We start from the raw sequence: 57,671 nt of genomic DNA, 5'->3' as shown, positions 1-57,671 counted from the left end.
CGGCATCTTCCAGTTCCTGTGGGTCTGGAACGACATGCTGATCGCCCTGATCTTCGCCGACTCCAAGAACCCACCGATCACGGTGGCGCTCCAGCAGCAGGTGCGGTTCTTCGGCGACAACGTGCAGATCCTCGCGCCCGGCGCGTTCATCTCGATGGTGATCCCGCTGGCGGTGTTCTTCGCCTTCCAGCGGCAGTTCGTCTCCGGTGTGATGGCGGGCGCGGTGAAATAGGCCGAGGCCTGGGGAGAACACGCCGAGCGGCATGCGTACGGTGATCGAGGCGGCCCGCGTCCGGGCCGCCTCCTTCCGTCCGCGTCCAGGGCCGGGCGGCACCGGCCTGATGTTCGACTCCGCGCGGCGGCCCGCGGCACCCGACTGCTCCGAGCGGATCGTTTCCGCTGCCCTGGCGGGAGAAACGGCCCGCGCTGCGGGCGATATGGGGCAACAGCGGGCAAAGTAGGCAAATGCACCGCATCGGGTTCCTGTCACCTCACCGCTCCGGACCTCCGCCCCTGGTCCGACGGCTGCGCGCCACCACGCGAAGCACGCGGTTCCGGTTCGAGCGGGCCGCCGCGGGGCGGGTGCGCGGTGCCGTGCGGGCCGAGCCCCTGCTGACGCCCGTGCACCTCTCGCTCCGCGACAGCCGCACGCTCAACGTCGCCCTCGCCGCCCCGGACGCCGGGTCCCCCGACCGGGCCCGGCTGCTGATCAGCCGCGGCGTCCGCAGCCGGACCGTGCCCCTCGTCCTCGAACGGCACGCGGCCGGGCCCCCGCTGCTCACCGCCACCGCCACGCTGCGGGACCTGCGCGACGGCGTGTGGCGGCTCACCGTCGAGACCCGGGACGCCGAGGGCCGCGTACGACGACGGGGCCTGACGCCCGCCGAGGAATCCGCGCCGCCCGCGACCCCGACGCTGCCGCACGCGCCCGACCCGCTCAGCGGGACCCTCGTACGGATCGTCAGGTCCCGCGGCGGGCGGGCCGTGCTCCAGGCCACCCGGTCGCGGCCGCGCGCCGAGCTGGTCCGGTTCGAGCCGCGCGGGGACGGCATCACCGTGCACGGCCGGCTGGTCGGAGCGGCCCTGTCCACCGGGCGCGCGCAGGCCGTGCGGCGCAGGGACGGCGTCGTCGTGCCCGTCGAGGTGGCCGGGCGGGGCGCGGCGTTCACGCTGCGGGTGCCGCTCGGCGCGATGACCGGGGCCGGCCCCGGGCAGTGGGTGTGGGACTTCCGGGTCGAGGGGCTGCCGCTCGGGCGGTGGCTGACGGACGTGCGGGACCCCGCGGCCGCCTACCCGACGCCCTTTCGCGTCTTCGCCCTGCCCGACGGCGCGCTGGTGCGGGCGCACGCCCACTTCACCGGGACGGGCGCCTTCGCGGTGACGTGCCGGGACATCACCGACCTCACCCGCGAGCCGGCCGGCCACCGCACGGACGGGACCACCGACCACCCGGACGGGCCCGCCGACGACCCGGACGGGACCACCGGCCGCACGCGCGAGCCCGCGAAGGAGACCTCATGAAGATCACGTACCTGCTCGGCTGGGGCGACGAGATGGGCGGCACCGAGCTGGCCACCTACACCCAGGCCAAGCACCTCGCCGAGCGCCCCGGCATCGAGGTCGAGGTCGTCTCCGTCTTCCGCACCCGCGCCGAGCCGTTCTTCCCCGAGGCGCGCGCCCTGCCCGTGCGCTACCTCGTGGACCGCACGGCGACCCCCGCCCGCCCGGTCGGGGACTCGGAGCTGGACGACGCCGCGTGCCGCACCCTCGCCGCGCTGCCCAGCGAACTGATCAGGCCCGCCTGGGAGGACACCTTCGACCGCCTCTCCGACGTCGAGATGACCGCCGCGCTCACCGCGCTCGACACCGACGTCCTGGTCAGCACCACGCCCGCGCTGCTCGCCGCCGCCGTGACGCTGGCACCCGCGCGCGTCGTCACCGTCCACCAGGAGCACCGCCCCACCCAGCGGCGCGGCCCCTCCGGCGAGCCGCTGCTGCTGCACGCGCCGCGCCTGGACGCCCTCGTCACGCTGACGGAGCGCACCCGGGACTGGATCGCGGAGTCCCTCGGGCCCACCGCGCCCGAACTGGCCGTCATCCCCAACGCCGTGCCGGACGGCTTCCGGCCGCGCGCGGACGGCGAGGGCAAGGTCATCGTCATGGCGGCCCGGCTGACCGGCGAGAAGCGCGTCGACCACGCCGTCCGCGCCTTCGCACAGATCGCCGGCGCGCATCCCGACTGGCGGCTGCGGATCTTCGGCAGCGGCCACCGCGAGCGGCACCTGCGCCGCCTGGTCGACGGGTTCGGCCTGCACGACCGCGTCGAACTGCTGGGGCCCTGCCAGGACATGGCCGCCGAGTGGGCCAAGGCCGGCCTGAGCCTGATGACCGCCGGACACAACGAGGCGTTCCCGCTGGTGCTCCTCGAAGCGCTCGCCGCCGGGGTGCCCGTGGTGGCGTACGACGTGCTGACCGGGCCCGCCGAGATCGTGCGCCACCGCGTCGACGGGCTGCTCGTCCCGCCCGGCGAGATCGACGAACTCGCCCGCGCCATGGACGAGTTGCTGGGGGACGACGCGACCCGTCGGGCGTATGCGCGCGCCGCCCGCGAGGGCGTCTACGCCCGCTTCTCCTCGGCGGACGTCACCGCCCGCTGGGAGGAGCTGTACACGCGGCTCGTGGCCGGGCGGGAGCGGCCGCGCCGCCTTCGCGGGCGCGCGGACCGGGTGGCGCTCGGTGTCGCGTCCGGCGGCTGCGGCTTCCGGCCCACCGCCCCGCACACCTTCGACGCCGCGGCCGCCGCCGACGAGCGGGCCCGCGAGGACGAGATCATCGCCGCCGACACCACGGGCCGCGTCATCCGCTCGGTGGGCCGCCTCGCCGAGCGGCGCGACGACGTCCTCGCGCCGGACATGGCGCGGTGGAACCTGCGGCTCACCGCGTCCGCGCTGGAGGCCGAGGACGTGCCCTACGTCCTGGTGCGCACCCCCGACGGCACCGCCCACACCCTGGCCGTGGCCGCCGACGACCGGGGCCGCGCCCTCAAGGCGCTGGCCGGGGCGCTGCGCGGACAGCCCGTCTACGCCGAGCTGGTCAACCCGCGCGACGCGGCACCCGGCGCCGTCCTCGCCGAGCGCCTCGACGCCATCGGCGACCTGTCCGGCGTCAAGGTGTTCAAACCGGTGACCACGACGACCCTGTCGCTGCGGCACGGCGCGGGCCTCGCCTGCACGGTCGCGTTCTGGCCGAGGACCGCGCGAGGGGTGCCCGGCGCCGGGGCCGCCGAGGGCTTCCGCGCGCCGTTCGGGACGACGCTGGCCGGCGCGGAGCTGCCCTCGCTCGCCCCGACGGCGACCCTGCGGGTGGGGGACCGCGACTACCCGACCCTGCGGATCTTCACCGAACTCCTCGTCAAGGACGTCGACTTCCCCGTCGACGCCGTCTACACCTGGGTCGACGACTCCGACCCGACGTGGCGGGCCCTGCGGGACGCGGCCCGGGGCGGTCCGGGGCAGGAGTCGGCGGACGACGGCGCCGTGCGCTACCGCAACCGCGACGAGCTGCGCTTCAGCCTGCGCTCCCTGGCGATGTACGCGCCGTGGATCCGGCACGTGTACCTCGTCACGGCGGGCCAGGTCCCCGACTGGCTCGACCGCGACCACCCCGGGCTCACGGTCGTGGACCACCGCGAGCTGTTCGCCGACCCCGAGGCGTGCCTGCCGACCTTCAACTCGCACTCCATCGAGTCCCAGCTGCACCGCGTCGAGGGCCTGTCGGAGCACTTCCTGTACTTCAACGACGACATGTTCCTCGGCCGCCCCACCACCCCGGACACCTTCTTCCTCAGCAACGGCCTGGCCCGCTTCTTCTGGTCGTCCGCGTCCGTGCCCGCCCTGCCCCTGGCGCCGGACGACGAGGGCTATCTGGCGGCGGCGAAGAACAACCGCGAACTGCTGCGCCGCGCGTTCGGCAGGACCACGACGCACAGCTTCTTCCACGTGCCCTACGCGCTGCGCCGCAGCGTCCTCGCGGAGATCACCGAACGCTTCCCCGAGGAGCTGGCGGCCACCGCCCGCAGCCGCTTCCGCTCCGTGGGCGACCACTCGCTGGTCTCCTCGCTGCACCAGCACTACGCGTATCTGACCGGGCGGGCGGTGCCCGGCTCCATCTCGTACGACTTCGTGGACATCGGTGACCGCGCCGACCACGCGCGGCTCGGCCGGCTGCTGCAGAACCGCGACCGGACGGCGTTCTGCATCGGCGAGTCCCCCGACAGCGGCATGGCGGACGAGGAGATGGCGCTGGCCATCAGGTCGTTCCTGACGGCGTACTTCCCGGTGCGCTCGCCCTACGAACGCTGAGCGGTGGTCAGGAAGAGCCGCCGTACCACGCGTTCGGCGGCCCGCCCGTCGTCGTAGGGGCAAAAGCGCGCCCGGAACGCCGTGCGCAGTTCCGTCGTGCCGGGGGTGTCCCAGCCGCCGTCGCGGAACAGGTCGGCCAGCTCGTCCTCGGTGGTGGCCACCGCCCCCGGCGTCTCGCCCGGCCGCCCGGACAGCAGATCGAAGTAGGTGCCGCGCGCCAGGCGGTAGGCCTGCCAGTCGGGGGCGTACGTCACGATCGGGCGGTCCAGGCAGGCGTAGTCGAACATCAGTGAGGAGTAGTCCGTGACGAGCGCGTCGGCGGCGAGGCACAGGTCCTCCACGCGCGCGTGCCCGGTGACGTCCACGAGGCCCGGGTGCGGGTCGAGCCCGGCGTCGCCGCCGTAGAAGTAGTGGGCGCGCACGAGCACGACGTACCGGGGGCCGAGCCGTTCGACGAGGCGCCTGAGGTCCAGGCGGGGCAGGAAGCCCTTCTGGTAGTCGCGGTGGGTGGGCGCGTACAGCAGCACGGTCCGGTCGTCGGCGATGCCGAGGCGTTCGCGGATGCGGGCGATCTCCTCGTCGCCCGTCGTGAAGTACACGTCGTTGCGCGGGTAGCCCGCCTCCAGCGGCTGGTAGGCGGTGGAGGGGTAGACGCGCTCCCAGACCTCCGTGGAGTGCGGGTTGGCCGAGAGGCTGAAGTCCCACTGGTCGGTGTGGTCGAGGACCTTCTGGAAGCTGATGCCGTGCGTGCCGGCCGGGTAGCGGCGCTGGTCCAGGCCCATCTTCTTCAGCGGGGTGCCGTGGTGGGTCTGGAGGTAGACCTGGCCGGGGCGCTTGGTGAAGCCGCCGGGGAAGCTGGAGTTGTTGACGAGGTACGTGGCCCTCGCCATCGCCTCCCAGTAGCGCCGGGAGCCTTCGACGACGTACTCCACCCCGGGGGGCACCTTGTCCGTGTGGCGTCCGGAGACCACCCACACGCCCCGGATGTGCGGGGCCAGTTCGCGGGCCTTGGCGTGGATGGCGGCGGGGTTGCAGGAGACGGCGCGGTTCCAGTAGGCGCCGTAGACCGCGAGGTGCGGGTCGAGGGAGCGGTACAGGTCGGCGCGGTAGGCGGCGCGCATGGCGCGGGCGCGCAGCTTCTTCTTCTGCCGCCCGAGGTGCCGGGTGACGCGCAGGCGCCGTGACTCGGCCTTGCGCAGGCCCTCGTGGGCGGTGAAGGAGGCGGCGGCGAGGGCCTTCTCGCCGGGGGTGCGGGGCTCGGTGCTCGCGGGCGCGTAGGTGCGGTGCAGGCGGGCCGCCTCGCGGAAGAAGTCGCGCCGGTCGCCCGCCCGGATCCGCCCGGGGTCGTCGAGGACGGCGAGGAGGTGCGCGGCGGCGTGCGGCAGCAGCCGGGCGCGGTCGTCGGGCCCGGCGGCGGCGAGCAGCTCCTCGTACCGCTCGACGAGGGCGAAGTGGTGGCGGCCCGGCGTCTTGGAGAAGCTGCCGCCGCGCCGCTCGCGCCAGCGCACGCAGCCGCGGTCGAGGACGGCGAGGCGCTCGCCCGCGCGCAGGGTCGCGGTGTGCACCGGCACCACGTCCTCGTAGGCCCCCTCGGAGAAGGCGAGGTGACGCGCGCGCCAGAACTCGCGGCGGAAGACGCGGTTCCAGGCGGCCGGGGGGAGAGCCAGGGGCCGGCTCGCGTCGGGGGTGCCGCCGGGGCGGACGGTGTCCCACCAGTCGACGCGGTCGTGGCCGAGGAGCAGCACGTCCGGCTCGCCGTACTGGGTGAGGGCCGCGTCGATGGCCTCCAGGGCACCCGGCAGCAGGAGGTCGTCGCCGTCGAGGAAGAGGAGGTGGTCGCCGGTGGCGCGGTCGGCGCCGGCGTTGCGGGCGGGGCCGGGGCCCGCGTGGGCGGCCAGCCGGATCAGTCGCACGCGCGGATCGCGCTGGGCGTACTCCCCGGCGATCGCGGCGCAGGCGTCGGGCGAGGCGTCGTCGACGACGAGCAGTTCGAGGTCGCCGAAGGACTGGGTGAGCACCGAGTCCAGGCACTCCCGCAGGTAGCCCTGGACGCGGTGGGCGGGGACGACAACCGAGAAGCGCGACATGTCAACCGACCGTAGTCAGCCGGACACCGCCTGTCGAAGACCTGCCGTCACTCATTGGGGTGGAAGGCGGTGGAGAAGCTGACCGTCGGGAGCGGGCGGAGGGCAAAGGGGGATAAATATGCCCGTACTCTCACGAAAGGCCGGTCGCCGTGCAGCCCCGTCTCAGCGTCGTCGTGCCCATCTACAACGTCGAGGAGTTTCTGGAGGAGTGCCTGGAGTCGATCGCGCGGCAGACCATCGACGGGCCGGGACGGCCAGGTGGTCCGGAGGGGCCGGGCGGCCTGGAGTGCGTCATGGTGGACGACGGCTCGACGGACTCCAGCCCCTCCATCGCCCGTGAGTTCGCCGCCAGGGACCCCCGCTTCGTCTACGTCCGCCAGCGCAACGCCGGGCTGAGCGCCGCCCGCAACACCGGTGTGCGCAAGGCGTCCCCCACCGCCGAGTTCCTCACCTTCGTCGACAGCGACGACGTGGTGCCGCACGACGCGTACGAGCGGATGATCGCCAGCCTGGACGGGACCGGCTCCGACTTCGCCTGCGGCAACGTCTGGCGGCTCACCGAGCGCGGCCGCTCCCAGGCCTGGCAGTACAAGTGGCTGACCGAGCAGCGCACCCGTACGCACATCACGCGCGACCTCGACCTGCTCTCCGACCGCGTCGCCTGGAACAAGGTCTTCCGCCGCTCCTTCTGGGACCGCCACCGCTTCGCCTTCCCCGAGGGCAAGCTGTACGAGGACACGCCGGTGATGATCCCGGCACACTTCCTCGCCGGTTCCGTGGACGTGCTCAGCGACCACGTCTACTACTGGCGCGTGCGCGAGGGCTCCATCACCCGCCGGCGCACCGACGTCAAGGGCGTGCGCGACCGGATCGCGGCGTGCGCGCACGTCTCCGGCTTCCTCGCCCGGCACGCGCCGGAGATGAGGAAGACGTACGACGCCTCCTGTCTGCGCGACGACTTCGTGTACTTCCTGGAGGGGCTGCCGATGGGCGGGCCCGAGTACCGCGCGGCCTTCATGGCGGACGCCGCCGCCTTCCTGCGCCGCGCCGATCCGTCCGTGATCGCCGGGCTCCCGGTGGACCTGCGCGTCAAGTGGCAGCTCGTGCGCGAGGGACGCACCGCCGAACTCATCGACCTGCTCTCCTTCGAACGGGCCAACGGCACCGCCTTCCACGTGCGCGGCACGGTGCGCCGCCGCGCCTCCTACCCCGGCGTCGGCCGGCTCCCCGAGAAGCTGACGCGCGTCGGACGGCACGAGCTGCCCGTCGTGGCACGGGCCGGCGAGGCGCGCTGGGGTGCCGACGGGAAGCTGCGGATCAGCGGGTACGCGTACGTGCGCAACCTGGAGGCGACCCGGCCCGGGCACTCCGTGAAGGCCGGGCTGCTCAAGTCGGTCCGCAGCAAGCGGGAGTTCCGGCGCGTGCCGACGAGGACGGTCGCCGCGCCGGAGGCCACCGAGCGGTCACGCCAGCGCCTGCACTGCTACGACCTGTCCGGCTTCGAGATGACGATCGACCCCGAGCAGCTGAAGACCGGCGGGCAGTGGCGGCCCGGCAACTGGCTGCTCGGCGTGGTCGTCGCCGGCCACGGCACCGTGCGGCGCTCGGCCGTGCGGGCCGCCGACGGCGGGTCGGCGCAGTCCCTGGTGCGCGAGCTGGACGACGGGCTGCGCCTCGTCCTCGGCCACAGCAAGGGCCGGCTCGTGCTGCGCGTCCAGGAGTACGCGGCGCGCGTGGAGGCCCACCGGCGCGACGGGGGCGACGTGGTGCTGAGCGGCAGCCTGCCCGGACGGCTGCACCCCAAGGCCCTGCGGCTCACCCACAAGCACTCCGGGACCGACGTCGAGTGCCCGGTGGCCCGCGCCGACGACCGCTTCGAGGTGCGCGTACGGCTCGCCGACCTGGCGCGGGTGGCCCCCACCCCGCACCTGGCGCCCAAGGAGGTCGAGCCGCCGCACGGGGAGCGCTGGCAGGCCAACCTCGTGCTGCCCGACGGCACCCTGAAGTCCCTCGCCGCCGCCTTGGACCTGCCCCCCGGGCGGTACGCGACCGACACCGGACGCGAACTGTGCGCCACGGCCAACGACCAGGGGCAGCTGGTCGTGGAACTGACCCGGCAGCCCGTCGCCGACCGCATCGCCTGGGGCGCCGACGGCACGCTGACCGTCGAGCTGTCGGCCACCGGCGCCGGTTGGCCCGAGGCCGAGTTCGTCCTGCGGCACAGCGGCCACGACGAGGAGCTGGTGGCCCCGGCCGAGCGGACCGGCGACCGACTGCGCGCGGTGCTCGCGCCGGGGGGCGGAGCCCTGCGGGAGGGACGGTGGTACGCCTTCCTCCGGGAGACCGGGGCGGGGCACGGCGGAGCCGGGGACGGTCAGGTCGGGGTCCGGGACGGGCACGGTGGGGTCCGGGACGGGCACGGTGGGGTCCGGCGGCGTGACGACGGGGTGCCTGTGCGGTTGCTCGCCTCCCTGGCGGCCGCGCTGCCCCTGCACCAGGAGGTCCAGGGGCGGGAGTTCACGGTCGACCGGCGGTTCGGCGACCGGCTGCTCGTCGAGGCGGGGTCCGTCCTCGCCCGCTCCGAGCGCGGCGCCTACCGGCAGCACCGGCTGCGCAGCGCCCACTATCCGGGCTGCCGCGAGCGGCCCCTGACGGACGCCGTCCTCTACCTCGACGGCGACTCGCCCCGCGCCGTCCACGAGGAACTGGTGCGGCGCGGCGCCGAGGTGGAGCACCTGTGGGTCACGCACGACCAGCAGACCCCCGTCCCGGCCGGCGCGAAGGGCGTGGAGCAGTACAGCGCCGCCTGGTACGAGGCGCTGGCCCGCTGCCGCCGCATCGTCACCTCGGGCCACCTGCCGGTGTTCTTCGAGCGCCGCGAGGGCCAGACCGTCGTACAGACCTGGCACGGCGCCCCCCTCAAGCGCATCGGCACCGACCTCACCGACACCCTCTACGCCGACCACGGCCACCTCGACGCCCTGCCGGGCCTGTCCCGCCAGTGGGACGTGCTGGTCTCCCCCAACCGCTTCTCCACCCCCCACCTGGGCCGGGCCCTCGCCTACGACGGCGAGGTCCTGGAGGCGGGCTCGCCCCGCAACGACGTGCTCTTCGGCGACGACCGCCACAAGGTCGCCGAGCGGGTGCGCCGCGAACTGGGCGTCGGCCCGGACAAGCGGATCGTGCTGTACGCGCCGACCTACCGGGACCATCTGGCGTACGCCCCGGGCCGGTTCCGCTACGAGCCGGCGCTGGACTTCCGCGCCGCCGAGTCGGTGCTCGGCGACGACCACGTCCTGCTGGTGCGCAAGCACCCGCTGACGTCGGGCCGGCTGCCGGGCGCCCGCGCGCCCTTCGTCCGCGACGTGTCGGCCCACCCCCGGGCCGCCGAACTGCTGCTCGTCGCCGACGTGCTGGTCACCGACTACTCCTCGCTGATGTTCGACTTCGCGCACACCGGGCGTCCGATGCTCTTCCACGCCTACGACCTGGAGCACTACCGCGACACGGTGCGCGGCTTCTACCTCGACTTCGAGACGAGCGCCCCGGGCCCGCTGCTCGCCTCCACCGGCGAGGTCGTCGAGGCGCTGCGCGACCTGGACGCGATCGCGGCCCGGCACACGGACGCGTACACGGCGTTCCGCGAGGCCTACTGCGATCTGGACGACGGCGGGGCCGCCGCCCGGGTCGCGGAGAGGCTGATGCGGTGAGCGGCACGCTCGTGGCCCGCAGGACCCTCCACGGCGCGACGGCCCTCGGCGGCGCCCCCCGCTTGCGCCCCTCGCCGTATCTGGTCTTCGGCGGGCTGTTCTGGCTGGTGATGTCGCTGGCGTTCTGGCGGGTGCCGATGTGCTGCGACTTCGGGCAGCACGCGGCGGTGGTGGAGCGCCTGAAGGCGGACCTCCTGCACCCCTCGCACCCGATGGCGGACCTGCCGGGCCAGGGCAGCGCGTACTACTCGCCGTACGCGGTCGCGCAGGGCCTGTTCGCGAGGGCGACGGGCCTCGCGGGCTGGGAGGTGGTCAAGCTCTCGGGTCCGCTCAACCTCCTCGTGCTGCTCACCGGCATCGGCCGTTTCGTGCGCGTGCTCACCCCCCGCCCGTGGGCGCCGGTCCTGGCGCTGGGCGCGATGGTGCTGTTGTGGGGCACCCGGATGGCGTGGTGGAGCGGCTATCTGGGCCTGATGTCGATGACGGGGAACCTCGGCTACCCCTCGACCTTCGCGATCGGCCTGGCGTTCTGGGCGTGGGCCTGGGCCGGTTCGCTGACCCGGTGCCCGGAGCGGGGCCTTTGGTCCTACGTCGGTCTGGGCGCCCTGTGCGGGCTCGTCCTGCTCGTCCATCCGATCTCCTCGGTGGCGGCGGTGATCGGCGTCGTCGCCTTCGCGGTGTCCGGGCGCGTGCTGTGGCCGTGGGCGGCGACCGGCCTGACGGCGGTGGTCGGGGCGGCGCTGTGGCCGTACTTCAGCGTCTTCTCGCTGGTCGGTGACGCGAGCGTGGACTGGATCCACCGCCAGCTCTACACGGAGATGCCCCAGCGCTTCTGGCTGGCGCTGCTCGGCCTGCCCGCGCTGTGGCTGCGACTGCGCAGGGACCGCAGGGACCCGCTGGTCGTGATGTTCGCCCTGGAGTGCGCGGTCGTCGCCTACGGCTGGTTCAGCGGCCACTACACCTACGGGCGCATCCTCGGCCTGACCCTGGTCCCGCTCCAGTTCGCGCTGGCCGTCGAGCTGGCGGCGCCGCGCACCTGGGGGTGGCGGCGGGGCGCGCTGGCCGGGGCGGCGGCGCTCGGGGCGTGCGTGGGGTTCTTCCAGATCCAGGCGGGGGCCGTCGTGCCCCGGGCGCTGGACCCCATCGGTTTCGACCAGCCGCCGCGCTGGCCCGGTTACGGCTGGGCGACCGGCCACATGCGCCCCGGCGACGTGGTGCTGACCGACGGCTACCGCCCCACCCGCTCCGTGCCGGGCCACGGCGCCAACCTCGTCGCCCCCGCCTGGCCGGACGCCTCGCTCGACGAGGACGTGCGCCGGCGGCGGCTCGCGGCCGTGCGGACCTATCTCTCCCCCGACTCCACCCGCGCGGAGCGCACGGCGATCGCCCGGCGCTACGACGTGCGGTGGCTGCTGCTCTCCCCCGGGCAGAAGGTGCCGCAGGAGGCGGTGGTCGTCGACTGGAGCCGGCGGACCGGCGAGGTGCTCGCGCGGGTGAGCGGGGCCACTCCGACGAATGCCCCCCTAATCGGATAATTACGAGCAACCTATAAAATTTCCTCCGTGGACCGCATCCTGCCTCTCCCGACTGCCCTGAACACACCCGCCCCTAACGCCCGCTCCTCCCGGGTCTCCGTCGTCGTGATCGGCTACAACGACGCGGCCCACCTCGCCGACGCGGTGCGCTCCGCGCTGGCCCAGGGCCCCGTCGTCCACGAGGTGATCGCCGTCGACGACTGTTCGAGCGACGGCAGCGCGGAACTCCTCGCCGGGCTCGTCGCGCGGGACCGGCGCGTGAAGGTGCTGCGCCGCGAGAGCAACAGCGGCGGCTGCGGCACCCCCCGCAACGACGGCATCGACGCCGCGTCGGCGCCGTACGTGATGTTCCTCGACAGCGACGACGTGCTGCCGCCCGGCGCGGCCGCCGCGCTGCTCGCCGCCGCCGAACGGCACGGCAGCGAGGTCGCGTCGGGGCTGTGCATGCGCCGCGAACTGCCCTCCGGGCGCGAAGTGCCCTGGCAGCCCGAGCTGTACGCCAGGGCCCGGCTCGTCGCCCGGCCCGAGCTGCGCGCCCGCCTCGTCCACGACACGCTGTGCGTCAACAAGCTCTACCGGGTGGACTTCCTGCGCGAGCACGGCATCCGCTTCCCCGAAGGCCGCTTCGTCTACGAGGACTTCGTCTTCACCGCGCGCGTCCTCGCCGCGGCCCCGCGCATCGCGCTCGTCCCGGACACGGTGTACGTGTGGCACGTGCGCCGCGCCGCCGCCAAGCTGTCGATCTCCTTGGACCGCTCCGGCATCGCCAACTGGCAGGCCCGCATGGAGGCCCACCGGCAGTCCGTGGAAATCCTGCGGGACGCGCGCGGCAACGGCGGCAAGCGGCTCGCGCGGGCGGCCCGCACCAAGTTCCTCGACCACGAGCTGCGGATGTACACCCGCGAGCTGCCCGCGCGCGGGCAGGAACACCAGCGCGAGTGGTGGGCGCTCACGCGCGCGTACCTGACGACGTTCGACGCCGCCGACCTCGACGCGGCGCCCGCCCCCGGCCGCGTCATCGCGCGCGTCGTCCTCGCCTCCGAACACCCCCGTGACCTGACCCGGCTCAAGCAGGTGGCGGCGCGCCCGGCGCGGCTCGCCCCGCCCTACCCGAGGGCGGCCGACAGCACGCCGGTATGGGCGCGGGACCTGCCCCAGGTCACCCTGGAGCACCTGCTCGTGCGCCCCATGCGGCTGCTGCCCCTGGCGGTGGACGGCGAACTGCGTCCGCGCGCGGGCGGCGCCCGGCTCACGCTGCGGCTGCGCGAGCTGTACGGGCGGGTGGCGGACGCGGGTCCCGCCACCGTCGACGTCGATCTGGTCCACCGGCACAGCGGCGGCACGGGCCTGCGCCGTACGGCGTCGTTCGGCGCCGAGCGGCCCGGCGAGACCTGGACGGCCACGGTGCTGTTGGACCTCGCCTCGCTGGCGGGCGGGGTGTGGGACGTGCGGCTGCGGGTGCGCTTCGCCGACGGGACGGTGCGCGAGACGACCGCGCACGCCGTCGCGGGGCCCGGACTGCTGCGCCGCACGGTGGTGTCGGGTGGCCGGCGCGGCATCCTCCTCGTCCAGCCGTACGCCACCCAGGCGGGCCACCTCTCCGTGCGCCTCGCCCCCGGCCCGCGGGGGGTCGCCGGGGTGGCGAAACGGCGCCTGGCCCGTCTGGTCCGCGCCGTCACCGGCCCGCGCGCCCGCTGACGCGCCCCGTACGCGCCCTCTGCGAGACTGCGGGTCCCGGAGAACGAACCCACGGGACAGACGGCACAGAGCACACGGCACAGAGCGCTGGGCGCGGAGCACGGAGCGCCGAGCGCGGAGCACACGTACGACAGGACGGGACGCGACGACCATGACCTGGCTGATCACCGGAGGCGCCGGATACATCGGAGCGCATGTCGTGCGCGCCCTGACCGAGGCGGGCGAGCGAACCGTGGTCTACGACGACCTGTCCACCGGCATCGCCGAGCGCGTCCCCGCCGACGTCCCGCTGGTGACGGGCTCCACCCTGGACGCGGACCTCCTGGCCCGCACCCTCGCGGACCACGCGATCACCGGTGTCGTCCACCTCGCGGCGAAGAAGCAGGTCGGCGAGTCGGTGGAGCAGCCCCTGCGGTACTACCACCAGAACGTGGAGGGCCTGCGGGTCCTCCTGGACGCGGTGGTGGCGGCCGGGGTCCCCTCCTTCGTCTTCTCCTCCTCGGCGGCGGTCTACGGCATGCCCGACGTCGACCTCGTCACCGAGGAGACGCCGTGCGTGCCGATGAGCCCGTACGGCGAGACCAAGCTGGCGGGCGAGTGGCTGGTGCGTGCCGCGGGGCGCGCGCACGGCCTGGCCACGGCGTCCCTGCGGTACTTCAACGTGGCGGGCGCGGCCTCGCCCGAGCTGGCCGACACCGGCGTCTTCAACCTCGTCCCGATGGTCTTCGAGAAGCTCACGGCCGGCGAGGCCCCCCGGATCTTCGGCGCGGACTACGCCACCCCCGACGGCACCTGCGTACGCGACTACATCCACGTCGCCGACGTGGCCGAGGCCCATGTGGCGGCCGCCCGCAGGCTCGCCTCGGCGGCGCCGGGCACGGACCTCACCCTCAACGTCGGCCGGGGCGAGGGCGTCTCGGTCCGCGCGATGACGGACCTCATCAACGAGGTCACGGGCCACGCCACCGCCGCCGAGGTGACCGCCCGGCGCCCCGGCGACCCGGCCCGCGTGGTGGCCTCGGCGGACCGCGTCTCGACGGAACTGGCCTGGTCGGCCAAGCGCGACGTGCGCGACATGATCGCGTCGGCTTGGGCGGGCTGGATGCGGCTGCACCCGGGGGCGGCGCCGGAGTAGGCGCCAGGGCGCCACGGCACCGGCGTAGCACCCGAGCAGGCCGGGGCGGGCCGGGGCGGGCCGGGGCGGGCCGCCTCAGAGTGCCCGGAGTGCCGCCGCCGTGGCCTTCGCGAGCCTGCCCAGGTAGCCCTTGGGCAGGTCGGCCCGCACCACCACCGAGCGCCAGTAGAGCGGCCCCGAGAGCAGGTCCAGGGCCAGCTCCTCGTCGGCGCCCGCCCGCAGCTCGCCCCGCTCCACGGCGGCCCGCACGATGCCGCTCGCGACCCCGTGCTGCCCTTCCCGCAGTGCCTTCTGCAGGGCCTCGGCGATCTCGGGGTTGCGGGCCGCCTCGGCCTGGAGGTCGGGGATGACCTGCGAGGCGACGGGGTGGCGCAGGGCGCGCGAGGTCACCTCGTACAACAGCCGCAGGTCCCCCTCCAGCGAGCCGGTGTCCGGTGCGGGCAGACCCTGGACCGCTATGGCCGACACCAGGTCGAGCACGAGGTGCAGCTTGGAGCGCCAGCGGCGGTAGACGGCCGTCTTGCCGACGCCCGCGCGGCGCGCGATGCCCTCGATGGACATGCGGGCGTATCCGACGGAGGCCAGCTCCTCGAAGACGGCGGCCCGGATGGCCTCGGTCTTGTCCGCGCGGAGCACGGCGGCCCCGGCGGGCGCCCTGCGGCGGGGCCGACCGCCCCCGGGGCCGTCCGCCTGTTCACCCTGCTGCCTGCTCGTCGTCATGCGGACAGCATAAAAGCGCGACGACGAAACGGTTGCGTTCCGACGTGACGAGTCCTACGCTCGGCGTTGCGACGATACGGGCCCGTCCCGACGTGTGTCGCCGCCCTCCGCAGCCTCCCCGAGCGAAAGCCACGGACGTGAGCCAGGTCCTCGACGCGCCCCCGCCCCCCGCCTCCCCCCAGGCCTCCGCCCCCGCGGAGGCCCTCTCGCCCGCCGAGCTGGCCGCCCGGCACGGCCTGACCGTCAGCGGCGCCCGCCCCTCCCTGCCCGCCTACGTCCGGCAGCTGTGGCAGCGCCGCCACTTCATCACCGCCTTCGCGACCGCCAAGCTGACGGCGCAGTACAGCCAGGCGAAGCTCGGCCAGCTCTGGCAGGTGATGACCCCGCTGCTGAACGCGGCGGTCTACTACTTCATCTTCGGCGTCCTGATGGACACCAAGCGGGACGTGGACGACTACGTCCCCTTCCTCGTCACCGGCGTCTTCGTCTTCACCTTCACCCAGGCGTCCGTCATGGCCGGCACCCGCGCCATCGCGGGCAGCCTCGGCCTGGTGCGCGCCCTGCACTTCCCGCGCGCCTCGCTGCCCATCTCGCACTGCCTGCAACAGCTCCAGCAACTACTCTTCTCCATGGGCGCGCTGCTGGTCATCCTGCTCTGCTTCGGCGTGCCGCCGACGGCGTCCTGGCTCCTGGCGGTGCCGGTCCTCGCCCTCCAGTTCACCTTCAACACCGGCCTCGCGCTGGTCATGGCCCGGCTCGGCAGCAGGACGCCGGACATCGCGCAGCTGATGCCGTTCGTGCTGCGCACCTGGATGTACGCGTCCGGGGTGATGTGGAGCATCGACGCGGTCCTGAAGGACAAGCACCTGCCGCACGTCGTCCAGGTGCTCCTGGAGTGCAATCCGGCCGCCGTCTACATCGACCTGATGCGGTTCGCGCTGATCGACAGCTTCCACGCCGACCGGCTCCCGCAGCACGTGTGGGCCTGGGCGCTGGGCTGGGCCCTGCTCGCCGGGATCGGCGGGTTCATCTACTTCTGGAAGGCAGAGGAGACGTACGGCCGTGGCTGAGACCGGCACTTCCCAGGGGCCCGCGCCCACCGTCATCGTCGACCGGGTCGACATCGTCTACCGCGTGCACGGCGCCGGCACGACCGGGCGCGGCGCCGCCACGGCCGCCCTCGGCCGCATCCTCAAGCGCGGCGGGGCGCGCGGCACGCGCACCGTGCACGCCGTCAAGAACGTGTCCTTCACCGCCCGCAAGGGCGAGGCCATCGGCCTGATCGGCACCAACGGCTCGGGCAAGTCCACCCTGCTCAAGGCGGTCGCGGGCCTGCTGCCCGTGGAGCGGGGCCGGATCTTCACCGACGGGCAGCCCTCCCTCCTCGGCGTGAACGCGGCCCTGATGAACGACCTGTCGGGCGAGCGCAACGTCCGCCTCGGCGGCCTGGCCATGGGCATGTCGCGCGAGCAGGTGCAGCGGCGCTACCAGGAGATCGTCGACTTCTCCGGGATCAACGAGAAGGGCGACTTCATCACGCTCCCCATGCGCACCTACTCCTCCGGCATGGCGGCCCGCCTGCGCTTCTCCATCGGCGCCGCCAAGGACCACGACGTCCTGCTCATCGACGAGGCGCTGGCCACCGGCGACCGCTCCTTCCAGAAGCGGTCCGAGGCCCGCATCCGCGAGCTGCGCGCACGCGCGGGCACGGTCTTTCTGGTCAGCCACAACAACAAGTCGATCCGCGACACCTGCGACCGGGTGCTGTGGCTGGAGCGCGGCGAACTGCGGATGGACGGCCCCACGGCGGACGTCATGAAGGAGTACGAACGGTTCACGGGCGGCGGCAAGGGTTAGCCGACGCCCGCGCAGTCCTGTCGGATGACCGCGAGCCACCGGCCAAAACCGGACAGGTAGCCCTTTTGTCGCATCAATACCCGCATCCTTACACTATGGGAGCGTTTAGCAACAGAAGGAGTGCGCGTGCAGCCACGGCTGAGTGTTGTCGTCCCTGTCCACGACGTCGAGCTCTACCTCGACGAGTGCCTGGAGTCCCTGGCGGCCCAGACCTTCACGGACTTCGAAGTGGTCATGGTCGACGACGGGTCGCGGGACGGCAGCGCGGCCATCGCCGAGCGCTTCGCGGCGGCCGACCCCCGCTTCCGGCTGATATCGCAGGAGAACAAGGGCCTGGGCGCCGCCCGCAACACCGGTGTGCGGGAGATGTCCCCGCACAGTGAGTACCTGGCGTTCGTCGACAGTGACGACACGCTGCCCCCGACGGCGTACGCGCTGCTCATCGAGACGCTCGACGCGACCGGCTCGGACTTCGCGGCGGGCAACGTCACGCGCTTCCGCTCCGCCGGGTACGTCCAGTCGCCCGTGCACCGCGTGCCCTTCGCCGCGACCCGGTTGCGGACGCACGTCTCCAGGTTCCGCCCGCTGCTGACCGATCGCACCGCGTGGAACAAGGTCTACCGCCGCTCCTTCTGGGAGAAGCACCGGCTCGCGTACCCGGAGGCCATGCTGTACGAGGACGCCCCGGTCAGCGTCCCCGCGCACTACCTCGCGGACGCCGTGGACGTGCTGAGCGAGCCGATCTACAACTGGCGCGAGCGCGAGACCGGCGAGCGTTCCATCACGCAGAACCGCACGAACCCGCAGGGTCTGATCGACCGCGTGAAGTCGATCCGCATGGTGCGCGCGTTCCTGCTGGCCCGGGTGGCCGACGACCCCATGTACGCCGAACACCTGCGGGTCTACGACAACAACGCGCTCGCCGAGGAGATCCCGCTCTTCTGGAAGGTGCTGCCCGGCTCGGACGCCGCCTACCAGGAGGCGTTCCTGGAGCACGTGGGCCGCCTGGTGCGCGAGATCGGGCAGGACGCGGTGCGCGCGCTGCCCGTGCCGCACAAGCTGAAGCTGTACCTGACCGTGCACCGGCGCCTGGACGAGCTGATCGCGCAGCTGGAGTTCGAGAAGGAGCACGGCGGTTCGATCCCCGTCTCCGGGACCCTGCGCCCCACGGCCGACTACCCCTTCCTCGACCCGACGGTCCCCGTGCCGGACGCGGTGCTCCGCCTCGACCAGGAGCTGCGGCTGCGCAGCCGGCTCGACGAAGCCGCCTGGCACGACGGCAAGCTGTGGCTGTCCGGCTGGGCGTTCCCCCGCCAGCTCGGCGCCGAGTCGCGGGGCAAGGCCCTCAAGTCGCTGATCCTGAAGGAGAAGGGCAGCCGCCGCTCGGTGCTCGTGCCCGCGCGCAGCCACATCGACCCGGAGGCCACCGTCGCCTCGGGCGCGGAGTTCCGGCACGCCGACTGGGCGGGCTTCGGCGCGCTGGTGAACCCCGCGCGGCTGCGCCGCCGGGGCCGGTGGGTCGACGGCCTGTGGCGGGTGCGGATCACCGTGGCCGGCACCGGCGCCACACCCCGGCGCGGCCCGCTGCACGGCGCGGGCACCGGCTCCGGCCAGACGCCGCCCGCGCACTGGGTCACCGAGGACGTCCGGGTGGCCCCGCAGATCCAGGACGGCGAGCTGGCCATCCGCGTGGAGACGGCCCACGCGCGTGCCCTGGAAGTCCGCGCCGAGGGCCCCCACCTCGTCGTACGCGGCATCCTGCGCACCGCCCCCGACGGCGCGCCCCGGCTGCGCATGCGCCACCGCGAGTCCGGCACGATCCGCACCGTCCCGCTGGACCTCGGCGTCCCGCGCGACGGCCGCGTCCCCTTCACGGCCCGGGTCGGCACGGCGAGCCTGACGCAGGTGCGCGAGGACCACGAACGCCTGCGCCCGACCCAGGCGGAACGCTCGATCGCCCGCTGGGACATGTCGGTGGAGATCGTCACCGGCACTGACGCTCGCACCGACGCCGGCCACACCGGTGCCGAGCCCGCGTCGACGCGGCTGGCCCTCGTGCTGGACGACCGGGAGGGCTTCTCCGGCGCCCAGTTCCCGCACGCCGGCCGCGCCATGTACGCCCGGCGCAGCCCCGGCGGCTACCTCCAGTTCGTGGACCAGCCCGTCCAGCCCCTCGTCGACCGCGTCTCCGTGTCCCCCGACGGCACCGTCACCCTCACCGGCAGCTACCCCGCGCCGGGCGCCCACGCCCTGGAACTGGTGCTCCGCCAGACCTGGTCGGGCCACGAGTACACCTTCCCGGCCCGCGCCGACGACGGCCGCTTCGAGACCCGCTTCGTCCCCGCCCCCACCCACCGCCCCACCGGCGGGGTCCCGCTGCGCGCCGGCTTCTGGTGGCCGTCCGTCCAGCGGCCCGACGGCACCCGCACCGCCGTCCAGCTCGCCCCGCCCGTCCACGGCCACCTCCCCATGGAGGTCGAGGCGCACGGCAAGCGCGTCGAGCTGCAGGCCCGCCAGTACGACCAGTTGGCCCTGATGGCCCACTCCGAGCTGCGCCCCGACGAGCGCAGCCGCTACCGGCAGACGAGGCTGCGCACCGAGACCTACCCGGCCGCCCGCCACGAGCCGCTGCGCGAGGCCGTCCTGTACGACGTGTTCGGCGGCCGGATGTACGGCGACTCGCCGCGCGCCCTCCATGAGGAGATGGTCCGCCGGGGCCTGCCGGTCGAGCATCTGTGGGTCGTCAGGGACGGCCAGTGCCGGGTCCCGGCCACCGCGAAGGCGGTGCGCGTGCACAGCCCCGAGTACTACGAGGCGATGGCCCGCTCCCGCTACCTCGTCGGCAACACGCACTTCCCGCGCTGGCTGGTGCGGCGCGAGGGCCAGCAGATCGTCCAGACCTGGCACGGCACGCCGCTGAAGCGGATCGGCTTCGACTTCGCCAACGACCACTTCGCGAGCACCCGGTACCTCGTGGACCTGGACCGCGAGCGCCACCAGTGGACGATGCTCCTCTCCCCGAACCGGTTCAGCACCCCGATCCTGCGCAGCGCCTTCCGGTTCGGCGGCGACGTGGACGGCGAGCTGGTGGAGACGGGCTATCCCCGCAACGACGTCCTGCTGGCCCCCGACCGCGCCGAGCGCGCCGCCCGCGTGCGCCGCGCGCTGGGTCTGCCCGAGGGCAAGAAGGTCGTCCTGTACGCCCCGACGTGGCGCGAGGACAAGCAGCGCCACCGGGGCGGCTTCCTCCTCGACCTGCGCCTCGACCTGGAGAAGGCGCGGCACGAACTGGGCGAGGACCACGTCCTGCTGGTGCGGCCGCACGCGCACGTCGTGGAGCCGGTGCCGGGCGCGGGCGACGGCTTCGTGTGGGACGTCGCGGGTTACCCCGACGTCATGGACCTGCTCCTGATCGCCGACGTCCTGGTCACCGACTACTCCTCGGTGATGTTCGACTTCGCCGTGACGGGCCGTCCGATGCTGTTCTTCACGTACGACCTGGAGCACTACCGCGACCGGTTGCGCGGCTTCTACTTCGACTTCGAGCAGCGCGCGCCGGGCCCGCTGGTATCCACCTCCGACGACCTGATCGCCGCCCTGCGGGACGTGGCAGCGGCGAGCGGGCCGTACGGAGAGGCGTACGAGGCCTTCCGCGCCGCGTTCTGCGACCTGGACGACGGGCGGGCCGCGGCCCGCGTGGTGGACCGGATGCTCGCCCACCGAGGGGCGGCCGCCGTATGAGTACGCGGAAGGGGGGCACCGCCGTGCCCGGACGCAGTGACACCGCCGAGCCCGTGCTGAGCGTCGTCGTCCACGGGCGCGACGTGCAGGGCCGGCTGGGCGCGGGCCTGGACGCGCTGGCCGCGCAGGCCTCCCCCGGCGTCGAGGTGATCGTCGCCGCGGTGGGCGCCGCCGCGCGGTCCGCCGCCGCCGACCGGCCCGGCGTCACCGTCGTCCCGCTGCCCGAGGGCACGGGCGAGGCGGCGGCGCGAGCCGCGGGCGCCGAGCAGGCGGCCGGCCGGTGGCTGCACCTCGTGCCCAGCAAGGACACCGTGCCGACGGGCGCGCCCCGCATGGTCGCGGACCGGGTGGCCGCCCTGCCGGACGGCGTGGACGTCCTCGTCGCCGACCACGTCCGCTCGACGTGGCGCCACCAGGGGATGCCGAGCCCCGACGGCGGGCACCTCGCCCGGCAGGGCCGCCGTGACCTGCCGCTCGCCGACTGCCCCGACCTGCTGCGGGTCACGCCGCTGCTCGGCGTCCGGGTGCTGCGGGCGGACTTCTGGCGGGCGCACGCCGAGCGGCTGGCCGGGGACGACGAGACGTTCGCCGCGTACGCCGCGCTGCTCCTCGCGGACCGGATCGCCACGCTCGACCAAGTCATCCTGAACGTACGGGAGTTGCGGCCGGAGAGCCTGCCGCCGGTCCCGCCCGAGGCACGTTTCGGCGTCATCGGGCGGTACGAGTCGCTGCTCGCCCTCGCGGCCGACCTCGGCCTCCCGGCGGCGCCCCGCACCGCGCTCTACGACGTGATGGTCGGCGACTGCCTGCGGATCGTCGCCCGCGAGAAGCTGCCCGAGCCGGTGCGCGAGGAGTTCTTCCACCGCGCCGCGCGGGCCGCCGTCGCCCGACGCCCCGAGGGGTATCAGCGGCCGGCGGGCCTGGAGGGCGTGCGGCGCCGCATCCTCGAAGAGGACGCGTACACCAAGTACCGCGCGTTCCGGGCCGCCAACCAGCGGCGCCGCAAGCTGCGTTCGGCGGTGATCACGCGCAAGCACCAGGTGGGCGTGAAGGTCCGCGACCTGCGCTACCGCAGGGACCTGGAACGCCCGGTCGACCCCCGCCTCGCCGTCTTCACGGCCTACTGGGACCGGGGCGTGGCCTGCAACCCGGCGGCCATCGCGGCCAAGCTCGCCGAACTCGCCCCGCACATCCACCCGGTGTGGGTCGTCACGGCGGCCAACGCGCCGCTGCTGCTGCCCGGCACCGACCACGTCGTGCCCGGCACCCGCCGCTACTGGGAGGTGATGGCGCGCGCCAAGTACCTGGTGAACAACGTCAACTTCCCCAACGCGATCGTCAAGCGCCCCGACGCGGTGCACGTCCAGACCCATCACGGCACACCGCTCAAGCGCATGGGCCTGGACCAGCTCGACTACCCGGCGGCCGCCAAGGGCCTGAACTTCCACAGCCTCCTCGCGCGCGTCGACAAGTGGGACTACAGCGTCTCCGCGAACGGCCACTCCACCCGCATGTGGGAACGCGCGTATCCGGCGCGTTACGAGTCCCTCGACCACGGCTATCCGCGCAACGACGTCTTCTACCGCGCGACGGCCGCCGACATCCGCGCGATCCGCGAGAAGCTCGGCATCGCGCCGGGCAGGCGGGCCCTGCTCTACGCGCCCACCCACCGCGACTACGAGGCCGCCTGGACCCCGCGCCTGGACCTGGCCACCCTCGCCGACCGCCTGGGCGAGGACACCGTCCTGCTCGTGCGCGGCCACTACTTCTACGGGGGCGCCGCCTCACCGCTCGCGGGCCTGCGCAAGAGCGGCCGGGTCATCGACGTCTCCTCCTACGACCCGGTGGACGACCTCTGCCTGGCGGCGGACGCGCTGATCACGGACTACTCCTCGATCATGTTCGACTACGCCAACCTCGACCGGCCGATCGTGGTCTACGCCGACGACTGGGAGACGTACGCGACGACGCGCGGCGTCTACTTCGACCTGATGGCGCAGGCGCCGGGCCAAGTGGCGCGCACGCAGGAGGAGTTGACGGAGCTGTTCACCTCCGGCGCGTGGCGCGACGCGTCGGCCGCCAAGGCCCGCGAGGCGTTCCGCGAGCGCTTTTGCGAGTACGACGACGGGCGCGCCGCCGAGCGCGTCGTACGCCGGGTCTTCCTCGGCGAGAGCGAGGACTCCCTGCCGCCGGTGACCCCGCTCGCCGGGCGCACCCCGGCCCCGACGCCCGAGGAGGCGACGCAGCGATGACCCCGATACCCGACGTGACGGTCACGGTGATCGTCTACAACGACGCGGAGCGCCTGCCGCGCGCGGTGGCGTCCCTGCGCCGCCAGACGCACGAGAACATCGAGATCATCATCAGCGACGACCACTCGACGGACGACACGCCCGAGGTGGCGCGGCGGCTGGCGGCGCAGGACGACCGCGTCACGTACCTGCGGCTTCCGGCGAACAGCGGCGGGTGCAGCGCGCCGCGCAACCGCGCCCTGGAGATCGCGCGCGGCCCGTTCCTGATGTTCCTGGACAGTGACGACGAACTGCCCGAACGGGCCGTCGAGTTGCTCCTCGCGACACACCGCGAGCGCGAGGTGGACTTCACGATGGGCGCGGTGGAGCGGGTCCGCGTGGACACGGGCCGCACCTCCACCTGGATGCCGCATCTGGTGGCCGAGCGCCGCACGGTGCACGGCATCGAGGCGGAACCGGCCCTGTTCTTCGAGCACTTGTCGACCAGCAAGATGTACCGCCGCGCGTTCCTGGACCGCAACGACCTGCGCTTCCCGGAGGGCATCCACTACGAGGACCAGCTGTTCTCGGCGCAGGCGTACTGCCTCGCGCGGGCCTTCACGGTGATCCCCGAGCCCGTCTACCGCTGGTACATAGCGCCCTACGAGGCGGCGGAAGCGGCGTCGATCTCCAACCAGCGCCACAAGCTGTCGAACGTCCGGGACCGCGTGCACGTGCAGCGCCTGATCGACGACTTCCTGACGTCGAGCGGCCACGGCGCCCTCCAGGAGGCCAAGGACCACAAGTTCCTGAAGCACGACTTCCGGATGTACGCGGGAGACCTCCCGTTCCGTGGCGAGGAGTGGCTGACGGGCTTCGCGGACATCGTGAACCCCTACCTGGCACAGCTGTCCCCCGGCGCGTACGCCCGCCTGCCCCGCGCGGAACGGGTCGTCCTCCAACTGGTCCGCGACAACCGCCTGGCGGAGGCGCGGCTGGCGGCGCGGGGCCTCGGCCACGGGGTGGCGCCGCGCGAGACGTCGATGGACGCGGCGGGCCGCGTGTACTGGGGCGGGCGCGTCCCGCAGACAGACCGGGCCCGCACGGAACTCGACCTCACCGACCTGGGCCTGGACTCCCGCCCGTTCCCGAGCGCCCAGTTCCGCCACGAGATCACGCGGATCGAGCGGGGACCCGGCGCCACGGTCGACCTGACCGTACGCACCTACGACCCCGGCCTGCGCCTGCCGGTCGGCCCCCAGGTGGCGACCCTCCTCGTGGCCCCCGGCCACCGCCGCATGAAGACCCCCTTCCGCCTGGACCCCGTCCGCCCCGGCGTCTTCGAGGGCACGGCCCGCCTGGACCTGGCCCTGGCCCGCCTCCCCCTCAACGGCTTCGAGGGCGCCCGCCACCCGGTCCTGCAACTGACCTCAGGCGGCCTGCGCAACACGTCCCTGCTCCTGGCCCCGCTGACCTTCCCCACCCTGCGCGCCCGCATCGACTACCGCTCCGGCACGACCCCCCACGAGGTCACGGTAGAACCGGAGGGCCGCGCCGCGGGCCGCCTCCAACTCCGCTGGACCCCGGTAGGAGTAACGGCCCACGTCATCCGCCCCCTGACGAGCCGAGCAGCCGCGAAGACGGGCCCCCGACTCCGCAGGGCGGCCCGCCTGGCGGCGAGCGTGCTGCGCTGAGACCCGTCCGGTACGCCGTGGCCGGGCTGCGACCGGTCGCAGCGGAGAATGGCACTCATGAGCGGATCCCCGGAAGAGTCGGTGGCGGGCGCGGTGGAGAAGCCGTTCCTGATGCCCGTCGAAGACGTCTTCCGTCGGCACCGGGGCAGGGGGGTGATAGTGACGGGGCGGATCGAACGCGGCCGGGTACGCAAGGGCGACGCGGTGGAGATCATCGGCTTGGGCGGCGGCGCGACGGCTCATGTCGCGGACATCGAACAGCACGACATGTCCATCGGCGAGGCGACGGCGGACATGAATGTGGGGATGCTGCTGCATGGCATCACCGCGGACGCCGTCGAGCGCGGGCAGGTGCTCGCGGCACCAGGATCGGTCGGCGCCCATACCGGCTTCACCGCCGAGATCGTCCTGCTGTCCGAGGAACAGGGCGGTGCGGACGTCGTCTCCGGCGATCGTCTCCGCTTCCACGCCCGCACCGCCGCGGTCCGGGGAACCGTCACACTGCCCGAAGGCGCCGACGTGGCCCGACCGCTGCACGGAACCGAGGTGACAGTGGCACTCGAAGAGCCTGTCGCGCTGGAGGAAGGTCAGTCCTTCGCGTTCCGTCACCACGGCCGTGCCGCCGGATCAGGCACCGTGACTCGACTCCCGCGCTGAGCATCTCACCCACGGAGGGAGCCGCTCACCCCACCACCTCGTACAGCACCTGCCCCCGCGGCCCCACGGACGTCTTCCGCAAGGCGGGGTCGTCGGGGCGCAGGCCGGTGTCCGTGGGGTAGGCGATGACCCAGCGCACCCCGTACCTGTGCAGCACCGCCAGGCGGGTCCCACGTCGCGTGTCCGGTGCGAAGTACGTCCGTACCGCCGCGAGGCGCTCGGCCTGGTCCGGGAGGAAGAAGTCCGGGTAGCCGGGGGCGACCGTGTAGGGGCCGTACGCGGGGATCTGGCGGGACGGGAAGGTCTTGGCCATGACCACGTCGCCGGGGCGGACCTCCGGGGCCAGCCAGTCGTAGCCCGGCCAGGGCGCCCGGTACTTGGCCGCCACCGGCCCCGGCAGGGCGCCCCGCGGCACCACGCAGCCGAGCGTCCCCGCCTGGGTCCACGCGCCGAGCAGCAGAGCCGTGCCCAGCAGCGCGGTGGACGCGCGGCGGACGGCGCCCCGTTCGAAGAGCTCCAGCGCCGCCGCCAACTGCGCCGGGATCAGGGCCGCCGGCAGTACCCGGCCCCACGAGTAGTGGCCGCTCAGGCCACCCGCCGCGAACAGCACCGCGCCGAACGCGAAGAAGAGGGCCAGGGGGTCCCGGCGATCCCGGCGCCACCGGCAGGCCAGGGCCGCCACGCCGAGCAGCGCCAGACCGAAGTGCGGCAGCAGCCCCCGGTACAGCGAGCGGTGGATGTCCTCCAGACCGCCGGCCCCGAAGAGGTCGAAGAAGGAGTAGTACGGCCAGAGCGCCAGCACCGCGATGCCGAGTGCCGACCCGCACGCCAGCCGCCCCCACACCTCCCGGGACGGCCACGGCCGCGCCCCCAGCACCATCGCGAGCGCCCCCAAGGACGCCACCAGACCCGTGAACTGGTGGCTCAGCAGGATCACGGCCCACAGCATGCCAAGGGCGAGGAACGCCCGTACGCCCGCGCCCCGCGAGGCCCTCCGCAGCAGCGCCCAGAAGTGGAAGGAGAGCCCGAGCGCGAACGTACTCGGGTACGAGACCGTCAGCGCGAGGGAGTTGAGGCCGAGGAAGCCGCTCCAGTTGAACAGCCCCGGGCCCCAGAGCAGGAGCAGGCAGAGGAGGGCCAGCGGTACCGCCCCCGGACGCGGGCTGAACGTACGGACGAAGCTCCGCACCCCCGTCACCAGCAGCGCCAGCCCCACCAGCGCCGCCACCCGCAGCACCACGAACGTGCCGAGCCCGGTCGCCTTGGCCAGGCAGCCCAGGAGCAGCGTCCAGGGCGAGTAGTAGGGGCTCGGGGTGTCCGCGTCGACCAGCGGGTTGCCGGGGTCGAGCGGATCGGCGCGCAGGCGTTCGATCGTCGCCGCGTGGATGCCGAGGTCGCCCGCCCACGGCAGGCGGACGATCACCAGGAGCAGCAGGACGATCAGGGCGAGCAGGGGCAGGGCGACGGCGTGCGGTACGAGGTCTCGCGGGGCTCGTATGGCCCCTTCGGCGGCCCCTTTAGAGGCGGCGCGCATCGTGCTGGAAGACCCACGTCCGGTAGACCAGGAAGCGGAACGCCGAGGCGAGGGCGATCGAGAGCGCCTTGGCGATGTTCGAGCCGAGCGGGCCGCTCATGTCCGCGCCCCGGTACGCCGCGTAGAACAGGACGCTCTCCATCACCACGCCGATGCCGCTGAAGACGAAGAAGAGGGCGATCTGCCGCTTGGTGCGCGAGGCGCGGTCCCGGTAGGCGAAGAAGCGGAAGCCGAGGTAGTTGGTGCCCATGGCCACGCAGCTGGCCAGAACGGTCGCCGTCATGGGGCGGGAGCCGAAGCCGTGCAGGAGGAGGTTGAAGACGACGAGGTTCACGGCGACACCGCTGCCGCCGACCAGGCCGAACTTCATGACCTCCAGGGTGAGCCGGCGCAGGCGGCCGATCGCGGGCGCGGGCGCGCGGGCCGGTGCGGGCGCGGGCGCGGGGGCGGGGACGGCGGCGGACCCGGCGGGCGGCGCCTCCCGCAGCGCGGGCCCCGTCATCCGCGCACCCCCGCGCCGCCCCGCCCGGACGCCCGCACGTCGCCGCCCCGCCCGGACGCCCTCGCGTCGAGCCGCAGCTTCCAGGGCATCACGATGGACTCCAGCTGCACCATGAGGTTCATCTTGGACTCGCCGATCGTGCGGTCCTCGAAGTGGATCGGCACCTCCATGACGCCGAAGCCGCGGCGCAGCGCCCGGTACTTCATCTCGACCTGGAAGCTGTAGCCCGCGCTGTCCACGGAGGCGAGGTCGATGGCGCGCAGGGCATCGGCGCGCCAAAGGTTGAAGCCGCCGGTGATGTCGCGGACGCGGGTGCCGAGGATGGCGCCGGCGTAGGCGTTGGCCCAGCGCGAGAGCAGCTTGCGGTGGACGCCCCAGGCGTCGGAGAGCGTGCCGCCCTGCACGTACCGGCTGCCCATGACGACACCCGCGTCGGTGGCGAGGGCGACGCCGAGCAGCTCGGCGACCTTGGCGACGGGATGGCTGCCGTCGGCGTCCATCTGCAGCACGTACGCGGCGCCCTCGGCGACGGCCCGGGTCATGCCGGCCGCGTAGGCCCGGCCGAGGCCGTCCTTCTCGGTGCGGTGCAGGACGCTCATCCGGGCGCTGCCGTACCGCTCGGCGAAGCGTTCGGCGATGTCGCCGGTGCCGTCCGGGCTGGAGTCGTCGACGACGAGGAGGCGCAGGCCGGGCAGCGGGAGCGCCATCAGGGCCTCGGCCATGCCCGGCAGGTTCCCCGCTTCGTTGTAGGTCGGCATGACGACGGTCAGCGCGGTGGCGGCCCAGGCCTCGGGCAGGTGCGCGGCGAGCTCGTCGGAGAGGTTCTCGGGGGTGTTCACGGTCACGGCTGGCCCTTCGGTGGTCCGCGGTCGATGGGTGGTCCGGTTCCCTGCGCTGTGGATTTCGTACCTCCGTCAGACAATCTCACCCACCTTAGACCAAATGCCCGAATTAAGGGGGTATGGCGAATCTCATCACCCATTCCGCGCCACGGAGGCAACCAATCGGTCCAGGGGAGAACTCACTCCGGACCGGCCTTACCTCCGCGGCCACTGATCGGCAACACGAGTCCGCCGACGAAGACGCCACAGGGCCCGCCGACGTTGCCCCGGCGCCGGACCGGGGCCGGGCACACGGAAAAAGCCCGCCCCCTGCCGGACTGCACTGCCGGAACGGGGCGGGCAACAGAAGCGCCCTCACAGCAGGTGGCGCAGCACCAGCCGGGGAGTGTGGTGGACGAGCCAGGCGCCGGCCAGGCCGATCACGGCGCCGACGGCCACGTCGGTGGGGTAGTGCGCGCCGGAGTGCACCCGCTCCACCGCGACCGCCGCCGCCGGCACCGCGCAGGCGGCGCCCCACCCCAGGGAGGTCCCGGCGACACCGGCGGCGAAGCCGACGGCCGCCGCGGTGTGCCCGGAGGGGAACGAAGAGCTGTCCGGGCGGTCGTGGACGTCCTCGTGGGGGATCAGCTCCTTGGGCGGCCTGCGCCGTTCGTAGAGCTGTTTGCACACCGCGTTGGACACCAGCTCCGCGACCCCCATGGCGGCCAGCCCGGCCACCGCGGCCGTCTGCTCCCGGCGGCCGCCGGTCGCGGACATGAGCACCGCCGCGCCCCACCACAGTTTGGTGTGTTCAGCCGCCGACTCCACGACGGGCAGCACCCGCCGCGCCAGGGGCGAGGTCCAGTGGGCCATGCGGCGGGTGAGCCGTACGTCGCCTTCTTTGACATCCGCCAAGCCGATCATGCGACCCAGTTTCCCCCTCCCGGTCCCGTCATGCACGAGGACATTCACGAACACGCATACGAATACCTGCCCGAGGGCCTGCCGAAGACATGGCCGAAGAAGGGAGGCATACGGCGCGGTTTCCCGGGCACCTGGGCTTGCAGATTCCCGACAGCTTTTGTCTACAGATGGAGGAGCTGACGTGTCATTCCTGTGGGCCATCATCGCCGGACTCATCATCGGCCTGCTGGCCAAACTCGTCCTGCCGGGCCGTCAGCCCATTCCGCTGTGGCTGACGGTCATCCTCGGTATCCTCGGCGCCGTCGTCGGCAACGCGCTGGCCACCGCGGTCGGCGTCCGCGACACGAACGGCATCGACTGGATCAGGCACATCTTCCAGATCGGCGTCGCCGCCGTCCTCATCGCCGTGGTCACGCCCCTGTGGGCCCGACGCGGAGCCCGACGACACGCCTGACCCACCGCGGCCCGCTCCCCGCACGGAGCGAGGAAAAGGGGGGCGCCCCGAGCCACCAGGCCCGGGGCGCCCCCCTTTGGCGTGTCCTCCGACAGCGCCTACGCATTCCGTACCGTCGGCGACGCCTACGAATGCGTACGCAGCAGCGTCCGCATCGTCCGCATCGCCACCGACAGGTTCGCCAGATCGAACGCCTCGGAGCTCTGGATCTCCTCCAGCGTCGAGCGGGCCCGGCTCAGGATCGGCGCGTTCTTCTCCTCCCACGCCTTGAACCGCTCCTCCGGCGTGCACTCGCCCTCGCCTCCCGCGGCCAGGACGTCCGCCGTGAGCGCGGCGTGCGCCGCGTACAGGTCCTCGCGGATGGAGGCGCGGGCCATGGACTGCCAGCGGTCGGCCCGGGGCAGCTCGATGATGCGGTCCATGAGCTGGGTGATGCGCAGCCGGTCGGCGAGGTCGTAGTAGACCTGGGCGACGGCCATGGGCTCCTTGCCCACCCGGTCGGCGACCGCGACGATGTCGAGCGCCGGGAAGGCCGACGAGAACCCGGCGACGCGCTGGGCGAGCGCCTCGGGGACACCCGCGTCCGTCAGCTCGTCCCGGATGCCCTGGTACCACTCCAGGTCCGAGCCGCGCAGCAGGTTCGGCAGCTCGTCCCAGACCTGAGCGACGCCCTCGCTGAAGAAGGCGATGGTCTCGGCGAGCTGGAGCGGCTGCGGCCGGTTGTTGAGCAGCCAGCGCGAGCCGCGCTCGACGAGGCGGCGCGAGTGGAGCCGTACGCGGGTCTGCACATCGGCGGCGACGACATTGTCGAGCGCCTCGACGGCGTCCCAGACCTCGCTGAGGCCGAAGATCTCCCGCGCGGCCAGCTGGGCCCGCACGATCTCCTCCAGTGAGGCGCCCGTCTCCTCCCGGAGCCGGTGCAGGAACGTCGAACCGCCCGTGTTGACCGTGTCGTTGACCAGGACGGTCGTGACGATCTCCCGGCGCAGCGCGTGCCCGTCGACCTGGTCGGGGAACCGCTCGCGCAGCGCCTTCGGGAAGTACGCGTGCAGCAGGCGCCGCAGGTAGGGGTCGTCGGGCAGCGTCGTCTGGATCAGCTCGTCGGCGGCCGTGATCTTCGTGTAGGCGAGCAGGACGGCCAGCTCGGGCTGGGACAGGCCGCGGCCGGAGTTGAGCAGTTCGCGGATCTGCCGGTCGTTGGGCAGGAACTCCAGGCTCCGGTCGAGGTGGCCCTGCTTGCCGAGCCGGCGCATGAAGCGCTGGTGGGCGTGGAGCAGGGACGGCGACTGGGCGACGGCGTTGGCCAGCGCGGTGTTCTGCGCGTAGTTGTTGCGCAGCACCAGGTGCCCGACCTCGTCGGTCATCTCGGCGAGCAGCTTGTTGCGCTGCTTGACGGTCATGTCGCCGTCGGTGACGACCGCGTTGAGCAGGATCTTGATGTTCACCTCGTGGTCGGAGGTGTCCACACCGGCGCTGTTGTCGATGGCGTCGGTGTTGATGCGGCCGCCGGCGCGCGCGAACTCGATGCGCCCCAGCTGGGTCAGGCCGAGGTTGCCGCCCTCGCCGACGGCCTTGACGCGCAGGTCCGAGCCGTTGACGCGGATCGCGTCGTTCGCCTTGTCGCCGACGTCGGCGTTCGACTCCGCCGAGGACTTCACGTACGTGCCGATGCCGCCGTTCCACAGCAGGTCCACGGGGGCCTGGAGGATGGCCCGCATCAGGTCCGCCGGGGTCATCTTGACGACGTTGTTCTCGATGCCGAGGGCCTCGCGGATGTGGCCGTTGAGCTGGATCGCCTTGGCGGAGCGGGGGAAGATTCCGCCGCCGGGGGAGAGCAGCGCCTTGTCGTAGTCGGCCCAGGACGAGCGCGGCAGCTCGAACAGGCGGCGGCGCTCGGCGTAGGAGGTCGCGGCGTCCGGGTTCGGGTCGATGAAGATGTGCCGGTGGTCGAAGGCGGCGACCAGGCGGATGTGCTCGGAGAGCAGCATGCCGTTGCCGAACACGTCGCCGGACATGTCACCGACACCGACGACGGTGAAGTCCTCGGACTGGGTGTCGCAGCCCAGCTCCCGGAAGTGCCGCTTCACGGACTCCCAGGCGCCGCGGGCGGTGATGCCCATGCCCTTGTGGTCGTAGCCCGCGGAGCCGCCGGAGGCGAACGCGTCGCCGAGCCAGAAGTCGTAGGACTGGGCGACCTCGTTGGCGATGTCCGAGAACGTCGCGGTGCCCTTGTCGGCGGCGACGACGAGGTAGGTGTCGTCCTCGTCGTGGCGCACCACGTGGGAGGGCGGCACGACCTCGCCGGCGACGAGGTTGTCGGTGATGTCGAGCAGCGCGGAGATGAACGTCTTGTAGCAGGCCACGCCCTCGGCGAGCCACGCGTCGCGGTCCACCGACGGGTCGGGCAGCTGCTTGGCGACGAAGCCGCCCTTGGCGCCGACCGGCACGATGACGGTGTTCTTCACCATCTGCGCCTTGACCAGGCCGAGGATCTCCGTGCGGAAGTCCTCGCGCCGGTCGGACCAGCGCAGCCCGCCGCGCGCGACCTTGCCGAAGCGCAGGTGCACGCCCTCGACACGGGGCGAGTACACCCAGATCTCGTACGCGGGACGCGGCGCGGGCAGGTCGGGGATGGCCTGCGGGTCGAACTTCATGGAGACGTAGGCGTGCGGCTCGCCGCTCTGCGTGCGCTGGAAGAAGTTCGTGCGCAGGGTCGCCTTGATGACGGTGAGGAAGGACCGCAGGATGCGGTCCTCGTCCAGCGAGGCGACCTGGTCGAGCGCGCCGTCCAGCTCCTCCAGGAGCCCGTCGGTCAGCTCGGTCCCGGCACGCTGGTGGTCCGGCGACATGCGCGCCTCGAAGAGCGACACGAGCAGCCGGGTGGTGTGGACGTTGTTGCGGAGGGTGTCCTCCATGTAGTCCTGGCTGAACATGGCGCCGGCCTGGCGCAGGTACTTGGCGTAGGCCCGCAGCACCATCGCCTGGCGCCAGTTGAGGCCCGCGCGAAGCACCAGCGAGTTGAAGCCGTCGACCTCGGCGGCGCCGGTCCAGGCGGCGGCGAAGGCCTCCTGGAAGCGCTCGCGGCCGTCGTCGCCGAGGTAGTCGCCGCCGTTCGGGGACTTGGGCATGCGCAGCCCGAAGTCGTAGATCCACGCGTGCGTGCGGTCGGCGCAGCGCAGCTCGTACGGGCGCTCGTCGGTGACCTCCACGCCCAGGCGCTGCAGGACGGGCAGCACCGCGGAGAGGGAGACCTGCTCGCCGGAGCGGTAGATCTTGAAGCGGCGCTCGCCGGGCGCGGCGCCCACCGGCTCGTACAGGGAGAGCGCGAAGTCCTTGTCGCCCTGGCTGAGCTGCTCCAGGTGCTGGAGGTCGGCGACGGCGGCGCGCGGCGTGTGGTCGGCCTTGTAGCCCTCGGGGAAGGCTCCCCCGTACCGGCGCAGGAGTTCGGCGGCGCGCTCCTCGCCGCACTCGGCGGTCAGCGCCTCGGCGAAGCCGTCGGCCCAGGAGCGGGCGGCGTCGACGAGCCGGCCCTCGATGCGCTCGAGGTCGGCGTCGGAGAGGTCGGGGACCGCGGCGCCCTTGGGCACCCTCACCACGAAGTGGATGCGGGAGAGGATCGACTCGGTGTTCCAGGCGGTGAAGTCGACGCTGGCGCCGTTCAGCTCCTCCTTGAGGATGTCGATGATCCGCAGCCGCACGCCGGTGGTGTAGCGGTCGCGCGGGAGGTAGACGAGCGCGGAGTAGTAGCGCCCGTACTCGTCCTTGCGCAGGTAGAGCCGCAGCCGGCGCCGCTCCTGGAGGTAGAGGACGCTCGTCACGATGGAGCGCAGCTCGTCGGCGGGCGTCTGGAACAGCTCGTCGCGCGGGTAGGTCTCCAGGATCTGGAGCAGGTCGCGCCCGTCGTGGCTGTTGGCGGAGAAGCCGGCGCCCTTCAGCACCTCCGCGACCTTGCGGCGGATGACGGGCACGCGCCGCACGGACTCGGTGTACGCGGCGGACGAGAACAGGCCGAGGAAGCGCCGCTCCCCGATGACGTTGCCCTCGGCGTCGAACTTCTTCACGCCGACGTAGTCGAGGTAGCTGGGGCGGTGCACGGTCGCCCGGCTGTTGGCCTTCGTCAGGACGAGCAGCTTGTGCTCACGGGCCTTGGCGCGCGCGTCGGCGGGCAGCTGGTTGAAGGACGGGCTGACGGGGTGGTGGTCGTCGCCGTGCTTGGGGTCGGCGCGCAGGATGCCGAGTCCGGTGCCGGGGACGGCGGCCAGCGAGTCGTCGTCCGTGAGGTTGTACTCCCGGAAGCCCAGGAAGGTGAAGTGGTTGTCGGCGAGCCAGCGCAGCAGCTCGCGGGCCTCCTCCACCTCCTGGTCGCGCAGGTCGTCCGCGGTGGGCTCGGAGGGCAGCTCGTCGGCGATGCGCAGCGCGGCGTCGCGCATCTTCTCCCAGTCCTCGACCGTCTCGCGCACGTCGGACAGGATGCGCAGCAGGTCGGCGGTGATCTGCTTCAGGTCGGCGCGGTCGGTCTCGCGGTCCATCTCCACATGGATCCACGACTCGACGAGCGCGTCCTGCGGCCGCTCGGCGCCCACCTCCGCGGGGAAGACCTCGAGGAGCTTGCCGGTCACGTCACGGCGTACGACGACCTGGGGGTGGATGACCACATGGATGCCGCGGCCCTGGCGGGAGAGCTCGTTGGTGACGGAGTCGACCAGGAAGGGCATGTCGTCGGTGACGACCTCGACGACGGAGTGGCTGCAGGTCCAGCCGTTCTCCTCGACCGTCGGGGTGTGGACGCGCACGTTCGCCGTCCCCTGGGGGCGGTTCTCGGCGAGCCGGTAGTGGGAGAAGGCGGCACCGAAGACGTCGACCGGGTCGCGGTCGGCGAGGTCCTCGGGGGCGGTGTGCAGGTAGTAGCGCTGGAGGAACGCGAGGGCCATGTCCTGGTCCGGCGTGGCCCCGCTCGTCTTCCCGGTCGGTGCACCGCTCGGCGGGCGCCCCCCGACCGGGCTGTTCTCAGCTACCCGGGCGGCCCGCGCGAGCAGCTCGGCCTTGGCTTCGTCCAGCTTGGTCTGCATTGTCCTCATGACTCCTGCCGCGCGTCATTGCGCGACGTAGAAGGAAGTGAAGTGACATAACGCCCCGGCCCGGGGTCTCCGGCCGTCATCGACGTTAGGCGGCGGTACGGAAACAGCCATCGACTTTGCGCCATTTTCAGCGGTTTCGGCGACAGATTCGCCGAATCCGTCGCCGGGCGGGCCGCCCGGCCCGCTCGGCCGCACCGCGAAGAGACGTCAGCGAGGCCCCGGGCACGGATGTCCTCCGTGTTTCCGGGGCGCAGGGCGGAGGCACCGATGCCTCCGCGGGATATCGCGCTGATCACGGGACAAGGCTATCGCTCCGCACCCCGGAACCGTCATGAGCCGTATGTGCACAAAAGCAGGGGCAGAACCTGGACACTCTGCACAGTACGTCGGGGCGCCCGTCGAGGTCGGCCCCCTGGGCGGACCCGCCGTGGGCGGGCACGTTGTCCGGGAAGGACGACGGACACGGGCGACGGCCGTACGACCGCACGGACGCACGGCCACACGGACGCACCGCCACACGAGCGCCCCGGCACCTCAGGCGGCGAGCCGTTCCGCCACGAGCACGGCCTCTCCGAGGCTGTCCACGACCGGCACACCGGCGCTCTCCAGACTGGCCCGGCTGTGCGAACCCCCGGTGTAGAGCACGGCCCGCGCCCCCACGTGCGCGGCGGCGATCGCGTCGTCGACGGCGTCGCCGATGACGACGACCCGCTCGGCGGCGGCCACGACACCTTCCAGCGCGGCGAGGTGCCGCACCATCCGCTCGGCCTTCCCGGCATGCGAGTCGTCGGTGCGCCCGTCGATCCGTACGAAGTGCTCCTGGATTCCGTGCCTGCGCACGAGCGGTACGAGGTGTTCGTGCGGGGCCAGGGACAGCAACGACTGCGTGTGCCCCTCGGCCCGCCGGTCGGCCAGCAGCCGGGCGGCCCCCTCGGTGAGCCCGCAGGTCTCGGCCCGCGCCCAGTAGTGCCGGTGGAACACGGCGTCCATGACACGCCACTCACTGTCGCTGGGCAGCCGCCCCAGCAGCCGCTCGTAGAACAGTGGGATCGGCACGCAGTACAGCTCGCGGTACCGCTCCAAGGTGATGGGCTCGATCCCGAGCTCCGCGAAGGAGGCGTTCGTCGCCTCGATCACCGCGTGAATGTCGTGCAGGAGCGTCCCGTTCCAGTCCCACACGATGTGCGCCCCGCGCCGCGTCCCCATCCCCCAAATCTACCCTCCGCCCACGCCCGGCGAACGGCCCGCGGAGCCCCGCCCGAGGCCCGGGGCACGGCTCCGTGTCCGTGTCCGTGTCCGGCTCCGGCTCTGGCTTCTCAGGCGATCAGCCCGGGAATCTCCTGCGTGGCGAACCAGAGCAGCTCGTGGTCCTCGACCCCGTCCACCACGAACCGCGCGTCGTCGTCGCCCTGGTCAGCGGCTCCCAGCAGGGACGCCGCCGCGGCCACGTCCGCCTCCGCGTCCTCCGCGTCCACGTGCACGGCCGCCACCTTGCCCATCGGGAGCGCCTCGGCGATCCGCACCTCCCCGAGCGCCCCCTGGTCGAGCCCCCGGTCGGGGTCGGCGACGGCCGCCCCGTCCGGTACGTCGGCCGCCAGCACGACCCGCCGCCGCGCCGCACCGGGGTCCACCGCCACCAGCCGCAGCGACGCCATCGCCGCCCGGTTCAGCGCCGCGTACTCCAGCTCCTCGATGTCGTCGGAGACGTACCACTCCCGCAGCGCCGGGGTCACGGCGTAGGCGACCAGCGGCCCGGGCGCCAGCTCCCCCGCCTGGTACGCCTCGGCGAGCCGGGACAGGGTCAGGGGAACGTAGAGGCGCATTGACTGACCGCTTTCATTCGTGTCCGCCCGCGGACGGAGCTGCGTGGCCGGAGAAGGCCTTCAGGATACGTCCGTGAGTCCCCCATCGAGCCGCCCCCACCTGCCGGGGAGCCGTCCACGCCCGTCCGCGGATTCACCCGCCGCCGCCCCGCGCTCGCGGCGCCACCGGCCCTCGGACCCCCCGGATAGGTGAACCGCGCGGCCCGCCCCGGGACCATCGCACGCCCTTGCCCTGGCCCTCACCGCCCCCGTACAAGATCCCCAACGGGAAGTTACTCCCCGGTACTGCAGGCGATGAAGGAGGCTCCCATGCGCAAGGTGATGACAAGACCGCGTCCCCGCCCCTCGGCGTCCCGCCCGCCCAACGGCCGACCACCCACCCGCCAGGACTCCCGCCGGGCGCTGCGGGCCATCCCGGCGCAGCCGCCCCCGCATCCCACGGAGGTCTTCGCCGAACGCCTGCTCCTCGTCCTCAGCGGGCAGCGCCCCCTGCACTGGGTGGCCCGCCACATCGCCAACACGGCGTACGACGACCTGGCCCGCCTCGCCGAGCTGGCCCCGCTGTGCGCGGACGGCCACCGCCCCACCATCCACCGCATCGGCCACTACCAGCCGCACCCCGAGGCCTACGAGGTCTTCGCCCGCGTCGCGGCCGGCCCGAGACTGCGCGCACTCGCCTTCCGCCTGGCGCTGGGCCCGGACCGCAAATGGCGCTGCACGGCGGTGGAGACGGAGAAGAGCCACTGACCCCGCCGCGAGCCGTCGACCCCACGACACCGTTGCCCGCCCACGACAAAGGGGCCGGAGAAATCCCCAGCCCCTCGAACCCGCCCGCACCCGGCCCCGGTCAGGCCGCCCGGGAGCAGCCTGACCGGACCCGGTCAACGCCCGGTCACCGCGACAGCGCGCCTCACTTCTTGCGCCGCCGCCCGCCCTTCTGGGCCTTGCGGCGCTCCGCGCGGGTCATCCCGTCCGCCTCGGACCGCACACCCGAACCGTCCGTGGTGAAGTCGCCCTCGTCCACGCCGCCCTCGGCGTTCGGCGCCTGGAAGTGCAGGCGGTCGGGGCGCTGCGGAGCCTCCAGGCCCTTGGCCCGGATCTCGGGGCGCGCCCCGGCGCCGGCCGGAACCGCGTCCTGCGCGCCGTCCTTGGTGAGCGAGGTGGCGGCCGCGTCCTCGACGGGGACCTCCTCGACCTGCTGCTCGACCTGGACCTCCAGGTTGAACAGGTAGCCGACGGACTCCTCCTTGATGCCGTCCATCATGGCGTTGAACATGTCGAAGCCCTCGCGCTGGTACTCGACCAGCGGGTCCTTCTGCGCCATGGCCCGCAGGCCGATGCCCTCCTGGAGGTAGTCCATCTCGTAGAGGTGCTCGCGCCACTTGCGGTCGAGCACCGACAGGACGACCCGGCGCTCCAGCTCACGCATGATGTCGGAGCCGAGCTGCTGCTCCCGCGCCGCGTACTGCTCGTGGATGTCGTCCTTGATGGACTCCGAGATGAACTCGGCGGTGAGGCCCGCGCGGTCGCCCGCCGCGTCCTCCAGCTCCTCGATGGTGACCTTGACGGGGTAGAGCTGCCTGAAGGCGCCCCACAGCCGGTCCAGGTCCCACTCCTCCGCGAAGCCCTCGGCGGTCTCGGCGGCGATGTAGGCGTCGATGGTGTCGTCCATGAAGTGCGCGATCTGCTCCTGCAGATCCTCGCCCTCCAGGACGCGGCGACGCTCTCCGTAGATGACCTCGCGCTGGCGGTTGAGGACCTCGTCGTACTTGAGGACGTTCTTGCGGGTCTCGAAGTTCTGCTGCTCGACCTGCGACTGGGCCGAGGCGATGGCGCGCGTGACCATCTTGTTCTCGATCGGCACGTCGTCGGGGACGTTGGCCATCGACATGACGCGCTCGACCATCTGCGCCTTGAACAGCCGCATCAGGTCGTCGCCCAGCGAGAGGTAGAACCGGGACTCGCCCGGGTCGCCCTGACGTCCGGAACGACCACGCAGCTGGTTGTCGATCCGGCGCGACTCGTGCCGCTCCGTGCCGAGGACGTACAGCCCGCCGAGGGCCTTGACCTCCTCGAACTCCTGCTTGACGGCCCGCTCGGCCTTCTCCAGAGCGGCGGGCAGCGCGGCCGCCCACTCCTCGACGTGCTCCACGGGGTCGAGACCGCGCTGGCGCAGCTCGGCCTCGGCGAGGTCCTCGGGGTTGCCGCCGAGCTTGATGTCCGTACCACGGCCGGCCATGTTCGTGGCCACCGTGACGGCGCCCTTGCGGCCGGCCTGCGCGACGATCGTGGCTTCACGGTCGTGCTGCTTGGCGTTGAGCACCTCGTGCTGGATGCCCCGCTTGGAGAGCTGCTGCGAGAGGTACTCCGACTTCTCCACGGAGGTGGTGCCGACCAGGATCGGCTGCCCCTTCTCGTGCTTCTCCGCGATGTCGTCGACGACGGCGGCGAACTTGGCGACCTCGGTGCGGTAGATCAGGTCGGACTGGTCGGCGCGGACCATCGGCCGGTTCGTCGGGATCGGCACGACGCCCAGCTTGTAGATCTGATGGAACTCGGCGGCCTCGGTCATCGCCGTACCGGTCATGCCGGACAGGCCGCTGTCGTAGCCCTCGCGCTTGTAGAGGCGGAAGAAGTTCTGGAGGGTGATGGTGGCAAGGGTCTGGTTCTCGTCCTTGATGTCCACCCCTTCCTTCGCCTCGATCGCCTGGTGCATGCCCTCGTTGTAGCGGCGGCCGGCGAGGATACGGCCGGTGTGCTCGTCGACGATCATGACCTCGCCGTCGATGACGACGTAGTCCTTGTCCTTCTTGAAGAGTTCCTTGGCCTTGATGGCGTTGTTGAGGTAACCCACCAGCGGCGTGTTCACCGACTCGTAGAGGTTGTCGATGCCCAGCCAGTCCTCGACCTTGCTCACGCCGGACTCGTGGATGGCAACGGTGCGCTTCTTCTCGTCAACCTCGTAGTCCCCGGTCTCCTCGATGCCCTTGAGGGGGTTGCCGGGCTCGCCCTTGGTGAGGCGGGTGACGAGCTTGGCGAAGTCGCCGTACCACTTGGTGGCCTGGTCGGCGGGGCCGGAGATGATCAGCGGCGTGCGGGCCTCGTCGACCAGGATCGAGTCGACCTCGTCGACGATCGCGAAGTTGTGGCCGCGCTGCACCAGCTCGTCCTGCGACCACGCCATGTTGTCGCGGAGGTAGTCGAAGCCGAACTCGTTGTTCGTGCCGTAGGTGATGTCGCAGCTGTACTGCTCACGGCGCTGGGCCGGCGTCATGTTGGCCAGGATGCAGCCGACGCTCAGGCCCAGGAACTTGTGGACGCGGCCCATCATCTCGGAGTCGCGCTCGGCCAGGTAGTCGTTGACCGTGATCAGGTGGACGCCCTTGCCTGACAGGGCGTTCAGATACGCGGGCAGCGTGCCGACGAGGGTCTTGCCCTCACCGGTCTTCATCTCGGCGACATAGCCCATGTGCAGCGCGGCGCCGCCCATCATCTGGACGTCATAGTGACGCTGGCCCAGGACGCGCTTGGCGGCCTCACGGACCGTCGCGAAGGCCTCGGGCAGCAGGTCGTCGAGCGTCTCGCCGTCGGCGTATCGCTCCTTGTACTCCTGGGTCAGCGCGCGCAGCTCGGCGTCGGAGAGGCTGACGAAGTCCTCTTCGATGGAGTTGACCTGGTCCGCGATGCGGTGCAGCTTGCGCAGGATCTTGCCTTCGCCTGCACGCATGATCTTCGAGAGGACGGACACGGGGGTTGGTCTCCTTGCCGGTCGGGCCTGGCATGGTCGGTTTTACTCGTCGGGCAACGGTCATCGTATGCGAGGACCCGCCCGCGCCGGGAGGTCTGCTCTGAGGTCAACGGACGAGGGGCGCCGAAGGTGCCGGGTGGCATGCGCGGCCGGTACGTGCTGACCACACCGGGCCGGCAAAAACACTGGCCCCCGGAACGGCGCCCCCGCATCATCTCCTGATGGAGCCCGTCACCCTCACGACCGACCGCCTGAGCCTGCGCGCCTTCACCCCGCGGGACATCGACGAGGTCCACGCGGCCTGCCAGGACCCCGAGATCCAGCGCTGGACCACCATTCCCTCGCCGTACGCGCGCGTGGACGCCGAGAACTTCGTCCACCGCATGGTCCCCGACGGCTGGCGGGGCGACCTGGAGTACACCTTCGCCGTACGGCCCCGGGACGGCGGCCCTCTGATCGCCGCGACCAGCCTGCACCACCCGCGCTCGGGCGCCTGGGAGGTCGGCTTCTGGACGGCCGAGGAGCACCGGGGCCGGGGCTACATGACGGAGGCGGTGCTCGCTCTCGCCCGCTGGGCCTTCACCGAACTGCGCTGCCCGCGCCTCGAATGGCGCGCCGAGATCGGCAACCACGGGTCACGGGCCGTCGTGGAGAAGGCCGGTTTCACCGTCGAGGGCGTGCTCCGCGCGAGCCTGCTGAACAAGGGCACGCTCCGGGACGGCTGGGTGGGCGCCCTGCTCCCCGGCGACCTCGGTCTGCCGTCCGCGCGGCCCTACCTGCCGGCGCGGTCCTGAGGGGTCGAAAGCCCCGCCCGGCTGTCAGTGCCGCCGCCTATCGTTTCGACCATGACGAGCCTGCCGCGCCCCGTGATCGACCTCTCCGCCGACGAAGCCCGCCGCATCGCGCTGCGGGCCCAGGGGTTCCTGGGCGCGCCCGACCGCCGCTCCGGGGTGCGGGGCGTGCTGCGCCACCTCGGCGCGGTCCAGCTCGACACGATCTCCGTGCTGGCCCGCTCGCACGAACTCGTTCCCTACGCCCGCCTCGGCGCCGTCGGCCGCGACACGGTCGAGGCGGCGTACTGGACGCAGACCCACGCGTTCGAGTACTGGTCGCACGCCGCGTGCATCCTGCCCGTCGAGGAGTGGCCGCACTTCGCCTTCCGCCGCCGCGCCTACCGTGCCCGTCCCCACTGGCACCACGACCTGCCCGAGGGCGCGTACGACCAGGTCGTCGAGCAGCTGCGCGCCGAGGGCCCGCTGACCGCCACCGAGTTGGGCGGCGCGAAGAACAAGGGCGAGTGGTGGGACTGGTCGGATTCGAAGATCGCCGTCGAACGCGCGCTGATGTACGGCGAGGTGGTGTGCACCGAGCGCCGCTCCTGGAAGCGGGTGTACGACCTGGCGGAGCGCGCCATCCCGGACGCGCTGCTGCACGACGACCTGAGCGACACGGAGTGCCTGCGCCGCCTGGTGCGCCTGGCCGGCGAGGCGCTGGGCGTCGGCACGCGCGCGGACATCGCCGACTACCACCGCCTGAAGGGCGAGCAGTTCGACGCGGTGGTCGCGGAGTCGGGCCTGGTGCCGGTGACGGTCCAGGGCTGGGACAAGCCGGCCTGGGCGGACCCGAAGGCGCTGGAGACGACTCCCCGTGGCCGGCACCGCACGACGCTGCTGTCCCCCTTCGACTCCCTCGTCTGGGAGCGGGCGCGCACGGAGCGGATCTTCGGCTTCACGCACCGCCTGGAGGCCTACGTGCCCAAGCCCAGGCGGATACACGGCTACTTCGCGATGCCCCTGCTCGCCGGTGGCAGGCTCCTGGGCCGGGTCGACCCCGCGCGCGAGGGCAGCACCCTGGTGGCCAGGCAGGTCTCACTCGACTCCCCGAAGGCGGTGGCGCCGATGGCCCAGGCGCTCCTGGAGGCGGCGTCCTGGGTCGGCTGCGGTTCCGTACGGGTGGAGCGGGTGAACCGTCCGGAGCTGACGGCCGAGCTGGTGCGCGCCCTCACCTGATCTCCAGGATCTTCTCCCGCATCGCGTACACCACGGCCTCCATCCTGGAATGCAGTTGCAGCTTCTCCAGGATGTTGCGCACGTGGTTCTTCACGGTGTTCTCGGAGATGAACAGCTCTTTGGCGATGTCCCGGTTGTTCATCCCCGTGGCGACGAGTTTCAGGACTTCCAGTTCACGGTCGGTGAGGCGCGGCGCGGGCACGAGTCTGCGCTCGTCGGTGCGCTGGATCATCGACTTGAACTCCGTGAGCAGCTTCGAGGCCATCGACGGGCTGATCTGCGACTGCCCGTCGGCCACCGCGCGAATCGCCGTGGCCACCTCGTCCGTGGAGATCTCCTTGAGGAGGTATCCGGTGGCGCCCGCCTTGATCGCGTCGTAGAGGTCCGCCTCTTCGTCGCTTATGGTCAACATGATGATCTTGGCGCTGGGTGCCACCTCCTTGATGGAGGTGCACGCCTCGATGCCGCCGCGCTTGGGCATCCGGACGTCCATCAGCACGATGTCGGGCAGCAGATCGGCGGCCTTGTCCACCGCCTCGGCGCCGTCGCCGGCCTCGCCGACGACCTGGATGTCCTCCTCGGCGGCGAGGACGATCTCCAGGCCGCGGCGGAAGAGGGCGTGGTCGTCCACGACAAGGACCCGAATGGGCTCCTTGCGCGGGGTGCCCGCCTCCGATCCGATGCCGATGCCGTCCGCGGCATCCTCGTGACGCATCGGTCCGAAGCTGTCCGCCATCGTTCCTCCCCCATGAAGGCCGTGGCCTGTTGTGCCTGTGCTGCGCCAACCCCGGGCGGCAGCACGCCGGTTGGCCGGCGGGCCCATGATTTCACGTCCGGCGCCGGTGCGGTGCGCGCACTGGTCGCACGAGGGTGCCCCTGGGGGCGCACACGCGCTCCAGGGGCACCATGACGGCGGTCGGGGGGCGGCGGGTCAGCCGCCGAGAGCCCCACCGGCACCGGCCGTCTCCGCGTTGGCGACCATCGGGTCGGTGTTGAGGCGGATGACGCCGTAGTCGTAGGCGTGTCGCCGGTAGACGACGCTGGGTTCCTTGGATTCGGAGTCGACGAACAAGTAGAAGTCGTGTCCGACCAGTTCCATCTCATAGAGCGCCTGGTCGAGCGACATGGGGGCCGCGACGTGCGTCTTCTCGCGGACCACGAGGGGGCCTTCGCCCTGGATCTCCAGCGAGCCGATCTTCTTGACCGGTACACCGTCGGGCTCTTCGTCACGCGCGAGGGTGCCGTCTCCGTTGAGCGTCGCCGCGTCCGGGACGCGCTCGGCGACCTCGGCGGCCGAGATTCGGCCGTTCCCCCGCCGGTTGTGGCGCTTCTCGTGCTGCTTGCGCAGGCTGGCGTCGAGCTTGGCCGTGGCCAGGTCCAGCGCCGCGTACGGATCGGCCGCCGCGGCTTCCGCGCGGATCACGGGTCCGCGCCCGCGGAGGGTGATCTCCACGCGGTCGGAACGGTCGGCCTGACGCGGGTTGGTTTCCTTGGACACCTCGACGTCGAGGCTGATCACCTTGCCGTCGAGCTTCTGGATCTTGTCCAGCTTCAGCTTCTCGGCCACGTGCTTGCGGAACCGCTCGGGCACCTCGGTCTTGCGGCCCTTGACGACGATGTCCACGCAGAACTCCGTTCCCGGATCGCTCCGCTTCAGCGGCGGAGCATCTCCCTTTTGCACCAGACCCCGGTGACTTCCGGGGCCTCGGACTCGGTGACGTCCACCTCCTCCTCCCCCGCGGGCAAGATCTCCACCCCACCGGTCCGGGTGATTGTGCGGACCTCAAGATCCGCAAACCCACCAACCGGCATGGACCGGCATGGACCGGCATTCCGATATGCGAGGCGCGGCGTTCGCCATTCCTCACAACCGAACATATCTCGCCCGGACGGATGTCGTCACCCTCTACTGCTACGTACCTCCATTCAGGTGTTTCAGTCCTCTCACCACCTGCAACGACGCAACTTCTCCGTCAGTTCCGGTTTATTCCGAAAGAATCCGGAGGCCCGGCGACAACGGCCGCACTGATCGCGTTCCCGCCGACCGATAACGGCCTTCGCGCGACGTCCGTCCTCGGTCGCCGCACGGCCTCCGGCCCCATGCCGTCTTCTTTGCACAGTTCACTTATTGCGCGCGCGGCCTCCGCCAATGAGGCGCCGGTGGTCATCAGGTCGTCCACGACCACGATCCGGCCGGACCCCGCCAGCAGTCGGCCGCCCCCGGCGGTCACCTCCAGGGCGCCCGCCAGATTGGCCCGCCGCTGCCGGGAGCCGAGCCCCGACTGATCGGCCACCGCACGCCGTTGACGCAGCACCGCGAGCACCCGCGCCGGGATCCCCGCTCGTCGCAGCTCACCCGCCGCGGCGAGCGCGATCCGCCGCGCCGGGTCATGTCCACGCGCCCGCACCGAGGCACGCGCCGACGGCACGGGGACGAGCGACAACGGCACCGCACGCCCCTGTGAGCCGCCGTGCGTGCCGTCTACCCAGGAACCCGCCCCCGTATCACCCCACTCCCCGCCCTCCCCCCGCAGACCGACGAGCACAGCTCTGGCCAACGCTTCTCCCAGGGGTCCCGCGAGCCCCAGGGCGCCACGCTCCTTGTGCGCGAGCAGCGCGGCCCGCACCGCGTCCGCGTACGGCGCCGCCGCGTGCACCACCGGCAGCCCGACCGGCTCGGGCACCGGCCGCACCCGGCGCGGCGCGCTCCCGCACAGCGCCGCCCGGCACTCGGCGCACAGCACCGCGCGAAGCCTTCCGCAGCCCCCGCACTCGGCCGGCAGCACCAGGTCGGTCAGGTCCCGCCACCACCCCCGCATGACCCCACTGTGCCCCCGCGCGACCGGCGCGACCAGCCCTGTGGACAAGCCCCTGTGGATAACTCCCTCGGCCCCGCGTCGGGGCCGCCCTCACCCCGGGTAGACCGGAGCGGACCCCTCCTTGACCACCGTCTGCCACTGCGACCCCGCAGGCAGCCGTACGATCCCGTCGTCCGAGTGCGCCACCAGCGGCTGCTGCTCGCTCTCGGAGGCCGCGATCTCCTTGACGCCCGTCAGCCCCGGCAGCGTGGTGCCCGAGAGCACCGACCCGTCGCACTGGACGTACCGCATCTGCTGCACCCCGCCGGACTCCCGCCCGACCACCACGAGGCGGCTGCCCCCGGCCCACGACATGGCGGTGACCCGCTCCATCCGCGGCGCGGCCTGGGTGGGGTCGAGCACCGATATCCGCGGTCGCTCGCCCTCGCCCCGCTCACCGCGCTCCACCCGGCCGATCCACAGCGAGGTCTTGTCGTCCTTCTCCACCAGCAGTGCGATGCGCACGCCGTCGGCCGACACCCGTACCGCCTCGATGCGCCCGTCGAGGCCGGGCACCTCGACCTGCACCGCATGGCCCTCGCCCCGCTCCAGCCAGAGCAGCCGCGGCCGCTCGGGGTCGCGGTCGGCCACCCACAGATCGCCCCTGCCGTCCCAGCTGGGCGTGGAGAGGCGGTCCTCCTCCGCCTTGGCCTTGCTGCGCACCTGCGCCTTGCCGAGCGTGTCCTCCAGGAACAGCGACCCGGTGTACAGCGACTTCCCGTCGAGCGACACTCCGGCGGCCCGCTTCTCGTCGCGCGAGACCGCCGCCGAGCGCAGCGGCTGGTCGCCGGTGCCGAGGATGCCGTTCACCGGCTCCGGGTCCGCGGTGCTCCCGGCGTTGGCCGGCATCCGCACCAGGCGGTGCTTCTCGTCGATGAAGTACTGGTAGTCGGGCCGCTCCGCGCCGCGGTGCGCCGCGACGCTCTGGGCGTGGTTCTGGCTCAGGACGCAGAGCATCGAACCGTTGGACCTCTGGAGCGTCACCTGCTCCACCCCTGACGGCGTCAGGTCCTGGAGGGTGAACAGCAGCTGCGCCGCCATCTCCCGGCACCGCGTCTGACTGGCGTCGTCGGCCTGCTTGTTCAGCTGCACGGTCAGCCGGTTCTGGTCGTCCGGCGTCAGCGACGCCCGGGGGTCCTTGAGCCGCGTGCCGCTGCGGAACCGCGACTCGACCACCTGGTCGAGCCAGTTGGTCGGCCCCGCCAGCAACGCCTTCACCGTCTGCGTCAGCGGATCGATCCGCTGCCGGATGTAGATGGGGTCGGCGACGAGACCCGTCCGGCCGTTCGCCCCCGCCCCCGCAGGGCCCGCGAAGTAGTACTTGTTGACGGACCGGTAGATGCGCTGGAAGTCCGACTCGCCGAGCACCACGCCCGGCGGCGGCTTGTCGATGCGCCACTCCTTGCGGCCCCCCGGCCCCCGCACCTGGCTCAGGTGCACGCTCTGGCTGTAGGACGCCTCCTCGGGCCGGTACGCGTGCTGCTCGTCCACCCTCGCGACCTGCTGGCCGGTCAGCGCGAACCGCCGGCTGCCGTCCACGTCGTTGCCCGCGTTGCCCGCGTCGGTGTTCGGGCCGTCCGCGAGCACCGTCGTGGACCCCTCGGGGTCCCAGTGCTTCGACGCGTCCTTCGTCAGATACTTGCGTGCCATCGCGAACTGCGGATCGTCGCTGGTCAGCGCCTCCAGGAAGCCCTGCACGATCTCCACGGCCCGGGCGCCCTCGCGCGGCGGCATCGCGTAGACCCGGACCTGCGGGCGGGAGTCGGGCCGCTGCGAGGCGTCCACGGACTCCAGGTTCCCGCTGTCGGGCATCGAGGCGCAGCCGGCCAGGAGGGCCGCACAGCTGCCCAGCAGCAGCCCGGTGCGCAGCGGACGCCCCCGGCGCCCACGACGGTCGCGCCCCCGCCGGTCAGCGCCCACGCGTGCCTGTCGGTCAGCGCCCACGCGTGCTCTCCCCATCCTTCGCCGAACCCGCCTCGCCCTCGGGCGCCGCCTCCCGCGGCCCACCCGACGGGCGCTGTGCCTCTGCGGTCCCTTCGGGGCCGCCTGCCCCCACGTCACCGTCCGGCGCACCGTCGTCCACCGGCCTGCGCGGCACGACCCGCGATCCGCTGCCGGGCAGCGCCGTCGGGTCCACGGCGCCGGCCCGCGCGAACCGGGGGGCCATCGGGCCCTTGCCGGGCATGGACGGCGACACCCTCTCGGAGACGGCGGACGGCTGGGCGGGCACGGTCGCCAGCTTGTTGCCGCCCCCGAGCGGCAGCCCGGCGTCGTTCAGGCCGCGGTGGCGCCGCGAGTCGTCGGGCTCCAGCGGTATCGGCGAACCCCGCAGCGGCTCGTCCGCCGTCCTCGGCAATGTCAGGCGGAACTGCGAGCCGCCCCCTGGCTCGCCCCACGCCTGGAGCCACCCGCCGTGCAGCCGGGCGTCCTCCAGGGCGATGGACAGCCCGAGTCCCGTACCGCCGGTGGTACGCGCGCGTGCCGGGTCCGCCCGCCAGAAGCGGCTGAAGACCCGGGTCGCCTCGCCGGGCTTGAGGCCCACGCCGTAGTCCCGCACCGCGACCGCCACCGCGCCGCCCGCGGCGGCGAGCCGCACCACGACGTCCTTGCCCTCGCCGTGCTCCACGGCGTTGACCACGAGATTGCGCAGCACCCGCTCCACGCGCCGGGCATCGGCCTCCGCGACCACGGGCTGCTGGTCCCCGACGACCCTTATGTGCGTGCCCTTGCGCTCGGCGAGCATCTCCGCGCCGCCGACGACCCTGCGGACGACCTCACGCAGGTCTATCGGCTCCGCCTCCAGCGCGGCCGCCCCCGCGTCGAACCTGCTGATCTCCAGCAGGTCCGCGAGCAGCGACTCGAACCGGTCCAGCTGATCGGCGAGCAACTCCGCCGAGCGCGCCGTCACCGGATCGAAGTCCACCCGCGCCTCGTGGATGACGTCGGCGGCCATCCGCACGGTCGTGAGCGGCGTGCGCAGCTCGTGCGAGACGTCGGACACGAACCGCCGCTGCATCCGCGACAGCTCCTCCAGCTGCTGGATCTTCAGCTGGAGGTTCTGCGCCATCTTGTTGAACGCCTCACCAAGCCGCGCGATGTCGTCCTCCCCGGTCACCTTCATACGTTCCTGAAGGCGTCCGGCGGACAGCCGCTCGGCGATCCCCGCGGCCATGCGCACGGGCGTGACCACCTGGCGCACCACCAGCCAGGCGATGGCTCCCAGGAGCACGACGACGAAGAGCCCGGCGGTGGCGAGGGTGGTCCTGACGAGGTTGAGCGACTCCTCCTCCTGCGTCAGGGGGAAGAGGTAGTAGAGCTGGTACGGATCGCCGTTGAGGTCGTTGAGCCGCTTGCCGATCACGAGGCCGGGCTGCGGCTCCCGCCCGTCGTCGTAGACGATGCGCGTATTGGCCTGGAGGACCTCGGAGCCCTTGTCGACCTGCCCGCGCAGCTCCTCCGGCACGCTCAGGATCGGCTCCACACCGCCCGAGGCCCGCGACCCGCGGACGCTGCCCGCGTCGCTCGTGGACGTCAGCGTCACCACGGCGAACGCGTTCTGGCCACCGCTGGACAGCTGCTCGACGAGGTCGGACATCCACATGGCGGCGTTGCGCCCGTCGACCGTGCTGCCGTCGGGGCCCTGGCCCTGCTCGGTGCTCTGCCGCGCGGCGTTGACACTGTCCTGGGCGGCCCGGAAGCCTCCGTCGGCCTGGCTCTGCGAAGCCTTCACCTTGGCCTTGAGCAGGCCGTTGTTCACCGAGCTGAGCACGGCGAAACCCAGCATGAGGACCACGCCGAGCGACATCAGGAGGGTCGTGACGACGACCTTCAGCTGGATGTTGCGCCGCCACAGCCGTACGGCGGGCAGCAGCGGCCTGCGCACCCAGCGCGCGAAGAGCCGCAGCACGGGGCTGCCCTGCACGCCGCCCTGCAGCAGCAGCCCGCCGTCGACGAGCCGCCCGAACCGTGACCCGTGCCGCGCCGGTCCAGTCCGCCCCGAGCGAGCCCTTGCACCGCCGGGCGCCGAGGAGGAACTGTCCCGGGACATGTCAGCTCGGTCCGGCCTTGTAACCGACACCCCGGACGGTCACCACGATCTCCGGCCGCTCGGGGTCCCGCTCGACCTTGGAGCGCAGCCGCTGCACGTGCACGTTCACCAGCCGGGTGTCCGCCGCGTGCCGGTAGCCCCAGACCTGTTCGAGGAGCACCTCGCGGGTGAACACCTGCCACGGCTTGCGCGCCAGCGCCACCAGCAGATCGAACTCCAGCGGCGTCAGCGCGATCGACTGCCCGTCCCGCTTCACGGAGTGCCCCGCCACGTCGATGACCAGGTCGCCTATGGCCAGCTGCTCCGGCGCGGGCTCCTCCGACCTGCGCAGCCGCGCCCTGATCCGGGCCACCAGCTCCTTCGGCTTGAAGGGCTTGACGATGTAGTCGTCCGCCCCCGACTCCAGACCGACCACCACATCCACGGTGTCGCTCTTGGCGGTGAGCATGACGATCGGCACCCCGGACTCCGCCCTGATCAGGCGGCACACCTCGATGCCGTCGCGTCCCGGCAGCATCAGGTCGAGCAGCACGAGATCGGGCTTGGCCTCCCGGAAAGCGGCCAGCGCCTTGTCGCCATCAGCTACGAACGACGGCTCAAAACCTTCACCACGCAGCACAATCCCGAGCATCTCGGCCAGTGCGGTGTCGTCGTCGACGACAAGGACTCGTCCCTTCATGCCTGACATCATCCCATTCTCGTAACAGTGACTGGGGTGCTGGTGAGAGAGGTCACTGACCTGTGACGATAGTCGTATCGGGGCATCACTGTCTGCGGTGGCCGACCGCGGCCGAGGTCGGTAACGGACGCCGGGCGGGTCCACCCGTGACACACCGCCCCGGGCCGACCGACTCCAAACCGGCCAGACCAAGGGTGCAGAACAAGCCAAGAACCACCCGGCCGGGCACCGCCACAGCACCCGCCGGAGCGATCCCGATCATGAGCCGGCGCCCCCGATCATGAGCCGGCGTCGCCCCACCGCCGCCCGCCGACCGACGCCGTTCCCTCACTCCGCCCCCCGCTCCCGCGCTCCTTCCCCCTCCCGTCGGACGGCCCCGGACCGGCCCGGAGCCGGGGCCCGGCCCGGCACCGGGGCACCCGGTCAACCGACGGTCACCCCGCGCGCCCTGCCGCACAGCTCCGCGAGACCCTCCGCCGTCACCGGCGACAGGACCCCCTCCTCCGTGACGATGGCCGTCACCAGCTCCGGCGGTGTCACGTCGAACGCCGGGTTGTACGCCTGCGTCCCCAAAGGCGCCACCGCGATACCGCCTCCCGCCTCCGTCCCGATCATCGGCACATGCGGCACCGTGACCTCCGTCACTTCATGGCCGGACCGCTGCTCCACCTCGATCGACGCTCCGTCCGGGGTGTCCAGGTCCACGCTCGTCACCGGCGCCACCACGATGAACGGCACGTGGTGATACCGCGCGAGCACCGCCAGCGGATAGCTCCCCACCTTGTTCGCCACCGAACCGTCGGCCGCGATCCGGTCGGCCCCGATCAGCACCGCGTCCACCTCCCCGGCCGCGAACAACGAACCCGCCGCGTTGTCCGTGAGCAGCGTGTACGCCATGCCGTTGCGCGCCGCCTCGTACGCCGTGAGCCGCGCCCCCTGGAGCAGCGGCCGCGTCTCGTCCACCCACAGCCTGCGCAGACTCCCCGCCCGATGCGCCCGCAGGGCCACCGCGAACGCCGTGCCCTCCCCACCGGAGACCAGCGCCCCGGTGTTGCAGTGCGTCAGGATCCGGTGCCCGCCACCCGGCAGCAGCTCGTCGAGCAGCGCCAGGCCGTGGGCCGCCATCCGCCGGCTGGCCCCGGCGTCCTCGGCGTGCAGCGCCCGCGCCGCCTCCAGCGCGGCACCGGCCGCCCGCTCGGGCCCCGCGCCGCTCACCATGGCCGTGCGGTAGGCCGCCTGGGCCCTGCGGGCGCCGTAGGCGAGGTTCACCGCGGTGGGCCGCGCCCCCGCCAGCGCGTCCGCCGCCTCGTCCACGTCGAAACCGCGGACCGCGGCGAGCGCGACGCCGTACGCCCCCGCGATGCCCAGCAGCGGTGCCCCGCGCACCGCGAGCGCGCGGATCGCCTCCACCAGAGCCGGTGCGTCGGTGCACACCAGCTCGCTCTCCTCGCCCGGCAGCCTGGTCTGGTCGAGGAGGACCAGTACGGGGCCTTCGGGTGGCTCCTCCCAGCGGATCGCGGGAATCGTCGGGGCCTCGGTCGGCCGTATGTCCTCACCGGATTGCGCGTACTGATCAGCCATCCGCCCAGTCTGCCCCGTACCCGACGGACAATTGAAGGTCTCCCGCCGCCATCTGAGGGTGTCCCACCCCTGCGGCGCCCGGTCACCCCGCCGGTGCCCCGTGGCACGATGGCTGGCAACCTGCCGCCGCACCCGCGGACGGGCACCGTGAAGGAGCGACGATGAACGACTCTCCGGGCTGGGCTTCGCCCGGATCCGCCCCCTCCGACGGACAGGACTCCGACGGGCCGGACTCCGACGGGCCGGACGCCGGCAAGCCGGACGCCGCCGAGCCCGCGGACGCAGGCCGCCGGAGCGGCCCGTCCAAGTGGTCCAAGGAGCAGCCGCCGCCCGCCGAATGGTCCCCGCCCGGCACCCCCGGCCCGACCCCGCCGCCTCCGCCCCCTCCGCCCGGCCAGGGCGGCGGCTGGGGCTGGGGCGGAAACCCCCACGGCGGCCCCCCTGGAGGCCCGGGAGGGCCCGGAGCACCCGGTGGTCCCAGTGGTCCCGGTGGTCCCGGTGGTCCAGGTGGCGGTTACCCCGGCTGGGGCGCCTGGCAGGGCCCGCCGCCCGCCGCCAAGCCCGGCGTCATCCCGCTCCGCCCGCTCGGCGTCGGTGAGATCCTCGACGGCGCCGTGTCCACGATGCGCGCCCACTGGCGCACGGTCCTCGGCATCTCCCTGACCGTCGCCGTGCTCACGGAGATCGTCGTCGTCCTCCTCCAGGGACTCGTCCTCAACGAGTCGGTGGACACCGACGCCCTCGACGACCCGAGCGCGACCGTCGGCGAACTGACCCGCGCCATGGGCGACACCCTGCTGAACTCCGGAGTGGTCCTCGTGATCACCCTGCTCGGCACGATCGTCGCCACGGCCCTGCTCACCATGGTCACCAGCCGCGCGGTGCTCGGTAAGTCGGTGACGGCGGCGGAGGCCTGGCGGGACTCGCGCCCCCAGCTGGCGAAGCTGTTCGGCCTGACCCTGCTCATCCCGCTCATCGGCGCCACGGTGGTCGCCGTCGGCATCCTGCCCGGCCTCCTGATCGCGGTCGGCGGTGCCACGGACGCCGGAGCGAGCCTCGCCGTCCTCGGCGGCCTCGCCTCGGGCGTCGCCGCCATCTGGCTCATGATCCGCTTCTCGCTCGCCTCCCCCGCGCTCATGCTGGAGAAGCAGAGCGTGAAGAAGTCCCTGACCCGCTCCGCCAAGCTCGTCCGCGGCTCCTGGTGGCGCGTCTTCGGCATCCAGCTGCTCGCCGCTGTCATCGCGAACATCGTGGCGTCGATCATCGTCATCCCGTTCACCTTCCTCGCCGGCGCGCTCAGCGGCGAAGGCATCACCGGCTTCCTCGACAACACCGGCGAACTGGGCTGGACGTTCCTGATCATCAGCGGCGTCGGGTCCGTGATCGGCTCCATGCTGACGTTCCCGATCACGGCCGGCGTCACCGTGCTCCTCTACATCGACCAGCGGATCCGGCGCGAGGCCCTCGACCTCGAACTCGCCCGCGCCGCCGGCCTGCCCGGCCAGGGCCCCGGCCCGTCCGGCACATCGGGGAGCTGATGCGGTGACCGCGGCGGGGGCAGCGCTCATGAGGTTCGGAGCGGCACCGCTCCTGCCGCGGGCCGGCGACGACCCGCCGGTGACGATCCCCCGCGATCCCGCGCGGGAAGCCGCCGAGCGCGAACTGTCCAAGCCGATGTACCACGAGCAGGACCCCGGGGTCCTCCAGCGCGCCCTGAACCGCTTCTGGTCCTGGGTCGACGGCCTGTTCACCGCCGCCTCGGGGGCCACCCCGGGCGGCGGGTTCGGCCTCCTCGTCATCGTCCTGGCCGTCGTACTCCTCGGCGTCGCCCTCTGGTGGCGCCTCGGCACCCCCACCCGGACCCCCGCCGGCACGCCGCCCCTCTTCGACGACCGCCCCCGCAGCGCCGCCGAACACCGTGCCGCCGCCGCGGCGCACGCCGCCCGGGGCCACTGGAACCAGGCCGTCCAGGAACGCATGCGCGCCCTCGTCCGCGCCCTGGAGGAACGCGCCCTCCTCGACCCGCGCCCCGGCCGCACCGCCGACGAAGCCGCGGCGGAAGCGGGCCGCACCCTCCCCGCCCACACCGGCCGACTCCGCGCCGCCGCCCACGAGTTCGACGACGTCACATACGGCGGCCGCACCGCCGACGAGCCCGCGTACCTTCGCCTGACCGAACTCGACCACGACCTGGAGCGCACCAAGCCGGCCCTGGCCGACAGCGCCCACACCACCCCGCCCAGCAGCACCCACGGAGCCGCCGAATGACCGGCTCCCCCGACCCCACCGAACCGCCCCACGCCGCCACGCCTCCCGCCACCGAGCAGCAACCCCCGGAGAGCCACCGAGCGGCCGACTCCCCCCACCCGACGGAACCGCCCCACGCCGCCGAGCAACAGCACGCACAGGGCCGCCACATGACCGGCTCCCTCCACCCCACCGAGCCACCCCAGGCCACCACACGCCCCGCCACCGAGCAGCAACACCCACAGAGCCACCGAGCGGCCGGCTCCCCCGAGCCCACCGAACCACCCCACGCCGTCACGCCCCCCGCCGCCGAGCGGCAGCCCGACGCCCCATCGCCCTCCACCTCGGTCACGCCCACGCCCGGCCAGCTCTGGACGCGCTCCCGGGGCATCGCCCTCGCCCTGCTCGTCCTCCTGGCGGCGGCCGTCATCATGGCCGCGGTCCGCTCCGGCGGCGAACACGGCCGCCTCGACCCCCGCTCCGCCGCCCCCCACGGCAGCCGGGCCGTCGCCGAACTCCTCGCCGACCAAGGCGTGTCCACCCGCGTGGTCACCACCACCCAAGCGGCGCGAGCCGCGGCCGGCCCCGACACCACCCTCCTCGTAGCCGACCCGGACCTGCTCACCGACGGCCGGCGCTCCCGCCTGCACACCGCCACCAAGGACTCCGGGGGCCGGACCGTCCTCGTCACTCCCGGCACCTCCTCCCTCAAGGCCTTCGCCCCGGGGGTCACCGCGCACGCCAAGCCCGCCGAGCACTCCACGCTCTCCCCGGCCTGCTCCCTCCCGGCCGCCCGCCGAGCGGGCCCGGCCGAGATGGGCGGCATCCGCTACGACACCTCCGCCCCGAACGCCGAGGCCTGCTACCTCAGCGACGGCCTCCCCAGCCTGCTCCATCTCCCCGCCCCCCACGGAAAGGGCGACACCGTCGTCCTCGGCGCCCCCGACGTCCTCTACAACGACCGCCTCGACCAGCAGGGCAACGCCTCTCTCGCCCTGCAACTCCTCGGCTCACGCCCCCACTTGGTGTGGTACCTGCCTTCCCTCGCCGACGACGCGACGGCAACCGACTCCGAGCGCCGTGGCTTCTTCGACCTGATCCCCTCCGGCTGGCGATGGGGCACCCTGCAACTGGCCGTCGCCGCCGTACTCGCCGCCCTGTGGCGCGCCCGCCGCTTCGGTCCCCTCGTCGTCGAACGCCTGCCCGTCGCCATCCGCGCCTCAGAGACGGTCGAAGGCCGGGCCCGCCTGTATGCCAAGGCGAACGCCCGCGACCGCGCGGCCGAGGCCCTGCGCACCGCCACCCGCGCCCGCCTCGCTCCCCTCGTCGGCGTGCCCCCCGCCCAGGCCCACACGCCCCAGACGCTGATCCCGGCACTGTCCACGCGCCTTCGCACCCTCGACCACGACCCACACCCCCTTCTCTTCGGTCCGCCGCCGGGCGACGACACAGCCCTCATCGCCCTGGCCGACCGACTCGACGCCCTCGAAAGTGAGGTACGCCACTCATGATGGACCCGACCACTGACAACGGGCCCACCACCGGACCCGCCGGAGCTCCCCGCGACGCACGCGCTTCCCTCGAAGCCCTGCGCACGGAGATCTCCAAGGCCGTGGTCGGCCAGGACCCCGCCGTCACCGGCCTCGTCGTCGCTCTCCTCTGCCGCGGCCACGTCCTGCTTGAGGGGGTCCCCGGGGTGGCCAAGACACTGCTCGTCCGCGCCCTCGCCGCGAGCCTCGAACTCGACACCAAGCGCGTCCAGTTCACCCCCGACCTCATGCCGAGCGACGTCACGGGCTCCCTCGTCTACGACGCCCGCACCACGGAGTTCTCCTTCCAGCCGGGCCCGGTCTTCACCAACCTCCTCCTCGCCGACGAGATCAACCGCACCCCGCCCAAGACCCAGTCCGCGCTCCTCGAAGCGATGGAGGAACGCCAGGTCACGGTCGACGGCACGCCCCGCGCCCTCCCCGACCCCTTCCTCGTGGCGGCGACCCAGAACCCCGTCGAGCACGAAGGCACCTACCCCCTCCCCGAAGCCCAGCTGGACCGCTTCCTCCTCAAACTGACGGTGCCTCTCCCGTCCCGCCAGGACGAGATCGACGTCCTCACCCGCCACGCCGAGGGCTTCAACCCCCGCGACCTGCGCGCCGCCGGCGTACGCCCCGTGGCGGGCCCCGCCGACCTGGAGGCCGCCCGCGGGGCCGTCGCCAAGACCTCCGTCTCCCCCGAGATCACCGCCTACGTGGTGGACGTGTGCCGCGCGACCCGTGAATCGCCCTCCCTCACCCTCGGCGTCTCTCCCCGAGGCGCCACGGCGCTCCTCTCCACGGCACGCGCCTGGGCCTGGCTCACCGGCCGCGACTACGTCATCCCCGACGACGTCAAAGCCCTCGCCCTGCCCACGCTCCGCCACCGCGTCCAGCTCCGCCCGGAAGCGGAGATGGAGGGCATCACCGCGGACTCCGTCATCAACGCGATCCTCACCCACGTCCCGGTGCCCCGCTGATGGCCCTCACCGGACGCGCGGCCCTCCTGGCGGCCCTCGGCAGCCTCCCCGTGGGCCTCTGGGACCCCGGCTGGACGGGCATCCTCGCCGTCAACGCCCCGCTGGCCCTGGCCTGCGCCTGCGACGCCGCCCTGGCCGCCCCCGTACGCCGCCTCGCCCTGACGCGCTCCGGCGCGACCTCCGTACGCCTGGGCCAGACCGCCGACGTGGAACTCACCGTCACCAACCCCTCGGCCCGCCCCCTGCGCGCGCACCTCCGCGACGCCTGGCCCCCCAGCAGCCGGCAGTCGACCGCCGACGGCACGGCGACCCGCCACCACCTGACGATCCCGGCCGGGGAACGCCGCCGCATCACGACCACCTTGCGCCCCACCCGTCGCGGCGACCACCACTCCGACCGCGTGACCATCCGCTCGTACGGCCCCCTGCGTCTCTTCGCCCGCCAGGGCTCCCACCGGGTTCCCTGGTCGGTGCGTGTCCTGCCGCCCTTCACCAGCCGGAAGCATCTCCCCTCCAAACTGGCCCGCCTACGGGAACTCGACGGCCGCACCAGTGTGCTGACGCGCGGCCAGGGCACCGAGTTCGACAGCCTCCGCGACTACGTTCCCGGCGACGACACCCGCTCCATCGACTGGCGTGCCACGGCCCGACAGGCCGCCGTCGCGGTCCGCACCTGGCGCCCGGAGCGCGACCGGCACATCCTCCTCGTCCTCGACACGGGCCGCACCTCGGCCGGCCGCGTCGGCGACACCCCGCGCCTGGACGCCTCCATGGACGCCGCCCTGCTCCTGGCCGCGCTGGCCTCCCGGGCCGGCGACCGCGTGGATCTCCTCGCGTACGACCGCCGGGTACGCGCCCTCGTCCAGGGCAGCTCAGCAGGTGACGTCCTTCCTTCCCTGGTCAACGCCCTGGCAACGCTGGAGCCGGAACTTCTGGAGACCGACACACGAGGCTTGACGTCGACGGCCCTGCGCACAGCGCCCCGTGGTTCCCTGATCGTGCTGCTCACAAGCCTCGACACCGCACCCGTCGAAGAGGGTCTCCTGCCCGTGCTTTCCCGTCTCACCAGGCGACACAAGGTTCTGGTCGTCTCCGTGGCCGACCCGCACATCGAGAAAATGGCCTCCGGACGCGGAACGGCGGAAGCGGTGTATGAAGCGGCAGCGGCGGCCCAGGCCCAATCGGAACGCCACCGTACGGCGGAACAACTCACCCGCCACGGCGTCACCGTCGTGGACGCCACACCCGAGAGCCTGGCTCCCGCCCTGGCCGACGCGTACCTCTCCCTGAAGGCAGCCGGCCGCCTTTAGGAACGCCCTGAAGGCGAAGTTCCCTTGAACGCAAAAAAGCCTCAGGCCCCGGACAATGTCCAGGGCCTGAGGCTTTATCAAAATTAGTTCGGCGGCGTCCTACTCTCCCACAGGGTCCCC

The 57,671-nt window shown here is 72.7% G+C and carries 39 protein-coding genes (1 of these 39 running past the window's edge); 22 read left to right on the top strand and 17 right to left on the bottom strand.

Annotation, left to right across the window (positions count from 1 at the left end; translation table 11 throughout):
- The 3 genes from ACZ5GP_RS18200 to ACZ5GP_RS18190 all read left to right on the top strand — a co-directional run.
- On the top strand, positions 1 to 232 hold the end of the coding sequence (locus tag ACZ5GP_RS18200; protein WP_468751820.1) for a carbohydrate ABC transporter permease. The gene continues 650 nt to the left of window position 1, outside the view; 232 of the gene's 882 nt are visible here — the last part of the coding sequence; the start codon falls outside the window, past its left edge; its stop codon occupies positions 230 to 232.
- A 233-nt stretch (positions 233 to 465) separates the two neighbouring features.
- Positions 466 to 1,521 carry a hypothetical protein gene (locus ACZ5GP_RS18195; protein WP_468751819.1) on the top strand — a complete coding sequence of 352 codons (1,056 nt, stop codon included), beginning with the start codon at positions 466 to 468 and terminating at the stop codon, positions 1,519 to 1,521.
- On the top strand, positions 1,518 to 4,361 hold the full coding sequence (locus tag ACZ5GP_RS18190; protein WP_468751818.1) for a stealth conserved region 3 domain-containing protein: 2,844 nt from the start codon (positions 1,518 to 1,520) through the stop codon (positions 4,359 to 4,361). Before ACZ5GP_RS18195 ends, ACZ5GP_RS18190 begins: the two co-directional genes overlap by 4 nt.
- Here the strand turns inward: ACZ5GP_RS18190 and ACZ5GP_RS18185 are convergent.
- A complete protein-coding gene (locus ACZ5GP_RS18185; RefSeq protein ID WP_468751817.1) occupies positions 4,349 to 6,448 on the bottom strand; it encodes a bifunctional glycosyltransferase/CDP-glycerol:glycerophosphate glycerophosphotransferase in 2,100 nt (699 codons plus the stop codon). The genes ACZ5GP_RS18190 and ACZ5GP_RS18185 overlap by 13 nt on opposite strands.
- A gap of 149 nt (positions 6,449 to 6,597) precedes the next feature.
- On the opposite strand from ACZ5GP_RS18185, the gene ACZ5GP_RS18180 reads away from it, so the two are divergent.
- From ACZ5GP_RS18180 to galE, 4 genes are all read left to right on the top strand, one after another.
- Positions 6,598 to 10,158 (top strand): bifunctional glycosyltransferase/CDP-glycerol:glycerophosphate glycerophosphotransferase, encoded by a 3,561-nt coding sequence (locus ACZ5GP_RS18180; RefSeq protein ID WP_468751816.1) that lies wholly within the window; start codon positions 6,598 to 6,600, stop codon positions 10,156 to 10,158.
- Entirely contained in the window at positions 10,155 to 11,693 is a 1,539-nt protein-coding gene (locus tag ACZ5GP_RS18175) for a hypothetical protein (RefSeq protein WP_468751815.1), read from the top strand. Before ACZ5GP_RS18180 ends, ACZ5GP_RS18175 begins: the two co-directional genes overlap by 4 nt.
- Positions 11,694 to 11,729: 36 nt before the next feature.
- The gene (locus ACZ5GP_RS18170) at positions 11,730 to 13,391 is read left to right on the top strand and encodes a glycosyltransferase family 2 protein (protein WP_468752147.1); all 1,662 of its coding nucleotides are present in this window, start codon (positions 11,730 to 11,732) and stop codon (positions 13,389 to 13,391) included.
- Positions 13,392 to 13,542: 151 nt separating this feature from the next.
- Positions 13,543 to 14,526 carry a UDP-glucose 4-epimerase GalE gene (gene galE / locus ACZ5GP_RS18165; RefSeq protein WP_468751814.1) on the top strand — a complete coding sequence of 328 codons (984 nt, stop codon included), beginning with the start codon at positions 13,543 to 13,545 and terminating at the stop codon, positions 14,524 to 14,526.
- Between the two features lie 75 nt (positions 14,527 to 14,601).
- On the opposite strand, the gene ACZ5GP_RS18160 is transcribed toward galE, so the two are convergent.
- A complete protein-coding gene (locus ACZ5GP_RS18160) occupies positions 14,602 to 15,246 on the bottom strand; it encodes a TetR/AcrR family transcriptional regulator (RefSeq protein WP_361076337.1) in 645 nt (214 codons plus the stop codon).
- 137 nt (positions 15,247 to 15,383) lie between these two features.
- Here ACZ5GP_RS18160 and ACZ5GP_RS18155 point away from each other — a divergent pair, with 137 nt between their 5' ends.
- The 6 genes from ACZ5GP_RS18155 (at position 15,384) to ACZ5GP_RS18130 (ending at position 25,426) form a co-directional block, all read left to right on the top strand.
- Entirely contained in the window at positions 15,384 to 16,316 is a 933-nt protein-coding gene (locus ACZ5GP_RS18155; RefSeq protein ID WP_468751813.1) for an ABC transporter permease, read from the top strand.
- A complete protein-coding gene (locus ACZ5GP_RS18150; protein WP_468751812.1) occupies positions 16,309 to 17,103 on the top strand; it encodes an ABC transporter ATP-binding protein in 795 nt (264 codons plus the stop codon). Before ACZ5GP_RS18155 ends, ACZ5GP_RS18150 begins: the two co-directional genes overlap by 8 nt.
- 126 nt (positions 17,104 to 17,229) lie before the next feature.
- Positions 17,230 to 20,844, top strand: a complete 3,615-nt coding sequence (locus tag ACZ5GP_RS18145; protein ID WP_468751811.1) for a bifunctional glycosyltransferase/CDP-glycerol:glycerophosphate glycerophosphotransferase — start codon at positions 17,230 to 17,232, stop codon at positions 20,842 to 20,844.
- Positions 20,841 to 23,096, top strand: a complete 2,256-nt coding sequence (locus ACZ5GP_RS18140; RefSeq protein WP_468751810.1) for a CDP-glycerol glycerophosphotransferase family protein — start codon at positions 20,841 to 20,843, stop codon at positions 23,094 to 23,096. Before ACZ5GP_RS18145 ends, ACZ5GP_RS18140 begins: the two co-directional genes overlap by 4 nt.
- Positions 23,093 to 24,769, top strand: a complete 1,677-nt coding sequence (locus ACZ5GP_RS18135) for a glycosyltransferase family 2 protein (RefSeq protein ID WP_468751809.1) — start codon at positions 23,093 to 23,095, stop codon at positions 24,767 to 24,769. Before ACZ5GP_RS18140 ends, ACZ5GP_RS18135 begins: the two co-directional genes overlap by 4 nt.
- 57 nt (positions 24,770 to 24,826) lie before the next feature.
- Positions 24,827 to 25,426: an EF-Tu C-terminal domain-related protein gene (locus ACZ5GP_RS18130; protein ID WP_468751808.1), complete on the top strand. Its 600-nt coding sequence runs from the start codon at positions 24,827 to 24,829 to the stop codon at positions 25,424 to 25,426.
- Between the two features lie 25 nt (positions 25,427 to 25,451).
- On the opposite strand, the gene ACZ5GP_RS18125 is transcribed toward ACZ5GP_RS18130, so the two are convergent.
- The 4 genes from ACZ5GP_RS18125 to ACZ5GP_RS18110 form a co-directional block, all read right to left on the bottom strand.
- Entirely contained in the window at positions 25,452 to 26,960 is a 1,509-nt protein-coding gene (locus tag ACZ5GP_RS18125) for a hypothetical protein (RefSeq protein ID WP_468751807.1), read from the bottom strand.
- Complete coding sequence (locus ACZ5GP_RS18120) at positions 26,944 to 27,462, bottom strand: GtrA family protein (protein WP_468751806.1); 519 nt, start codon at positions 27,460 to 27,462, stop codon at positions 26,944 to 26,946. The genes ACZ5GP_RS18125 and ACZ5GP_RS18120 overlap by 17 nt, the downstream gene beginning before the upstream one ends.
- Positions 27,459 to 28,220: a polyprenol monophosphomannose synthase gene (locus ACZ5GP_RS18115; protein ID WP_468752146.1), complete on the bottom strand. Its 762-nt coding sequence runs from the start codon at positions 28,218 to 28,220 to the stop codon at positions 27,459 to 27,461. Before ACZ5GP_RS18115 ends, ACZ5GP_RS18120 begins: the two co-directional genes overlap by 4 nt.
- A gap of 438 nt (positions 28,221 to 28,658) precedes the next feature.
- Entirely contained in the window at positions 28,659 to 29,207 is a 549-nt protein-coding gene (locus ACZ5GP_RS18110; RefSeq protein WP_468751805.1) for a phosphatase PAP2 family protein, read from the bottom strand.
- A 181-nt stretch (positions 29,208 to 29,388) separates the two neighbouring features.
- Here ACZ5GP_RS18110 and ACZ5GP_RS18105 point away from each other — a divergent pair, with 181 nt between their 5' ends.
- Entirely contained in the window at positions 29,389 to 29,661 is a 273-nt protein-coding gene (locus tag ACZ5GP_RS18105) for a GlsB/YeaQ/YmgE family stress response membrane protein (protein WP_361076360.1), read from the top strand.
- Between the two features lie 125 nt (positions 29,662 to 29,786).
- Here ACZ5GP_RS18105 and ACZ5GP_RS18100 read toward each other — a convergent pair whose 3' ends face one another.
- From ACZ5GP_RS18100 to ACZ5GP_RS18090, 3 genes are all read right to left on the bottom strand, one after another.
- Positions 29,787 to 34,730: an NAD-glutamate dehydrogenase gene (locus ACZ5GP_RS18100; protein WP_468752145.1), complete on the bottom strand. Its 4,944-nt coding sequence runs from the start codon at positions 34,728 to 34,730 to the stop codon at positions 29,787 to 29,789.
- Positions 34,731 to 35,273: 543 nt separating this feature from the next.
- Positions 35,274 to 35,945, bottom strand: a complete 672-nt coding sequence (locus ACZ5GP_RS18095) for an HAD family hydrolase (protein WP_468751804.1) — start codon at positions 35,943 to 35,945, stop codon at positions 35,274 to 35,276.
- Between the two features lie 110 nt (positions 35,946 to 36,055).
- Complete coding sequence (locus ACZ5GP_RS18090; RefSeq protein ID WP_468751803.1) at positions 36,056 to 36,562, bottom strand: DUF6912 family protein; 507 nt, start codon at positions 36,560 to 36,562, stop codon at positions 36,056 to 36,058.
- Positions 36,563 to 36,871: 309 nt separating this feature from the next.
- Here ACZ5GP_RS18090 and ACZ5GP_RS18085 point away from each other — a divergent pair, with 309 nt between their 5' ends.
- Positions 36,872 to 37,309 (top strand): Rv3235 family protein, encoded by a 438-nt coding sequence (locus ACZ5GP_RS18085; RefSeq protein WP_468751802.1) that lies wholly within the window; start codon positions 36,872 to 36,874, stop codon positions 37,307 to 37,309.
- A 163-nt stretch (positions 37,310 to 37,472) separates the two neighbouring features.
- Here the strand turns inward: ACZ5GP_RS18085 and secA are convergent, their stop codons facing one another.
- Positions 37,473 to 40,310, bottom strand: coding sequence for a preprotein translocase subunit SecA (gene secA, locus ACZ5GP_RS18080; RefSeq protein ID WP_468751801.1), 2,838 nt, complete (start codon positions 40,308 to 40,310; stop codon positions 37,473 to 37,475).
- A 221-nt stretch (positions 40,311 to 40,531) separates the two neighbouring features.
- On the opposite strand from secA, the gene ACZ5GP_RS18075 reads away from it, so the two are divergent.
- Positions 40,532 to 41,104, top strand: coding sequence for a GNAT family N-acetyltransferase (locus ACZ5GP_RS18075; protein ID WP_468751800.1), 573 nt, complete (start codon positions 40,532 to 40,534; stop codon positions 41,102 to 41,104).
- Between the two features lie 51 nt (positions 41,105 to 41,155).
- The gene (locus ACZ5GP_RS18070; protein ID WP_468751799.1) at positions 41,156 to 42,319 is read left to right on the top strand and encodes a winged helix-turn-helix domain-containing protein; all 1,164 of its coding nucleotides are present in this window, start codon (positions 41,156 to 41,158) and stop codon (positions 42,317 to 42,319) included.
- On the opposite strand, the gene ACZ5GP_RS18065 is transcribed toward ACZ5GP_RS18070, so the two are convergent.
- The 7 genes from ACZ5GP_RS18065 to mtnA all read right to left on the bottom strand — a co-directional run bounded on the left by ACZ5GP_RS18065 (position 42,312) and on the right by mtnA (position 51,485).
- A complete protein-coding gene (locus ACZ5GP_RS18065; RefSeq protein ID WP_358587497.1) occupies positions 42,312 to 43,055 on the bottom strand; it encodes a response regulator transcription factor in 744 nt (247 codons plus the stop codon). The two genes, ACZ5GP_RS18070 and ACZ5GP_RS18065, sit on opposite strands and share 8 nt — an antisense overlap.
- Before the next feature lie 195 nt (positions 43,056 to 43,250).
- On the bottom strand, positions 43,251 to 43,943 hold the full coding sequence (gene hpf / locus ACZ5GP_RS18060; RefSeq protein WP_467464966.1) for a ribosome hibernation-promoting factor, HPF/YfiA family: 693 nt from the start codon (positions 43,941 to 43,943) through the stop codon (positions 43,251 to 43,253).
- A gap of 349 nt (positions 43,944 to 44,292) precedes the next feature.
- Entirely contained in the window at positions 44,293 to 45,138 is an 846-nt protein-coding gene (locus ACZ5GP_RS18055) for a ComF family protein (RefSeq protein WP_468752144.1), read from the bottom strand.
- 90 nt (positions 45,139 to 45,228) lie between these two features.
- Entirely contained in the window at positions 45,229 to 47,136 is a 1,908-nt protein-coding gene (locus tag ACZ5GP_RS18050) for an LpqB family beta-propeller domain-containing protein (RefSeq protein ID WP_468751798.1), read from the bottom strand.
- A complete protein-coding gene (mtrB, locus tag ACZ5GP_RS18045; RefSeq protein WP_468751797.1) occupies positions 47,111 to 49,225 on the bottom strand; it encodes an MtrAB system histidine kinase MtrB in 2,115 nt (704 codons plus the stop codon). Before mtrB ends, ACZ5GP_RS18050 begins: the two co-directional genes overlap by 26 nt.
- A gap of 1 nt (position 49,226) precedes the next feature.
- Positions 49,227 to 49,916, bottom strand: coding sequence for a two-component system response regulator MtrA (gene mtrA, locus ACZ5GP_RS18040; protein WP_189176211.1), 690 nt, complete (start codon positions 49,914 to 49,916; stop codon positions 49,227 to 49,229).
- A 411-nt stretch (positions 49,917 to 50,327) separates the two neighbouring features.
- Positions 50,328 to 51,485, bottom strand: coding sequence for an S-methyl-5-thioribose-1-phosphate isomerase (gene mtnA / locus ACZ5GP_RS18035; protein WP_468751796.1), 1,158 nt, complete (start codon positions 51,483 to 51,485; stop codon positions 50,328 to 50,330).
- A 161-nt stretch (positions 51,486 to 51,646) separates the two neighbouring features.
- On the opposite strand from mtnA, the gene ACZ5GP_RS18030 reads away from it, so the two are divergent.
- Genes ACZ5GP_RS18030 through ACZ5GP_RS18010 form a run of 5 tightly spaced genes read left to right on the top strand, consistent with a single transcriptional unit; the run spans position 51,647 to position 57,551 of the window.
- Positions 51,647 to 53,023: a glycerophosphoryl diester phosphodiesterase membrane domain-containing protein gene (locus ACZ5GP_RS18030; protein ID WP_468751795.1), complete on the top strand. Its 1,377-nt coding sequence runs from the start codon at positions 51,647 to 51,649 to the stop codon at positions 53,021 to 53,023.
- Between the two features lie 28 nt (positions 53,024 to 53,051).
- A complete protein-coding gene (locus ACZ5GP_RS18025) occupies positions 53,052 to 53,753 on the top strand; it encodes a DUF4129 domain-containing protein (protein WP_468751794.1) in 702 nt (233 codons plus the stop codon).
- On the top strand, positions 53,750 to 55,243 hold the full coding sequence (locus ACZ5GP_RS18020) for a DUF4350 domain-containing protein (RefSeq protein WP_468751793.1): 1,494 nt from the start codon (positions 53,750 to 53,752) through the stop codon (positions 55,241 to 55,243). Before ACZ5GP_RS18025 ends, ACZ5GP_RS18020 begins: the two co-directional genes overlap by 4 nt.
- A complete protein-coding gene (locus ACZ5GP_RS18015) occupies positions 55,240 to 56,241 on the top strand; it encodes an AAA family ATPase (protein WP_468751792.1) in 1,002 nt (333 codons plus the stop codon). The genes ACZ5GP_RS18020 and ACZ5GP_RS18015 overlap by 4 nt, the downstream gene beginning before the upstream one ends.
- On the top strand, positions 56,241 to 57,551 hold the full coding sequence (locus ACZ5GP_RS18010; RefSeq protein WP_468751791.1) for a DUF58 domain-containing protein: 1,311 nt from the start codon (positions 56,241 to 56,243) through the stop codon (positions 57,549 to 57,551). The genes ACZ5GP_RS18015 and ACZ5GP_RS18010 overlap by 1 nt, the downstream gene beginning before the upstream one ends.
- Positions 57,552 to 57,671 lie beyond the last annotated feature (120 nt).

This window comes from Streptomyces sp. NPDC031466 (assembly GCF_055581265.1).
The sequence above is the reverse complement of the archived record's forward strand: the minus strand, read 5'-3'. Positions and strand labels throughout refer to the sequence as shown.

Coding starts and splice junctions, on each gene's coding strand:
- ACZ5GP_RS18195 (WP_468751819.1), top strand. CDS start 466: ATGCACCGCATCGGGTTCCTGTCACCTCACCGCTCCGGACCTCCGCCC.
- ACZ5GP_RS18190 (WP_468751818.1), top strand. CDS start 1,518: ATGAAGATCACGTACCTGCTCGGCTGGGGCGACGAGATGGGCGGCACC.
- ACZ5GP_RS18185 (WP_468751817.1), bottom strand. CDS start 6,448: ATGTCGCGCTTCTCGGTTGTCGTCCCCGCCCACCGCGTCCAGGGCTAC.
- galE (WP_468751814.1), top strand. CDS start 13,543: ATGACCTGGCTGATCACCGGAGGCGCCGGATACATCGGAGCGCATGTC.
- ACZ5GP_RS18160 (WP_361076337.1), bottom strand. CDS start 15,246: ATGACGACGAGCAGGCAGCAGGGTGAACAGGCGGACGGCCCCGGGGGC.
- ACZ5GP_RS18140 (WP_468751810.1), top strand. CDS start 20,841: ATGAGTACGCGGAAGGGGGGCACCGCCGTGCCCGGACGCAGTGACACC.
- ACZ5GP_RS18135 (WP_468751809.1), top strand. CDS start 23,093: ATGACCCCGATACCCGACGTGACGGTCACGGTGATCGTCTACAACGAC.
- ACZ5GP_RS18130 (WP_468751808.1), top strand. CDS start 24,827: ATGAGCGGATCCCCGGAAGAGTCGGTGGCGGGCGCGGTGGAGAAGCCG.
- ACZ5GP_RS18125 (WP_468751807.1), bottom strand. CDS start 26,960: ATGCGCGCCGCCTCTAAAGGGGCCGCCGAAGGGGCCATACGAGCCCCG.
- ACZ5GP_RS18120 (WP_468751806.1), bottom strand. CDS start 27,462: ATGACGGGGCCCGCGCTGCGGGAGGCGCCGCCCGCCGGGTCCGCCGCC.
- ACZ5GP_RS18115 (WP_468752146.1), bottom strand. CDS start 28,220: ATGCCGACCTACAACGAAGCGGGGAACCTGCCGGGCATGGCCGAGGCC.
- ACZ5GP_RS18110 (WP_468751805.1), bottom strand. CDS start 29,207: ATGATCGGCTTGGCGGATGTCAAAGAAGGCGACGTACGGCTCACCCGC.
- ACZ5GP_RS18100 (WP_468752145.1), bottom strand. CDS start 34,730: ATGCAGACCAAGCTGGACGAAGCCAAGGCCGAGCTGCTCGCGCGGGCC.
- ACZ5GP_RS18095 (WP_468751804.1), bottom strand. CDS start 35,945: ATGGGGACGCGGCGCGGGGCGCACATCGTGTGGGACTGGAACGGGACG.
- ACZ5GP_RS18090 (WP_468751803.1), bottom strand. CDS start 36,562: ATGCGCCTCTACGTTCCCCTGACCCTGTCCCGGCTCGCCGAGGCGTAC.
- ACZ5GP_RS18085 (WP_468751802.1), top strand. CDS start 36,872: ATGCGCAAGGTGATGACAAGACCGCGTCCCCGCCCCTCGGCGTCCCGC.
- ACZ5GP_RS18075 (WP_468751800.1), top strand. CDS start 40,532: ATGGAGCCCGTCACCCTCACGACCGACCGCCTGAGCCTGCGCGCCTTC.
- ACZ5GP_RS18070 (WP_468751799.1), top strand. CDS start 41,156: ATGACGAGCCTGCCGCGCCCCGTGATCGACCTCTCCGCCGACGAAGCC.
- ACZ5GP_RS18065 (WP_358587497.1), bottom strand. CDS start 43,055: ATGGCGGACAGCTTCGGACCGATGCGTCACGAGGATGCCGCGGACGGC.
- ACZ5GP_RS18055 (WP_468752144.1), bottom strand. CDS start 45,138: ATGCGGGGGTGGTGGCGGGACCTGACCGACCTGGTGCTGCCGGCCGAG.
- ACZ5GP_RS18050 (WP_468751798.1), bottom strand. CDS start 47,136: ATGGGGAGAGCACGCGTGGGCGCTGACCGACAGGCACGCGTGGGCGCT.
- mtrB (WP_468751797.1), bottom strand. CDS start 49,225: ATGTCCCGGGACAGTTCCTCCTCGGCGCCCGGCGGTGCAAGGGCTCGC.
- mtrA (WP_189176211.1), bottom strand. CDS start 49,916: ATGATGTCAGGCATGAAGGGACGAGTCCTTGTCGTCGACGACGACACC.
- mtnA (WP_468751796.1), bottom strand. CDS start 51,485: ATGGCTGATCAGTACGCGCAATCCGGTGAGGACATACGGCCGACCGAG.
- ACZ5GP_RS18030 (WP_468751795.1), top strand. CDS start 51,647: ATGAACGACTCTCCGGGCTGGGCTTCGCCCGGATCCGCCCCCTCCGAC.
- ACZ5GP_RS18025 (WP_468751794.1), top strand. CDS start 53,052: ATGAGGTTCGGAGCGGCACCGCTCCTGCCGCGGGCCGGCGACGACCCG.
- ACZ5GP_RS18020 (WP_468751793.1), top strand. CDS start 53,750: ATGACCGGCTCCCCCGACCCCACCGAACCGCCCCACGCCGCCACGCCT.
- ACZ5GP_RS18015 (WP_468751792.1), top strand. CDS start 55,240: ATGATGGACCCGACCACTGACAACGGGCCCACCACCGGACCCGCCGGA.
- ACZ5GP_RS18010 (WP_468751791.1), top strand. CDS start 56,241: ATGGCCCTCACCGGACGCGCGGCCCTCCTGGCGGCCCTCGGCAGCCTC.